Source organism: Rhodococcus sp. 7Tela_A2 (assembly GCF_049311045.1).
Taxonomy (GTDB): Bacteria; Actinomycetota; Actinomycetes; order Mycobacteriales; family Mycobacteriaceae; genus Rhodococcus.
This window is the reverse complement of the sequence record NZ_JAXION010000027.1, coordinates 1-42,708: the sequence shown is the minus strand read 5'-3', so window position 1 is coordinate 42,708 and position 42,708 is coordinate 1. Positions and strand designations below refer to the sequence as shown.

Sequence of the window (42,708 nt, the reverse complement as noted above, 5' to 3'; positions counted from 1 at the left end):
TTTTTCCACGCCCACGACGGCATACGCGATGTAGAGAGGTCTCGTGGGCGCGGTGTTGGGTATAAGAGACAGCCGCCCGGGGGTGTGTCCGGGAGGACGGGGGCTGCCGGTGTCCGGCGTGATTCAGGATGCGGTGGAGGCGGGGACTCGCACGAATCGCTTTCGCAGCGCGAGCGAGACGTACACGAGCGCAACGAGTACCGGCACCTCGATCAACGGGCCAACCACTCCGGCCAGTGCCTGTCCCGACGTGACGCCGAACGTCGCGATCGCCACAGCAATCGCCAGCTCGAAGTTGTTACCGGCGGCGGTGAATGCGAGCGTCGTCGTCCGCTCGTACCCGAGGCCCACGGCGGCACCGAACAGGTAACCACCGCCCCACATGAGAGCGAAGTACGCCAGCAACGGCAATGCGATCCGCGCGACATCCCAGGGCTGCGACGTGATCCGGTCGCCTTGGAGCGCAAAGAGAATGACGATCGTGAACAGCAAACCGTACAGCGCCCACGGGCCGATCTTCGGAATGAATCGGGTCTCGTACCACTCCCGGCCCTTGGCCTTCTCGCCGAAGTGCCGCGTCAGGAAACCGGCGACCAGGGGGATGCCGAGGAAGATCAATACCGATCCGGCAATCTGCCACGGCGACACATCGAGCGTGGTCTGCTCGAGCCCGAGCCAGCCGGGCAGCACCGAGAGGTAGAACCAGCCGAGCACGGCGAACATGACGACCTGGAAGACGGAATTGATCGCGACCAGCACGGCAGCAGCCTCGCGATCACCACACGCGAGGTCGTTCCAGATGATCACCATCGCGATGCACCGTGCCAGTCCGACGATGATCAAGCCCGTGCGGTACTCCGGCAGGTCCGGGAGCAGCAACCACGCAAGCGCGAACATCAGGGCGGGGCCGAGCACCCAGTTGAGCACCAGCGACGAGATCAGCAAGGTGCGGTCGCCGATGACCGTGTCGAGGCGGTCGTAGCGGACCTTCGCCAGCACCGGATACATCATGATCAGCAGACCCAGTGCGATCGGCAAGGAGATGCCGTCGATCTCGATGACGCTCAATGCGTCCCCGAGTCCGGGGATCATGCGGCCCAGCAGGAGACCGGCGACCATGGCGATGCCGATCCAGACGGGCAGGAACCGGTCGAGGGTCGACATCTTGCCGACGACCGGCGGACGTCCGGTGGTGGCGGTCACGAGAGTGTCTCCTGGAGTGGGTCGTTCGGCGAGCAGGACGAGGCGGGCAGCGCTCCGGATTCGATCGCCAGCACTGCGGACAGTTCTTCGAGAGCGGCGGGGACCACTCGGTAGTACACCCAGGTGCCGCGACGCTCACAGTCCAGCAACCCGGCTTCGCGCAACACCTTGAGGTGGTGGGAAATGGTGGGCTGCGCCAGGTCGAAAGCGGGACTGATGTCGCACACGCATGCCTCGCCACCCTCGTGGCTCGCGACCATGCTGAGCATTCGCAAGCGCACCGGATCACCGAGCGCTCTGAACATCCGGCCCAGGTCGGCGGCTCGCTCGGAGGACAACGGCTCACGTCCGATCGGCGGGCAGCAAGGCGCGACCACGCTCGACAACTGATTCGACATATGTCTATATTGACGTTCATCGATACAACGCGCAAATGGGCATCGCCCGAAAGGACCTACCATCTTGTCCACTGCTTCGGTGCTGTTCGTGTGTGTCAAGAACGGCGGAAAGTCCCAGATGGCCGCAGCGCTCATGCGCAAGTTCGCCGGCGACCGCGTGACCGTCCATTCGGCCGGCACAGCGCCCGGATCGTCCCTCAACGCCTTGTCGGTGCAGGTACTCGACGAGGTCGGCGCACCGACCGACGGCGAATATCCCAAGCCGATCGATCCGCATCTCCTGAGCGAGGTGGACCTGGTCGTCACTCTGGGCAGTGAAGCCCGCGTCGATGCGCCCGCCACCGTCGTCGTGGAGAACTGGAACACCGACGAACCGTCGGAGCGCGGTATCGACGGGATCGAGCGTATGCGTCTGGTCCGCGACGACATCGCCGCGCGCGTCGACGAACTCACCGCCCGGTTGCTCACGGCCGCGGACGGACGATAACCCGACTCGTTCCCGTGGGCCACCCGGGGCGAGCGTGAGTGAAATCTCGGTCTCGCCGTCGCCCGCGGGCGTTAGGGTTCGACCGTGCGCAGGAGATTCGGAACACCGCCGCCTCGTCGTGCGCTCGGGGTGACCATGTCGGTGTTCGACACGACTGCACAAGAATTGGGCTTCGCTCTCGACGCCGCACAACAGCGTGCGGCCGACGTCCTCGCGGACTCCGACCGGAACGTGTATCTCTGGGGTCCCGTGGGCAGGGGCAAGAGTTGGCTGATGGCAACCTATTTCGCCGCAGTACCGACCGACCGGAAGAAGCGCATCCACTTCCACGAGTTCTTCCGCGATCTGCACCTCGCCATCCGGCGACACCGCAGCAACCTTTCGGCCGCCTTGGACGAACTGCTGCACGACGTGGACCTACTGTGCTTCGACGAATTCCACGTTCACGACCCGGCGGACGGAAAGTTCATCGCCCGGTTGATGCCCGCGCTTCTCGACCGGCGCATCCGGGTAGTGCTGACCTCGAATTACGCGCCCCGGTCCTTGCTTCCCAACCCGCTGTTCCACGACGACTTCCTCCCCACGATCGAATTGATCGAGAGTTCCCTGGCGGTAGTCGAGATCGACGGTGCCCTCGACTACCGCACCACATCCCGGCACGAGGCGGGGTTCGCCGCCGGATGGTGGGTCTCGCCGGGAACGGCCGAACAACGTGCTCGTCTCGGGCTCCGCTCACCACACCCAGACGAGCGGCGAATCCTCACCCCGGCGGGCCACCCTGTGCATGTCCGCCGGGCCACGGGGCATTCTCTCTGGTTCGATTTCGGCGAACTCTGCGGAACCACCACCGCCCCGGTCGACTATCTCGCGCTCGCGGCGCACCACTCCGATTGGGTGATCGACGGTGTGCCGGATCTTCGCACCGTCGGGAGGGAACCTGCCCAGCGTTTCGCCAACGTCGTCGACGTGCTTTATGACCGAGACGTGACTCCGATTTTCCTCGCGGACACGTCGGTGGACAGCCTCGTCGGCGGTGCTCGGCTTCCCGTCGATATCGCACGGATCGTGAGCAGGCTAGGACAACTGGGAACTGCGGCACACGAACCGTAAGCACGTTCCGCCGACTTTCCGGATCGGGAGACGCCCGACCTCGTGTCGTTTACCGTCGAGCGATGAACGCCGACACCACGCGGTCCGCAGCCGTCCGGGTACGAGACGCATTCGAAAAGATCCTGGGTATCCCAGTGCCCGTGCGGGTTCGATGCTGGGACGGTTCCGTCAGTGGGCCGGACTCGCCCGCGACGGTGGTGTTCCGCAACCGCCGCGCGATCCGCAGAGTGTTGTGGTCGCCGGGCGAACTGGGACTGGTGCGCGCGTATATCGCCGGCGACCTCGAGATCGACGGCGACGTGTACGCGCTGTTGTCACTGCCCGGTCTTGTGAACCGGGTCGGGGCGTTCGATATCCGGGACGCCCGCCGGGCACTCGGCGGTGTCTGGGAGTTGGCCCGTCTCGGCGGCGTCGGGCTGCGGCCGCGACCGCCCGCGGTCGAGGTACCGCGCCGGCGCGGCATCAAGCACAGTCGCGCCCGCGACGCGTCGTCGGTGTCGCACCATTACGACGTCGGCAACGCGTTCTACCGGATTTTTCTCGGTCCGAGCATGGTGTATTCGTGCGCGTACTGGGACGAGACGGCCGACGGTCTGGACGCCGCGCAGCGCGCCAAGCTCGACCTGGTGTGCCGCAAACTCGGCTTACGGCCGGGGATGCGACTGCTCGATGTGGGCTGTGGGTGGGGGTCGATGGCGATCCACGCTGCGCGCCACTACGGCGTCGACGTGGTCGGCGTGACGCTGAGCCGCGAACAGGCGGCGTGGGCACGGAAAGCCGCAGCGGAGGCGGGCCTGTCGGATCGGCTCGAGTTCCGTGTCCAGGATTACCGCGATGTCGACGACGGGCCGTTCGACGCGATCTCGAGCATCGGGATGTCGGAGCACGTCGGGGATGCCGCGCTGCCCACCTACGCCGCCACACTGCACGGACTGTTGCGGCCACAGGGTCGGCTGCTGAACCACGCCATCGCCGCGGTCAGCACCCGAGATCCCGGCGGTAACGACAAGCCGGGCCTGATCCAGAACTACATCTTTCCCGATGGCGAGATCCTGCCGCTGAGCCGCACCGTGGACGCGTTCGAGCAGGTCGGTCTCGAAGTGCGCGACAGCGAGGCATTGCGCGAGCACTATGCGCTCACGCTCCGGGAATGGGTGCGCCACCTGCAGGAATCGTGGGACGATGCTGTCGCCTCCGTCGGTGCCGAACGAGCGCGCACATGGCTGCTGTATCTCGTGGCCAGCGCTCTCGGATTCGAGGAACCCGGCAGGCTCACCATCCACCAGGTGCTCGCCGTGCGTCCCGCAGACGACGGAGCGAGCGGTGTGCCCCGGACGCGATCACAGTGGCTCGCCCCCGCGTCGACGACGCGTGAGCCGGACGCTGCCGAAGCCCCCTGACCGCGTCCGGGACGGTTCGAAGAGGTCACGACGGCGGAAACCCTCCGGTGGCTACCGGTCCCCAGCGCTCGATGCGGATGCGGATCAGCGACTTGTTCTGGCGGGCCATGGCCTCGCGGTATTCGTTCCAGTCCGGGTGTTCCCCCGCGATGCTCCGGTAGTACTCGACCAGTCCGTCCAGTGCGTCGGGCATGTCCAGGACTTCGGCATGTCCATCGACCTGCACATACGGTCCGTCCCAGTCGTCCGACAGCACACACACCGACACGCGGGGGTCCCGCCGGACATTGTGGGACTTGGCTCGTTGCGGATAGGTGGAGACGACGATGTTCCCCTCGGCATCGAGGCCGCAGGTGACGGGCGACATCTGGGGACTCCCGTCCGCACGGAACGTCGTGAGGACCCCTCGGTGGCGTGGACGGAGAAACTCGAGAAGTTCGTCGCGCTCGACCTTGTCGGCAGTGGCTGTGCGAGGCATGTCGGACCTTTCGCTCGGGGGCGTCGTCGTCCCACCGTGGATTCTGCGCCGGAAAGTATTGATAGGCAAGCGCTGACTTGCCTATAGTGGGGAGGTGGTCACCGTCTATCGTGCGCTCGACGACGAGACGAGGCGCATCATTCTCGACGAATTGGCGGCGAGCGACGGCAAGACACTGTTCGAAATCTGTTCCCGTCTCACGATGGAGCACGGGCTCGGCCTTACACGCCAGGCGATTTCGCAGCACCTCGGCGTTCTGGAGTCGGCCGGGCTGGTCGTCACCGAGCGACGGGGCAGGTCCAAGTTCCACTACTTCAATTCGGAGCCACTCACCGAGATCACCAGGCGATGGCCCATCGGCGAAGGAAGAGAACCATGAGACTCGACATGACGAGCGTGTACGTCGACGACCAGCAGGCAGCCCTCGAGTTCTATACCGAAGTGCTGGGATTCACGAAACGCCACGAGATTCCTCTCGGTGACGACTGGTGGCTCACCGTCGTCTCTCCCGATGCTCCGGACGGTCCCGAACTGCTGCTCGAGCCGTCGCATCACCCCGCCGTGAAGCCCTACCGGGATGCACTGGTGGAGGACGGAATTCCCTTGGCGCAGTTCACTGTCGACGATGTCGACGCCGAGTTTGCGAGGCTGACCGCACAAGGCGTGGTCTTCACGCAGCCGCCGACCGATATCGGCACGGTAGTCGTCGCGGTCTTCGACGACACCTGCGGCAATCTCATCCAGATCGTCGCGCCGAAGCCGGATCCGGTGGGTGAAGCACCTCTTTCGCAGTGATCACAGCACCCCGAGTCGCACGGTCACCGGCCAGGTGATCCGCCGTCTCCGGGTCGGCTCACCCCAGAGGCTGCGCAGGTCCGCCGCGAAGGAGTGGAGCATCGGCGTCTGCTGGGCGGCTTCGACGGCACGTACGGCAGACCACGTCGAGATATAGCCGAGTGTGTCGTCCACGGTCCACTCTTGGTGGATCTCCATCGGCGGTGCCGGGACCTCCGTGAACGGAAATTCGATATCGGCGTATCCGTTGTCGACGAGTCGCCGTTCCGGAGGCCAGTACGGTCCGATCTCGAACCGGTAGAAGTCCTGGAATCGCGCGTCGAGGTCCGGCCCGAACTGCATCACGCCGTAACTGACGAGCGCGAGCACCGCCTGATCGGCCGCGATCCGGCGCACCTCGGAATAGAACGCACGCCGATCGAACCAGTGTGCCGCCTGCGCTGCCGTGATCAACGCGGTGCTCCGGTCGAGGATCGGCATGTTCTCGGCGGCGGCGACGACATACCGAATCCCTTCGGCCGCACGAGCATTGCGAAGTTGATCGACGCTGGGGTCCGACCCGACGACCGTATCGAAGTACGGGGCGAGCTGTGTTGTCAGCTGGCCGTTTCCGCAACCGGCATCGACCGCGAGCCCATACGACGGAGCAAGGGACGCCAAGAACCTCGCGAGGCCGGCGGGGTACTCGGGACGGAACCGTGCGTACGCCTCGCCGCCCCGATCGAACCAGTTCTTCGGTGGCCCTCCCTCTGCCTCGGACACGCTCGTCCCCTTCCGTGGGTGGCCGGCGTGCCCACCAGCCAGTAGTCGACCGTCGGGGCTGTGCGCCGTAAGGAAAACGTTAGGAACGGTACCTCGGGGCGTCAGGATTCCGCATGGATCCACGTCGCCGGCCCGGAGGAGTGCCAGCGTGGCATTTCGGGCGCCGACCGGCGCTCACTGCGCCGACGACAAGGGAAGACGACATGGCAGACACCGCGTATGTGGTGCTGATCCTCGCGGGATTCGTTACGTGCGCGCTGGTGCTGCGCGCTCTGCGGTCGGACGGTGAGAACCGATGACCTGGGCCGGAGCGACGAGCGTCGTGCTCGTCCTGATCGCCGCGGCACTGGTGATCTATCTGCTCGCCGCGCTGCTCGACCCCGAGAGGTTCTGACCGTCCGATGAATCCTGCTATTGCTGCGGCGCTGCAACTCGCCCTCGTCGTGGCTGTTCTTGCACTGGCATACGTTCCGCTCGGTGACTACATGGCGCGGGTCTACACCACCGATCCCGATCTCCGTTCGGGAGACGGGAGGGTGGAGTCGCTGATCTACCGGCTGGGCCGGATCGATCCGCGCGCCGAGCAGACCTGGTACGGGTACGCGGGCAGCGTGCTCGGGTTCTCGCTGGCGAGCGTTCTGGGCTTGTACCTGCTGCAGCGCGTCCAGGGTTTTCTTCCGCTCGATCACGGACTGTCCGGCGTCAGCCCCGCGGTCGCGTTCAACACTGCGATCTCGTTCGTCACCAACACCAACTGGCAGTCCTACGTTCCGGAAACCACGATGAGCCACGTGACCCAGTCGGTCGGGCTCGCCGTGCAGAACTTCGTGTCGGCCGCGGTAGGCATGGCCGTCGCGATCGCTCTCATCCGCGGCATCCTGCGAGCCGCACAGGGTGGCGAAATCGGAAACTTCTGGGTCGATCTCACCCGGGGCACACTCCGCATTCTGATGCCGCTCGCGTTCGTCATCGCTTTGATCCTGCTCACCCAGGGCGTCATCCAGTCCTATCGCTCCGGGTTCGACGCGGTCGGTGTGGACGGCAACGGATTCACCACTGCCCTCGCGCCCGTCGCATCGCAGGAAGCGATCAAACTCCTGGGCACCAACGGCGGCGGCGTGCTGGCGGCAAACTCGGCCCATCCGTTCGAAAACCCCACTCCGGTCAGCAATATCGTCCAGATCATCGCGATCCTGCTGATTCCGGTGGCGCTCACCCGCACGTTCGGCACCCTGGTCGGGAACAGGCGTCAGGGATTGACGGTCCTGGGAGTGATGGCGCTGTTGTTCGGGGCGATGCTCGCGTTGGCTTCCGCTGCCGAGTCCGGTACTCGCGGGGCTGCTGCCACGACCGCCGGCGCAATGATGGAAGGCAAAGAGGTCCGGTTCGGTATCCCCGGATCCGTGCTGTTCGCCGTGTCGACGACCGGTACCAGCACCGGCGCAGTGAATTCGGCACACGACAGCATGTCGCCTCTCGGCGGCGGCACCGTGCTGCTGAACATGCTGTTCGGTGAGATCGCTCCCGGCGGGGTGGGCAGTGGCCTCTACGGGATTCTGGTGCTTGCCGTGATCGCCGTGTTCGTAGGTGGTCTGCTCGTGGGCCGCACGCCGGAGTTCCTGGGCAAGAAACTTCGCAGGCGCGAAATCACCCTCGCCGCTCTGACGGTGCTGGTGATGCCCGCACTGGTGCTGACCGGCACGGCCGTCGCCGTGATCCTGTCGTCCACCACCGGATTCCTGGGTAACTCCGGCGAACCCGGTACACCCGGGGCTATTCATGGATTCGGAGAAGTGTTGTACGCCTACGCATCGGCAGCGAACAACAACGGCAGCGCCTTCGGCGGTCTCACCGTGACCGGTGACTGGTTCCAGGCCTCGCTCGGGATGTGCATGCTCTTCGGGCGATTCCTCCCCATCCTGTTCGTGCTCGCTCTGGCCGGGTCGTTCGCGGCGCAACGCCGGATCCCCGCGGGCGCCGGAACGCTTCCCACCACCGGCGTCGCATTCGTGGGTCTGCTCACCGGCACGGTGGTCCTCGTCGCGGCACTCACGTTCTTCCCCGCGCTGGCGCTGGGGCCGATTGCCGAGGCCCTGCAATGACTTCGACGTTCCGTTCATTCTGCTCCATCACGACTTACACCCTGGAGATGTCTCGGTGACCATCGAACTTCGACGCCCTCGGGAGGACGACGTAACCGCGCCCGCCCCCCGCATCGCCGGCGGTCTGTTCTCGCCCCGGCAACTGATCGAATCCCTGCCGGGTGCAGTGCGCAAACTCGATCCCCGGCACATGGCACGCAACCCGGTGATGTTCGTCGTCCTGGTCGGTTCGGCGATCGCGACCGGTGCGGCGATCGTGGAGCCCACCGTCTTCTCCTGGCTGATCGCACTGTGGTTGTGGTTCACGGTGTTGTTCGCGAACCTGGCCGAATCGGTTGCCGAGGGGCGGGGCAAAGCCCAAGCGGCGAGCCTCCGGAAGGCGAAGCAGGACACCGTCTCTCGTCGCCTGCTGCCGTCTGGCTCGGAAGAGTCCGTTCCGGCCACCGAGTTGAAGGTCGGAGATCTCGTCGTCGTGGAGGCCGGTGAGACGATCCCCGGTGACGGCGACGTCATCGAAGGAATCGCGACAGTCGACGAGTCCGCAATCACCGGCGAGTCCGCGCCGGTCATCCGCGAGTCGGGTGGGGATCGCTGCGCGGTCACCGGAGGCACTACCGTGTTGTCCGACCGTATCGTCGTGCGGATCACCGCTCCCGCGGGCCACACGTTCGTGGACCGCATGATCGCGCTCGTGGAAGGTGCATCTCGGCGGAAGACCCCGAACGAGATCGCGCTCAACATCCTCCTCGCGGCACTGACGATCGTGTTCCTGTTCGCCGTCCTGGCCATCGGTCCCATGAGTGCCTACGCCGGTGCCGAGCAGGGCCCGGTCGAGTTGATCGCATTGCTGGTCTGCCTGATCCCCACCACCATCGGTGCGCTGCTGTCGGCTATCGGTATCGCAGGGATGGACCGTCTCGTGCAGCGCAACGTGCTGGCGATGTCCGGGCGCGCCGTCGAGGCCGCAGGAGACATCGACACCCTGCTCCTGGACAAGACCGGGACGATCACCTTCGGCAACCGCCGCGCGACCGCACTGCACCCCGCACCCGGAGTGACGGAGGCCGAGGTGGCCGGCGCCGCGCGACTGTCGAGTCTTGCCGATACAACACCGGAGGGCCGCAGCATCGTCGAACTGTGCGCCGAGCAGTACCGTCTCGATCCCGGACCCACCGGGGTCGGCGCCCACGCGGAATTCGTGCCGTTCAGCGCGCACACCAGGATGAGCGGACTCGACCTCACCGAGGCGGACGGCACGGCGGTGCGTATCCGCAAGGGCGCCGCCGACGCGGTCGGCCGCTGGACCGCACAGTTCGGGACGACAGTGCCTGTCGCAGTCACCGATCTCGTGACGGACATCGCCCGCAGGGGCGGAACTCCCCTCGTCGTTGCGCGCGTGTCGGGCACCAGCGCGTCGGTGCTGGGTGTCGTCGAACTCTCCGACGTGGTCAAACCCGGTATGGCGCAACGGTTCTCACAGCTCCGCGCGATGGGTATCCGCACCGTGATGGTCACCGGCGACAATCCGCTGACGGCGAAATCCATTGCGGCAGAAGCGGGCGTCGACGACTTCCTCGCCGAAGCGACGCCGGAGGACAAGCTCGCGCTGATTCGCTCCGAACAGGAAGGGGGCCGCCTCGTCGCGATGACGGGCGACGGCACCAACGATGCTCCCGCGCTTGCCCAGGCCGACGTGGGGGTGGCGATGAACACCGGCACCTCCGCCGCCAAGGAAGCGGGGAACATGGTCGACCTCGACTCCGATCCCACCAAACTGATCGACATCGTCGAGATCGGCAAGCAACTGCTCATCACGCGTGGCGCTCTGACGACGTTCTCGCTGGCCAACGACCTTGCGAAGTACTTCGCCATCCTGCCGGCGCTGTTCAGCGGCATCTATCCGCAGTTGGCTGCGCTGAACATCATGGGGCTCGCGACGCCGCAGTCCGCGATCCTCTCGGCGGTGATCTTCAACGCGCTCGTCATCGTCGCGCTCATCCCGCTCGCACTCAAAGGTGTGCGGTACCGCCCCGCCGCCGCATCGTCGCTCTTGGGGCGAAACTTGCTGGTCTACGGCGTCGGCGGCGTAGTGACACCCTTCGTGGGCATCTGGCTGATCGACCTCGTCGTGCGTCTCGTTCCGGGAATCGGGTGAATGTCATGAGTCAAGGAAATTTCGTGCTCGGCTTCGTGCGGCAACTGAAGGCGGGTGCCATCGTGCTGGTCGCACTCACCGCCGTCGTCGGCTTCGCGTACCCGGCAGCGGTGTGGGCGGTGAGCCGGATCGACACCCACGCCGCGGAAGGATCACCATTGGCGGATTCGGCCGGGTGCATTGTCGGCAGCGAACTCGTCGGAGTCGATCCGCAGGTGGCTGCCGGGGAACCCGATCCCTACTTCCACCTGCGCGTCGTCGGGTCGGTCGCGGACGACGATCCGTACGCTCCCGGTGATCCGGCTGCGGCTCTGCCGTCGAACCAGGGACCCAGCAGCGAGGTGCTGGCGCGGTTCGTGGAGGAACGACGCGCCGCGATCGCCCTCCGCGAGGGTGTTGCTCCCGAGGACGTCCCGGTCGACGCGGTCACGGGTTCGGGTTCGGGCCTCGACCCGCACATCTCAGCCGCGTACGCCGCGATCCAGGTACCGCGGGTCGCCGCCGCGCTCGGCGTTCCCGACGGTGACGTCCGGCGCCTTGTCGCCGAGCACACGGAGGGGCGTCAACTCGGGTTCCTCGGCGCCGAGCGCGTCGATGTTCCCGGTCTCAACGTCGCGCTGGGCTCCACCGCCCCGGACTGTGCCGGTGACACCTCGGGTGGATGATGGCGAGATGACAGGTTCGGACCACGCAGCATTCCCCGCCGTATCGCGCCGGGGAATGCTGCGGATCTACCTCGGCGCGGCTCCCGGTGCCGGCAAGACCTACGCGATGCTCGGTGAAGCGCAACGGCGTCTCGCGCGCGGTGGCGACGTGGTGGTAGCGATCGTCGACACGCACGGACGTGCGTGCACCGCCGAGAAACTGGCGGGCCTCGAGATCGTTCCACCTCGGCAGATCACCTACCGCGACACCGAGTTCGAAGAACTCGATCTCGACGCCGTGCTCGCGCGCCGGCCCGCCGTCGCGCTCGTCGACGAACTCGCCCACACCAACGTGCCCGGTAGCCGGCACACCAAGCGCTGGAAGGATGTCGAGGAACTGCTCGACGCGGGAATCGACGTGCTCTCCACCGTCAACATCCAGCATCTCGAGTCCCTCAACGACGTCGTCGAGCAGATCACCGGCGTGGTGCAGCGTGAAACCGTGCCGGACGACATCGTCCGCCGAGCCGACCAGATCGAACTCGTCGACATCACGCCACAGGCACTGCAGCGCCGGCTCGCACACGGAAATGTCTACGCGCCGGAGAAAGTCGATGCCGCGCTGCACAACTACTTCCGCGAAGGCAACCTCACCGCGTTGCGGGAGCTGGCACTGTTGTGGCTCGCCGACCAGGTCGACCTCGCCCTGGCGAAGTACCGGGGTGAACACGCGATCACCGCCACGTGGGAGGCGCGCGAGCGGGTCGTCGTGGCCGTCACCGGTGGTCCGGAATCCGAAACCCTCGTGCGCCGCGCCAGCCGCATCGCAGCGAAATCCAGTGCCGCACTGATGGTCGTGCACGTCGTGCGGGGCGACGGCCTGACCGGTGTGTCCGCGCCCCGGATGGGACAGGTTCGTGAACTCGCCGCGAGCCTCGATGCGAGCCTGCACAGCATCGTCGGCGACGACGTCCCGAGCGCCCTGCTCGACTTCGCCCGCGAGGTGAACGCGACCCAGCTGGTACTCGGGACCTCCCGCCGGCCGAGGTGGGCGCGCATTCTCGACGAGGGCATCGGCGCCGCAGTGGTCCGGGATTCCGGAAAGATCGACGTGCACATGGTCACCCACGAGCACATTTCGTCGGCACCGGGACTGGCACTGGCCGGCCGGCACGACCGTCGGCTCCTCTCGTGGGTCGCGGCGCTGTCCATCCCCCTCGCCGCCGCAGGCCTGATGGTGGTCGTCGACCGGGTCACCGGATTCACCGACCAGAACATCCTGTTCTTCGTCGTGGTCCTGGCAGTCGCGCTGTTCGGCGGCATCGGCCCGGCGATCGTCGCGGCGCTGCTGTCCGGTCTCCTGCTGAATTTCTTCTTCACCGACCCGCGTCACAGTCTTCTTCTCGCGGATCCGGGGAACTTCGTCACCACCGGCGTGTTGCTCGTTGTCGCCGTCGCGGTGGCGGCACTCGTGGATGCGGCCGCCGCGCGCACCCGGGAAGCACGCCTCGCGTCCCAGGAGGCAGAACTCCTCGCATCCTTCGCCGGTGCCGTCCTGCGTGGCGCCGGTGTGCCGACGCTGCTCGAGAAGGTCCGGGAAACCTACGCGCAGCACGGGGTCGGCTTCGTACGCGGCGACGAGGACGACTGGGACGTGCTCGGATCCGCGGGAGCAGCGCCCCCGCTGTCGATCGACGAGGCCGACACCGTCTGCCGCATCGACGACAAGCCGTACGCACTGCTGCTGTCCGGCCCACGGCTACGCGCACGCGACCGCAGGATCCTCACCGCTGTGACGGCGCAAGCCGCCGGCCTGGTGCGGCAGGAAGAACTCGCCGCGGAAGCTGCGCAGGCGGCGACACTCACCGAAACCGACCGCTTGCGCCGACTGCTGCTGTCCGCGGTCAGCCACGACCTGCGCACTCCGCTCGCGGCGGTCAAGGCAGCGGTGTCGAGTCTGCGCAGCACCGATGTTGCATTCTCACCCGACGACACCGCGGAACTGCTCGCGACCATCGAGGAGTCGGCCGACCAGCTCACGCGCCTGGTCACGAACCTGCTGGACTCCTCCCGGCTCGCCGCCGGGGTGGTGGTGCCCGCGTCCGAGCCGGTGTACCTGGACGAGGTGGTCCATCGAGCACTGGTCACCCTCACGAGCAGTGGCCCCGACACCGCCCGCTCGATACGTGAGCGCGTCGAAGTGGACGTGGACGACGCGCAGGTGCAGGCAGACTCCGCGCTGCTCGAACGGGCCCTGGCGAACCTCCTCGACAACGCGTTGCGCTACGCACCGACCGGCCCCATCCGCGTCGGCGCCACCTGCGGGAACGACCGGGTGACGGTGACGATCGCCGACAGCGGGCCGGGGCTCGCCGACAGCGAACACGACGACGTCTTCTCCACGTTTCCGCGGTCCGGCGACCAGCGGGCGGCCGGCGGCGCGGGACTGGGGCTGACGGTCGCCCGCGGTCTCGTCGAGGCGATGGGTGGGACCGTCACCGCGGCCGACACTCCGGGAGGCGGCACCACGATGATGGTCGAACTCGCCGCGCCACACGAGGACCAGCGATGACCCGCATCCTCGTGGTCGACGACGAGCCCCAACTGCTGCGTGCCTTGCGCATCAATCTGACGGCACGGGGATACGACGTGATCACCGCCACCGACGGACGCACCGCCCTGCTCGCGGCGTCCCGGCATCATCCGGACGTGATCGTCCTCGATCTGGGATTGCCGGATCTGGACGGCATCGAAGTGCTGGCGGGCCTTCGCGGCTGGAATACCGCACCCGTCATCGTGCTTTCGGCGCGGACAGATGCCGCCGACAAGGTGGCCGCTCTCGATACCGGTGCCGACGACTATGTCACCAAGCCGTTCGGAATGGAGGAGTTCCTCGCCCGCATCCGCGCCGCTGTCCGGCGCGCCGCGACGTTGCCCGACCTGCCCGAACCGGTGGTCGTGACCGATGCGTTCACCGTCGATCTCGCGGCGAAGAAGGTCGTCCGAGACGGTGCCGACATCCATCTGACCCCCACCGAATGGGGCATGCTCGAAATGCTGGTGCGCAATCGCGGAAAGCTCGTGGGGCAGCGTGAGCTTCTCACCGAACTGTGGGGGCCCTCTTATGTCGGCCAAAACCATTATCTGCGTGTCTATCTGACGCAACTGCGGCGCAAGCTCGAAAGGGACCCCACTCGTCCGCGGCATCTGATCACCGAGTCCGGTCGGGGCTACCGGTTCGAGCCTTGACCTGCCCCGCTGTGCGAGTTCGGGGCGGTGCAACCGTTGACCGGGACACGCTGTTGCCGGGACGTGGCGTTCGGTTAGCGTGGCCGGTATGACACCTGACCGCATCGAAGGACGCGGACCGCGGATGGCGGCCGCCGGACGCCTCCGATGACTCTGCGTCTCGGTATCACGAGCCCGATCGTGACCCGGGTGCCCGGAGTCGCCGGGGACTGGGAGGCCGACGCGGGCGTCGAGGACCTCGTCGCGATCGCCGAAGCCGCCGATCGCCTCGGATTCGACCACCTGACGTGCAGCGAACACGTCGCCGTACCGGTAGATGTTGCTGCGCAACGCGGTGCCACGTACTGGGACCCGCTGGCCACCTTGGGATTCCTCGCGGCGCGGACGCGGAGCATCCGGCTGGTCACACAGGTACTCGTGCTCGGGTACCACCACCCCCTCGAGATCGCGAAGCGCTACGGGACCCTCGACCGGGTCAGCGGCGGACGCCTGGTCCTGGGTGTGGGAGTCGGCAGCCTCGCAGAGGAATTCGCTCTCCTCGGTGCGCAGTTCGCGGGTCGCGGGGAGATCGCCGACGACGCGCTCCGCGCCGTGCGCGCAGCCTGGGGACGCGAGCGGCCTTCCTACGCCGGACCGCACTTCGAGTTCTCCGGCATGGTGGTGGATCCGCACGGTCTCCGTACCGAGGTGCCCGTATGGGTCGGAGGCCGCACACCCCGGTCGTTGCGACGCGCGGTCGAACTCGGCGACGGCTGGGTTCCCTTCGGACTCGACCTCGACACCCTCTCCGAAATGCTGTCGCGCGCAGAACTTCCGGCCGAGTTCGACGTCGTGCTGGGGACCGGCCGGCCCGTCGACCCGCTGGGCGACCCGTCCCGCACCAGGGACCGGCTGAGACGGATCGGCGAGGCGGGTGCCACCGTGGCAGGGGTGACGATCGCCGCGACCTCGGCCGAGCACTACGTCGAGCAACTCGAAACGCTCGCGGCGCTCGATCTGCAGGGCTGAACTCTCACAGGCCGAACGACTCGCGGACTTCTTCCGCCTTGGCGAGGAGCACGGAGCGTTCCCGTTCGTTGCCTGTGAGACGTGCTGCCTCGAGCAATTCGCCGCGAGCCTCCACCGCGCGGCCGAGGCGGCGTAGCAGTTCACCCCGCACGCTGGGCAGCAGGTGGTACCCGGCCAGCGCGCCGGATGCGACGAGCCGGTCGATATCTTCGAGCGCGGCGGCCGGACCGCGCGCCATGGACAACGCTGCCGCACGGTTGAGATCGACGACCGGTGAGGGAGCCACCCGAGCGAGAATGTCGTAGAGCAGGACGATGCGATCCCAGTCCGTGTCCTCGAAGGTAGGTGCGCGGGAATGGCATTCGGCTATCGCCGCTTGAAGGCCGTACGGTCCCCGGCCGCGCCCTATCGCATCGGCTCTCGCGAGTGCGGCGAGACCGCGGTTGATCTGGGCGCGATCCCAGCGGGTGCGGTCCTGGTCGGCGAGCAACACCGGCTCACCGGATGGTGTCGTGCGGGCGGCGAACCTCGACGCGGTGAGTTCCATCAGTGCGACGAGTCCGTGCACCTCGGGTTCGCCGGGAAGAAGCTCGGCGAGGACGCGGCCCAGCCGCAAGGCCTCGTCGCCCAGATCCTTCCGGATCCATTCCTCACCCGAACTGGCAGCGTAGCCTTCGTTGAAGATCAGGTAGACGACTCCGAGAACTGCACCGAGTCGTTCCGGAAACTCCTCTCGCGCCGGAACTTCGAACGGCACCCGCGCGGCGGTGAGGGTCTTCTTGGCCCGGACTATCCGTTGCTGCACAGCGGTGGTGCGAGTGAGGAACGCTTTCGCGATCTCGTCGGACGTGAGTCCGCCGACCACCCGCAGGGTCAGCGCTACTTGCGCATTCCGGTTCAGGACCGGATGGCATGCGACGAACATCAACCGCAGCACGTCGTCGTCGATGCGGTCGGGGTCCCAGGCGTCGGTGTCGAACCCCGCCGCGTCGTCCCTCAACTCGCGTGCCAGTGTGGCATAACGCTCGTCGAGCCGGTCGCGGCGCCGCCACCCGTCGATAGCGCGCCTGGTGGCCACGGCCGTCAGCCATGCCGCCGGATTGCGGGGTACCCCGGTGTCCGGCCACTGCTCGAGCGCCTCGACCAGTGCCTGCCCGGCGAGGTCCTCCGCGAGGTCGAGGTCACGGACGGTGCGTGTCAGCGCCGCAACGATCTTGGCCGAGTCCATGCGCCACACGGCCTCGACAACGCGCCGGGCGGTGTCGGGTCCGTGTGGCACCGTGTCGGTCATCGCGATCAGCCGACCACCGGCTTGTCGGCGCCCAGCTGCTCTCGCCATCCGGCTTCCTTTTGGACGTACTCGTTGTTCTGGTCGAATTCGTCGGATTCGGTCACCCGGCGAACCTCGAGCTTGGAACCGGGTCCGAGCGGGCACCGTTTCGCCCACTCGGCGGCCTCTTCCTTGCTCGACGTCTGGATGATCCAGAACCCGTTGAACAGTTCCTTGGTCTCCCCGTAGGGGCCGTCGGTGACGAGGGGCGGATCGGAGTCGAAATCGACGACGAAGCCTTCCTCCGGGTCCGACAGTCCGTCACCTGCGAGGAGGACGCCCGCCTTGATCAGAGACTCGTTGTACCGGCCCATGGCGTTGAGGATCTCCTCGAAATCGATGTTCTTCGAGGCTTCGAGGGCGGCGTCGGTGGCGCGCATCACGAGCATGTATTTCATGGGATTCTCCTTCGACTCGGAGACCGCGTGTCGATCTCTCAACCTATACGTCGAACAGGCTGGTCATCGATCGACAACACGGTGGATTTTTTTTCGGGCCGGCTGCGTTCGTGGGCGGCCGTCGCCACGCGGGCAACCTTCGTGACACGGGAGCGGGGGCGGACGATCGAATCGGCGAGCATGCGCGACGATGGACGGATGCGTTCACCTCTGCCGGACTACCTGACCGAAGTTCTCTCCGTATGTTCCGAGGGAAAGGGCGCGACGTCCGATCACATCCCCGAGCTGAAAAACGCGGACCCCGACCGCTTCGCGATTTCTCTGGTCACCGCGGAGGGCGTGACGTATTCGGTAGGCGACGACGACACCGAGTTCAGCATCCAGTCGATCTCCAAGCCCTTCGTGTACGGCCTCGCGCTCGAAGAGCGTGGCTTCGAGCGGGTACTGGACGCGATCGGTGTCGAACCGTCGGGTGAGGCGTTCAACGAAATCTCGCTTCAACGAGATACCGGACGTCCGCTCAACCCCATGATCAACGCGGGGGCGCTCACCGCTCACGCACTGGTGGGCGAGAACAAGACACCCGAATACCGCATTCGTGCGATCCGCGATCTGCTGTCGTCCCTTGCGGGGCGCGAGCTCGAGGTCGACGAGGGCATCTCGGCGTCCGAACTGGGTGCATCCTTCCGAAATGTCGCAATCGCGAACCTTTTGCGCAACTACGAGATCTTCCCGGACGATCCGGACGACATCGTCGCCGGATACGTCGGGCAATGCTCCGTGAAGGTCACCACAGCCGATCTCGCGATGATGGCCGCCACGCTCGCGGGCGGAGGCGTCCAGCCGCGGACGGGTGAGCGGATCTTTTCCCGGTCCGTCGTCCGGCAGGTGCTGTCGGTGATGGCGACCTGCGGAATGTACGACGCGGCCGGCGACTGGCTTTCGACCGTCGGTATCCCCGCGAAAAGCGGTATCTCCGGCGGGATCATCGGAATCCTTCCGGGGCAGTTGGGCATTGCGGTGTACTCGCCGCGACTGGACGAGCACGGCACCAGCGTTCGCGGCGTCGAAGCCTTCGAACGTTTGTCGCACGATATGAATCTGCACCTCATGGAGGCGCCGATCGTCTCGCGCTCGGTTCTGCGGCGCCGCGCCGTCATAGGTGAGGGCAGTGAGGCTTTCACCTTTCTCGAACTCCACGGCGACATCCATTTCACGAACGCGGAAGGCGTCGTGCGGGCACTTGTCGAGGAACCCGTCGAGACGCAGCGCGCCGTGTTCGATCTCACGCTGGTGCGCGCCGTTCTCCCGGTAGGCCGCAGGATGCTGCTCGAGGTGATCCGGCGCCTGCACCTCGACGGAATCGACGTTGCGCTGGTCGATCCCGAGGAAGTGTTGTCCGATCCGGACGCCGGCGACGGCTACCGTCCTCGGGTGTTCACCACGCTCGACGAGCTGCGCGACGAATCCGCAGGCTCTTCGGAGTGAACCAGAGGTACTCGAGGGACGTCTGAGATCGCGCCGAAGAGAATGTCGGTGGCGATGGTGGCGTGGACGCTGAGGAGTGAGCTACGGTGTCGTCCGGTGTGCCGCAAGGTCGGCGAAGAGATGTCGTGCCTACGAGAGAAGATTCAGCCAATGCTGTTCACCTGTGAACATGTCGTCGTGCCCGGCTCGGCCGGATTGGGCGGGTGACCCGGATGCTCACCCGATCCCCGTACCGCTGCCCCGGTGACGACAGCGTCATCCACTCCGCGTGCGCAGGCATGCTGTCGCACTGGTCGCGGCCGGTCGACGAACATATCGCGCGCACGTCGCTGGGCGAGACGTTCGTCCTGAGTGTCGGCGCCCCCACCGCGCCGCCGATCGTCGTTCTGGCCGGCGGGGACCTTCCGGCTGCCGGCCTGCGTGTCCTCGCGGAGCAGCTGGACGACTCGCGCCGGGCGATCCTCGTCGATCTTCCCGGCCTGCCCGGCGGGAGTGCCCGTACCCGGCCCGCGGCCGAGATTCACGCGGCGTACGGCCGCTGGCTGATGGAGGTCTTCGACGCACTCGAAATAGCGAGCGCGCCGGTTATCGGCCTGGGCTGGTCGGCATCTGTTGCGGCAGCCGCAGCCGACGTGGACCGAGTGGAGAAGCTGGTCCTTGCTGCGCCGCTCGGGCTGGTGCCGCGCGCCAGGTGGCATCGCGCGCTCATTCCCGGCTTGCAGTGGCGGAACGAGCCGAATCTCGAGAACACCCAGCGTTACCTGCAGGCCCTGGCCGGGAGCGGCTACCAGCCCGACGATCCGACTTTGCGCTGGTCGTGCCGTGTCGGTGCGTACTGCACCTCACTGACCGGTCTGCCTCGGATAGGACGGTCGGTACTTCAGCGCTGGCGTGGCCGCGCGGTCGAGATCGTGGTCGGCGAGCAGGATCCGCTGATCCAGCTGTCGTCCCTGCGAAAGCTCGCCGACGATATGGCGGTCGACCTCCAGGTGGTTCCCGGTGCCGGGCATCTCCTCGCGGTCGAAGCGCCCGCTCGGCTCGCCGAAGGAGTCTTTGCCCCGCGTTCGTGAGCGTCGGACGCGGAAAACAGCGAAGTGTGACCTACGTCGCGTTCAAAACTGTGGGGGCCGGTGGTACACCCTTTGAGGACCCACGGCACGGACGGAAGGTCGATCATGCTGTTTTCTTCGCTGTTTCCCGTAGCGGGCCGTGTCAAGCCCGATTCGGGCGGGGCCGAGCCCGTGAACCCGGCACCCTCCGAGGATTCGCTTCGCGTCACCGTGTCCGCGCTGCGCGCGTGGGGTGACGAGGGAGATCACGGAAGTGGAATCGCAGGGCGCGCCTAGCGCCGGCCCGAATCGTCACGGTGGCTGTTCGGTAGCAAAGTGCGGCGCCGGACTGCCCCCGACGGGCGTACCTCAGTCCGGCGCCGCAGCTAGCAACACGACACGTCGTACCACGACGTGAGTGTCCCCGCTCTGCGGGCTGTATAAACCGTAATGGAAGATCACGAAAAGGTCACGCGAAAAGCTGATACATCGGTCCGCGCGGTACGAGATCTCGCCGGCGCGGCCCGTGCCGGTCCGGTCAGCAGTGGGCGCTCGCACACGTCAGAGCCACCGAATGGGCACCTGTACGGGCAAGCAAACTGCGCAGAGGGCCACCGTCGAGCAGTTGACGCGTCACCTCTCGGTCGTCGAGGTCGTCGTCCTCCGCGCCCACCAGAATCTCCGGGCCGAAGCCGCTTCGGGGTCCGTGCAGCAGTAGCCGCTCTTCTTCTACAACCCGGACCGGTACGTCGTCGCCGCCGTCCACCGCACCGACGGCGAGCGCGACATATTCCCTCTCCTGTTCGACATCGCGGCAGGCCATCAGGCGGGACCCCATGAGCACCCGGTCCAGTGTCACGCCCGACGTATCCGGCGCCACACCGGAACGGCCGTACCTGTCGTCCTCCGGCAGCATCACGCGCCGCGACGTCCAGCTGAAATGCGCTTCACCGCTCGTATACATCGCAACTGCGCCTCCTCGACGACGCGCCGGGGCGAATGTCCCGTTCCTGTCTTTCGTGTCTGTCCGGAAAGTGTGCACCCGACGTCCGACACGTCCGGCGGCCCCCGCAGCGGCGACGACGGCCCGCGAATCACCCCGTCGAAGCCCGCACGCCCTCCGAGACCACCACGCGGTACAACACCGCGAAAACCCCGAGGACGACGAGAGAACACACGGCCGCGAGGGCGGCGCCTCCCACGACGAGTGCATAGTCGCTCCGGGCAAGACCGTCCACGATCGGCCTGCCGACGCCACCGAAACTCACCGATGCCGCGATGGTCGCGGTAGCGACGATCTGGACCGCTGCGGTGCGCATGCCCACGAGGATCAGCGGCAGCGCCACCGGTAACTGCGCACGGAGGAGCACCTGCATCCGGGTCATGCCCATTCCCCGCGCCGCATCCGTGAGCGCGGGGTCGACGCCACGAATCCCCTCATAGGAGTTGAGCAGCACGGGCGGCACCGCGAGCGCGACGAGCGGAACCAGAATCGGGACGAGCCCGATGCCGTAGAGCACGACCAGCAGCACGAGCAGCCCGTACGTCGGAAGTGCCCGGGCGGCATTGGCGAGGAGGGTCATGAGGATTCCGCCGCGACCGGTGTGGCCGGTCCACAACCCCAGCGGCAGCGCGAGCAGGACGGTCAGGACGAACGCCAGGAACGTGTAACCGAAGTGTTCGAGGAGACGGGCCGGAATCCCGGACGGCCCCGACCAGTTCGCGCCGTCACCGAAATAGTCGACGAGGTAGTACCACAGCGTCGTCACCGCGCCGCCCCTGCCGAGCGGTGCAGCCACGGGGTGACGAGCCATTGCACGAGAACCAGCACCGCGTCGGCGACGAGTGCCATCACGACGATCACCGCGATCCCGACCAGCGCGAGATCGAGCCGGTCGAGTTGCACGGAGGCTGTGAAGAGCGACCCGAATGCTCCCATTCCGATCAGTGCCCCGACACTCACCATGCTGATGTTGGCGACGACCGCGACCCGTAAGCCCGCGATGACCGCCGGCAGCGCAATCGGCAGGTCGACAGTGAGCAGCCTGCGGGGGCCCGAGAATCCCATCGCGATCGCGGATTGCCGCACACTGTCGGGGATCCCGCGTAGACCGTCGACCACATTCGGAATGAGTCCCGCGAGGGCGTACACGGCGAGCGGCAGGATCACGGTCGTGCGGCTGATGCCGGTGAACGCGATGAGCAGGACGAAGAACGCGAGCGACGGAATCGAGTACAGCACCGTCGAAATCGCCAGAACCGGTGGGTACGACCGCGGCCAGCGCACGCACACCAGACCGAGGGGCAGCGCGACCACCAGGCCCAGGAAGGATGCACCGAGGGCCATCACCAGGTGATCCGACAGCAGTTCCCAGAACGTGCCGAGGTAACCCGGGATCCGGAGACTCACAGCTGCTTCCGCACCGGCGAGTCGGTGCGCTCCCGGTGTTCCCGGCGCACGACAGCGGCCACCTCTTCACTGCTCACGACGCCCAGCGCCCGCCCGTCCTCGTCGACCGCAACTGCGAAACCGCAGGGCGACAACACCGCAGCGTCCAGCGCGGCGCGCAGAGTGTCCTTCCCCGGCACGAATCCCCGTCCCGCCGGCACGAGGGTGCCGGAGGAATCGGAGGCATGCGGATCGCGCCAGCCGACCGGTCGTTTCCCGTCGTCGACGACGAGCATCCACCGGCCGTCGCCATCCCGAATCGGCATGTCTCCGGTGGACGTGATCCTGTCTGTGTGCAGCGGCAGACCGGCCGTGGAAAAGAACGACAGCAACCGAACCCCGCGGTCGACGCCCAGGAACCCGGCAACGAAGTCGTCCGCCGGGTCGCCGAGAAGCTCTTCGGGAGTCGCATATTGGGCGAGCACCCCACCCGGTCGCAACACGGCGACCCGGTCGCCGAGGGTGATGGCTTCGTCGATGTCGTGGGTGACAAGGACGATGGTTTTGGCGAGTACCGATTGCAGGCGCAGTAACTCTTGCTGCAACTCCTTGCGGACGACCGGGTCCACCGCCGAAAACGGCTCGTCCATCAGGAGAATCGGCGGATCGGCGGCGAGTGCGCGGGCCACGCCGACCCGTTGCTGCTGGCCCCCGGACAGTTGGGCCGGGTAACGGCGCGCCAACTCGTCTCCGAGTCCGACGCGGTGCAGGACCTCCATGGCGGTCGCCCGGGCCTGCTTCCGTGACGCCCCCATCAGGCGCGGCACCGTCGCGACGTTGTCGACGACGGTCCGATGCGGAAACAATCCGGCGTGCTGGATGACGTACCCGATCCCGCGCCGCAGGGTCTGCGGATCCTGGGATCGCACGTCCTCGCCGTTGACCAGGACGCGTCCGGCGGTCGGATCCACCATCCGGTTGATCATGCGCAGCGAGGTGGTCTTACCGCATCCGGAGGGGCCCACCAGCACAGTGAGAGTGCCGGTGGGCACTTCGAGGGACAGTCCGTCGACTGCCACGGTCCCGTCGGGATACTGCTTTTGCACATTGTCGAAAGTGATCACGGAGCACCCGGCCCTCAGTTGATGCCGTTGTCCTGCAACCACTCTTCGGCGACGACATCGATGTCGCGGCCCTCGGTGACGACCTGGCCGACCAACTCGATGAGAACGTCGGTGGTGAGGTTCTCGGACACAGCGTCGAGCGTCGCGACGTTCTCGTCGGTGAGATCTTCCCGGTGGACGAGCGGCGTGACGTTCTGTGCCCCGAATACGGATTCCGGATCGTCCAGTGCCACAAACGGTTCGGTACTGAGAGACGGATCGGTGGTGAAGATGTTCGCAACCTGGATGGTGTTGTCCCCGAGCGCCCGGATGGTGATCGGCCCGCCCGTGTCGGTGGGCACGAACTTCTGGAACTCGACGCCGTAGACGTCTCGGAGACCGACGACGCCCTGCCGCCGTGTCTCGAACTCGGGCGGTCCGCCGAGGGCGAGTTCGCCTGCAACCGGGGCGAGATCGGCGATGGTCGTCAGGTTGTAGCGATCCGCGGTCTCCTCCGTGACGACGAGTGCGTCCTTGTTCTCCCCCGGCGCCGACGCGAGAATGGAGAGACCTTCCGGAAGCGACTCCGCCAGAGCGGCATTGACATCCTCCGTGGTAGCCGCAGTGCTCTCGGGATCGACGCGGGCGAGCAGTGCCCCGTTGTACTCGGGCAGCACGGTGATGGCTCCGGAGGCGACCTGGTCGTAGTAGATCTCCCGGCTGCCGATGTTGAACTGGCGCGTCACCTCGGCGCCACTCCCCTCGAGCGCCTGCGCGTAGATCTCCGCGAGCAGCACATTTTCGGGGAAGTTCGCCGAACCGACGACGATGGTGCCACCCTCGCCGGACTCGGACGCGAGCGGATCGTCGGCGTTGTTCCCGGAACATCCGGTCACCGCCAGGGCAGCGGTGGCGACAACTATGGCGGTGCGAACGAAAGCTTTCACGTGGGTCTCCTCGGCGGTCGGCGTGTCGACTCTAACGCGCTCTCCTGCAGCACTGCCTGATTTGTCACCGATCGGACCCGCGTGGCTGCCGAACAGACAACGCCGGGCGACCGAATGATCGCCCGGCGTCTCGCCGTACCGTCTCTGCCGTTCAGGTGGAGTGTTCGTCTCTCACGATGGAAGCCATCGCGCGGGATCACTCACCGTTGTTTCGCGAGACCCATCGTTCGTGCAGTTGCCCGCGTCGGATTCCGGGACTCGTACCGGGCGCGGAACCGGAGTTGCCGCTCGGCGGTAGCGGGCGCTCCCACGGATTCTCCACCGGTGCGCCGGAGTACGTGTCGTTGTTGTTCTGCTCGTATCCGGTGTAGTTGTCGTTGTTGTTCTGCTCGTATCCGGAGTACGTGTCGTTGTTGTTCTGCTCGTATCCGGAGTACGTGTCGTTGTTGTTCTGCTCGTATCCGGAGTACGTGTCGTTATTGCCTTGCTCGTACCCGGTGTAATTGTCGTCGTTGTTCTGCTCGTACCCGGAGTAGTTGTCGTTGCCGGGCGCCTCGTATCCGGCGTACGAGTTGTTGCCCGCCCGGGACACCTCGTTGCCGTTCTGGCCGGCACCCGAGTACGCCTCGCTGCCGTTCCGGCCCGCCGACGCATACGCTTCGTTGCCGTTCGGAGTCGCACCGGCGAACGACTCGCCGTTGTGGTTGTGCGACGCGCGCTGGTCGTACTGATCCGTGTACTCGGTGTTCGTCTCTCCGGGCGGAAGAGGAAGTCGGCGCGGGCGGTCGATCTGGAACGGGTCGGACTGGGTACCGACGCCCTTGAGCAGACGGAGCGGCAGATAGAGGCTCGCGGTGACGCCGGAGTTGGTCGACGAGTCGAACGTCGGACGCAGCCGCACGGTGATCCCGTGACGGTGGGCCAGTCGCGCGACCACGAACAGACCCATGCGACGCGCTGCGCCGGAGCCGGCTTCGCTGTCCGTCGCCAGCCGTTCGTTGATCTCGGCGAGCTCGTCGGAGGGGATACCGATTCCGCGGTCGGCGATCTCGAGCAACAAGCCGCCGTCGACGGCGCGCGAGAACGCGAACGCCACGGTGCTCTCCGGCGGGGAGGCTCGCAGTGCGTTGTCGAGGAGTTCGGCCACCATGTGGACGACGTCGGTTACGGCGGTACCGAGGAGCGAACCCTCCGGTGCGTTTCCGACGTTCACGCGCTGGTAGTTCTCGACCTGTGAGACTGCGGCACGGAGCACGTCACCGAGCGGGGTGTCCGGGATCCGTCCCATTCGCTGCCGGGTGCCGGCGAGGACGAGCAACGAGTCGCCGGTGCGACGCATACGGGCCGCGAGGTGGTCGAGCGCAAACAGGTTCTGCAGACGCGTGGGGTCGCGCTCCTCGTGCTCGAGCGAGTCGATGAGCGACAGCTGCTGCTCGACGAGGGTCTTGTTGCGACGCGCCAACGTTTCGAGCATCTCGTTGACCTGCCGGCGCAACTGCGCCTGCTCACCGGCGAGCCGCAGCGCACCCTCGTTCATGGTGTCGACGGCGCGGGCGACCTCGCCGATTTCTTCCTTCGAGTGAACGCTGACCGGAGGGAGTGACACCGTACCGATTTCTGCGCCGTCCTTGATGGCGGCGATGGCCTCGGGCAGGCTTTGCTCTGCGGCAAGAAGTGTGTCGTTTCGGAGGCGGCGAAGCGGGCGCACGATCGAGAAGGCGACCATCACGGCCAGGCCCAGCGCGACGGCCAGCACGATCGCAATTCCGATGGCGTTCTTGAGTGCTTCGGTGCGAGCTTCGCTGGCATGGTTGTCGAGGAGGCCGACGATGCGGGTGGCGGAGTCGCGGACTTCCTCGATGTAGACCATGAGGCTGGTGAAGATCGAGTTGCGCAGCGCTCCGGTGTCGCCGCTGGTGCTGTCCAGATTCGCCGTCAAGTTGCGGCGATTGTCCAGTTCCGCGACGAGCGCGTCGAGCGAACTCGTGTCGGCAATGTTGGGGTTGGACTCGACGGTTTCCCGCAGGATCGACATCTGCGCTGCGTCGACGCCGAGTGCGTTCGTCCACATCAGGAGAGCACCTTCGGTGCCGGCACCCAGTGCGGAGTACGCGACGACCTGGTCCAGCAGCGCCCACTGGGTCGTCCACATGTCGAGGAGGGTGGCGCTTTCCTGGAGGACATCGGGTTCGGGCGCGGTGGAGGACGCGGCACGGAACACCGAACTCACGCGGCTGATGAACGCCTGTGCGCGCTCGCTGGCGACCACGGGTGCCATCGATCCGGCGACAGCACTGTCGAGCAGGCTGTTTCCCTCGGCGAGCACCTTGTTCAGTGCTGCTTTGATCTCGGGCTCGAGGCTGATGTTCGCGATCTGGTCCGTGAGGACCGTCTCTGCTTCCCGCGCGATCGTCGCACCGTTGTCGGTGGGCAACCCGATGATCGTCGCGGCTGCGGCACCCGCGACGCCGGTGCTGTATTCGGCGAACATCGGCAGAATCGACACCTGCTCGGCAGCAGTGCTGAAGTGGCGGGAATCCTCGAACAGGCTGATGACGCGGAGCGATCCGAAAAGCGCGGCGGCGATGATGGGGACCGCCACGACGGCGGTGACCTTGCGCCATAGGCGCCAATTCTCGGGGGAATATTGCTGGAACTGCTGTTTGAGACTCATCGTGTTCGGCCCGAACCTCTCTTGTACGTACACCGGTCGGCCGGCCGAAGCGGATGACAAATCACATGGGCCAGGGCGAAACACGGGTCCGCCGCCGTCAGGACGTGGGTCAGCGTAAGTGTCGTACGACCGGCTCACAAGATCGAAAAGCAACTCGGATAGCTGCTATACATCTTTAGATATAGGCAACGGTGGTGGGTTACTATCCCGCCGGATATTGCCGTTACGCCGGGTTTCGGAAAGGGGGGTGCGGAGTGGACTTGAGGCGGGTGGATCTCAACCTGCTTGTCGTCCTCGACGTGCTTCTTTCCGAGTGCAACGTGACCCGCGCGGCCGAACGACTGAACATGTCGCAGCCGGCGACCAGCACGGCGCTCGCTCGTCTCCGGAAGCAGTTCGACGACCCACTGCTGGTGAAGAACGGCCGCACGTTGCGCCTCACTCCGCGGGCACAGGCCCTGATCGGGCCCCTGCGGAGCGTATTGCACACGCTGGAACGGTCGATACTCTCCGAACCGACCTTCGATCCGACCGTGGATTCACGCGTGTTCACGCTCATGACAGGCGATTACGCCGAGGTCACGTTGCTCCGCATGCTCATGCGGCGGGGGCACCCGGCCAACGTGCGATTCGATCTGCGTCCCCTCACCAAGGCGTCCCTCGCAGCGTTCCACCGGCACGAAACCGACCTCGCGGTGCTGCCGGAACACCTTCTCGACGCACCCGAGTTCGAGCGGTGCCGGCGCACCGAGGTCCTGACCGACAGATACGTGGGCGCCGTCTGGTCCGGGCATCCGTACATCGGGACGGAACTGAATCGCGACGTGCTCTCCCACTATCCGTTCCTGTCGTATCTGCAGTACGACGACGACACGGCTCTGGCGCGAGCGTTGTTGCGCGCCGGGATCGTGACACGGACGGGGGCGTCCACGACGAGTATCGCGGTGCTCCCCTTCGCGCTCGAACACACCGTGTTCGTCACGCTCCTGCCCGAGAGAATGGCTGAACGAATCGCGGGAGTGGCGTCCCTGCGGATCCTCGAGCCCGCCTTCGAATTGCCTCCGCTCAGCGAATATGCAGTCTGGCACGAGGAATCCGAATCGGATCCCGCCCACGTGTGGCTCCGTGCCCAAATCGATGCGTCGCAGCGACTACGCGTTCCCGCCGGGCAACCGGCCTGACCGAGGCGCCTCGGCCACGAATTCTCTCCGCCGATCCGCGTTTGTCGGATCGTCCAAACGACCGGAGACCACGTCTCGGGAAGTTTGTAGCGCGTACGGCACCGCCGGCTCCCTTCATCCGCGATCGTGGTGACGAGAGAGAGGAGTGCCGTGCCGTACACCTGTGCCGACTTCGATGCGCTCTGTGCCCGTGACGCAGCCGCAGCCCTGTCCGAGTGCTGTTCCAGCAGGACGTGGACCGAGCGACTCGTGCAAGGCCGCCCCTACCTGAGTCGCGCCGCGCTGCTGCGCGCGTCCGATGCGGTGACAGCGGCGCTGACTCGGGACGATCTCGCCGAAGCGCTCGCGGGGCACCCACGGATCGGTGAACGGTCGGACCACGCATCGTCGAAGCGCGAGCAGGCATCGGTCGCGAGCGCGGACGCACATATCCGCGATGCACTGGTGGCAGGTAACCGCAAGTACGAGGAGCGTTTCGGGCACGTGTACCTCGTGCGTGCCGCAGGACGATCCGCGGACGAACTCCTGTCGATTCTGCAGCGGCGCCTCACTCACGATTCCGAGACCGAGTGGCGCGAGACGCGAGCGACGCTTGCCGAGATCAACCGATCGAGACTCGAGTTGCTCGTCACCGACGATTCCGTCGAATCAGGAAAGGAAGGTGTGAGGTGAGCACCGTCAGCACCCACGTTCTCGACGCCACCCGTGGAGCGCCGGCCTCCGGAGTCGAGGTCACGCTCTCGTCCGCCGGAGCGGAACTCGCGAGTGCTCGCACCGACGACGACGGGCGAATTTCCGAATTCCAGGTTCCCGCACTGGAACCCGGTACGTACACGCTGACCTTCGCCACCGGCGAGTACTTTGCGCGGCGGCACACCGAGACCTTCTACCCGGAGGTTACCGTCACCTTCCGGGTCGGCGGTGCCGGCAAAGTCCATGTGCCACTGCTGCTGTCGCCTTTTTCCTACTCCACCTATCGAGGGAGCTGACCCGTGAGTGAACTGACCGGAAAGATCGTGCTGGGCGCCAACCGCTACGGCAAGGCGGAGAACCGCGTGGTACGGATCTATCGGGACACTGCCCGCCACGAGATCCGCGACCTCAACGTGTCGACCTGCCTCCGCGGAGACTTCGACGCGGCACACCTCGAAGGCGACCAAGGTGCGGTGCTCCCGACCGACACACAGAAGCAGACGGTGTACGCGTACGCGAAGAGCAAGGGCGTCGAGTTCGTCGAAACCTACGCGCTCGAACTCGCGCGGCACTTCGTCGACGACGTCGAACCAGTCCGCGCCGCCCGCGTCGAGATCGACGACTACGCGTGGCAACGGGTGACGATCGACGGTGTCGAACACGATCACACGTGGACCCGCACCGGACCGGAGGTCCGCACGGTTTCGGTGACGGTCGAGGGAACCGGGCGGGAGCGACGGGAGTGGGTGATCGGCGGAGTCAAGGATCTCGTCGTACTCAAGTCGACCGGATCCGAATTCTCGGGTTTTCTCACCGACCCGTACACGGTCCTGGAACCGACTGCCGACCGTGTGATGGCAACCAGTCTGGTCGCACAGTGGCGATTCACGACCGACGACGTCGACTGGGATGTCACCTACGTAGGTATCAAGGCCACGATGCTCGAGCGTTTTGCGAACCTTCAATCGAAGGCACTGCAACAAACTCTCTTCGAGATGGGCCGGGCAGTGCTGGAGAAGTATCCGGTGATCGCGGAGATTCGCATGTCGGCGCCCAACAAGCATCATTTCGTCTACGACCTCGAAAGATTCGGAGTCACGAACTCGAACGAGGTATTCCACGCCGACGACCGGCCCTACGGCCTGATCCAGGCGACGGTTCAGCGGGAGGACGCACCCGAGGCCGGAAGCGCGTGGGAGCGGTTCGTCGACTGGATGTGACGACGTGAGGGCGTCACGGAGTGGGGGGGGGGGGGGGGGTGGGCGGCCCCCCCCCCCCCCCCCACTTTTCGTTGTCACCGGGTGGCCGGGAGACTTTTTCGGACGCGTACCCATCCGTTCGTACCCCGGCTCCGAATCGCTGCCAGACGGTACAGGACCGTCTCCGTTCCGAAACGCGTCGGCACGGTGGCAGCGAGACGAGGTGGCCCACATGCGCGCACTGGTAGAAGCCGGTTTTCCGGCAGTTCACCCCGCTGGTCGAGTTCGACACGTGGTCGCTCACCGTCGTGCCGGCGTGAGATGAGGCCTCTCATGTCCCCTTCTGCCTCCGGTTCCCCCCGGCATCACGGCCCGTACACCTCGGGTATCGGGTTTCTGCAAATGTTCATGGACGCCCAACGGGTGGATCCCGCCGTGTCGGCCGACTCCGTCGAGGACTCGGGTAAGGACACGAACGCCCCGGACGAGCGGCGGCAGCAATGAGTGTGGTCCCGCCGCATCGGCCCCGCGGTACGAGGATCGCCGTCGGGGTGAACCGCACGGACGTGCGTGAGGACGAGTCGACCGGCGTGCGTCGATGAACCGCGTCGTGTGGGGGATCGTCGCGGGCGCGCTGCTCGCCCAGATCGTCTATCCCCTCGTCTCCGGCACGTCGAGGGATGCCGTCACCGTGGCGGTGGTGCTCCTGCTCGCCGCCGCGTCGGTGGTGCATGCCGCCGTCACACGGGGTCCCGTGTGGGCCGTGGTGCTGGTCGCCTCGACCGCGGGACTCGGTCTCGTGTCCGAGATCGTCGGCACTGCGACCGGGTTCCCTTTCGGAAGCTACTTCTATGCGACCGGACGGCTCGGGCCCGAGATCGTGGGCGTTCCGGCGGTGGTCCCCTTGGCGTGGACCGCCGGCTTCTATCCGATCTGGTGTGCCGCGTCCTACGTCCTCCGGCATTCCCCGGTGCCGCCGGACAGGCGAGCGTTCGGGCGGGTCCTCGTGGTTGCCGTGGGGATGGTGGGGTGGGATCTGTACCTCGACACCCAGATGGTGACCGACGGTCAGTGGACCTGGACCTCGGGCAACGCCGGGTTACCCGGCATTCCGTTCATCCCGTACACCAACTACCTCGGCTGGTTCGCTACCGCTCTGATCATGGCGATCGTCGTCGACAGGGTGGGAGGACGCGCCGAGTCGCCCAGGACGAGTGGCCGGCGAATCTCGGATGCGGCACCGCTGGTGCTGTTCCTCTGGACCTGGCTCGGATCGGCATTCGCGCACGCGTTCCTGCTCGAGGGCGACGAACTGCGCTATTCCGCGCTCTACGGGTTCTGTGTCATGGGGGTCGTGGGTGTCCCCGTGGTGGCCATGCGCATTCGACGAGCCGGAAAGGCCACGGTGAAGACATGATCGCAACGACTATGCCCGCTCCGGGAGAGAAGAGCCGAGGAATGACCAGCGCGATACCCAGCCGAGTCGATACCGTCGTGCCGATGGGTGGCCGATCATGAAGACGATCCCCGGGCCCGTCGATTCCGTGGTCGTGGTGGGGGCAGGACTCTCCGGTCTCGCTGCGGCGCTGTACCTTACGGGCGCGGGTAAACGCGTCACCGTGCTCGAGCGCGACGACACGGTGGGTGGCCGGGTCGGGACCTATCCGGTGTACGACGACTCCGGCAAGCCCCTCTACACCATCGACAACGGCGCCAGCGTGCTCACGATGCCGGACCTGATCTCCGATGCGCTCGCCGCGGTCGGCGAGTCGTTCGATTCCACGACTCCCACAGTCGAACTGAGCGCACTGTCTCCCAGCTACCACGCTCGCTACGCCGACGGCAGTGCTCTCGACGTGTACGCCGATCCCACGGAGATGTCCGCCGAAGTCGAAAAAGTCTGCGGTCCAGGCGAAGTCGACGGTTATCGCCGATTGCGAGGCTGGCTCGCCAGCATCTTCGATACGGAGTTCGACCGGTACATCGCGTCGAACTTCGATTCGCCTCTCGACCTCGTCGGGTCGCGCGCAGCGCTGCGCGATACCGCCAGGCTGGCATTGATCGGCGGTTTCGGCCGCCTGGGCTCCCGGATCGCCTCGTTCGTCCGGGACGATCGGCTACGCCGGATCTTCACCTTCCAGTCGCTCTACGCCGGGGTCGCCCCGTCGAAAGCGCTCGGTGTGTACGGCGCTATCGCCCATATGGACACCTCGCTCGGGGTCTACTTCCCCGCGGGCGGAATGTCGGCTGTCGCAGAGTCCATGGCCGATGCGCTCACCCGTCACGGCGGAGCGCTCCACACCTCGGCCGAAGTGTCGGAACTGGAGATCCGCAACGATCGCGTGACGGCCGTCCTGACGTCCGACGGTCGCCGTGTCGAGTGCGACGCACTCGTCCTCACCCCGGACCTCCCGATCGTCGACCGCTTGCTCGATCGGGCCGGTGTGACGAGCAGCGGCAGGAAGCGGGGTTATTCCGTCGTGTCGCCGTCCGCAGTCGTCTTCCACGGCACCGTTCCCACCGAGGTCACGCAGTCGTGGCCGTCGAGCGCGCACCACACCATCGATTTCGGCGAGCAGTGGGCGGAGACCTTCGCACGTATCACCGCCGGTCCTGGCCGTGGACAGTTGATGGAGGACCCGTCGTTGCTGATCACCCGCCCGGCGGTCACCGACCCCGCCTTGCGGATGGTGCGTAACGGTGTCCTCAGCGAACCGGTGTCGATCTTGGCGCCGTGCCCGAACCTCGCGTCCGCGCCCATCGACTGGAACCGCCGCGCCGTGCCCTACCTGCGAGAGATCCAGATCGTCCTCGAGCAGCGGGGTTACTGCGGCCTGACCGCTGCGATGGTGGTCGACCACCTCGATACCCCGCAGACGTGGCGCGACAAAGGCATGCTCGAAGGCAGTCCGTTCTCCTCCGCCCATGTTTTCCGCCAGACCGGACCTTTCCGGCGCAAGAACATGGTCGGCGGCGTGGACAATGTGGTGCTGGCGGGCTCGGGTACCACCCCCGGCGTCGGAGTACCCACCGTGCTCGTGTCGGGGCGCCTTGCCGCCGAGCGGATCGTCGGATCGGCGACGAGCGAGCGGCCGCGTCGGACCGCCGTCACACAGTCGGTGCGCTCCGAGGAGGTAGTCGAGCATGGGTGAACTCGCCGGAATCGATCCCGGACTGCACGAGGCGTACCGGGTGTGCCGCGAACTGAACGAGCGCCACGGGAAGACCTATTTCCTTGCGACAAGGCTCCTTCCGGCATCCAAGCGTGCGGGCGTACATGCTCTCTACGGGTTTGCGCGGATGGTCGACGACGTCGTCGATGTCGAGGTCGACTCCGATCGGGCGGCCGCCGCGAAGGTCGATGCCTTCGAGGATCGGATCCGGGCCGCTTTCGGTGGCGCACCTCTGGGGCGGAGCCGGCCCGATCTCGTGCTCGGAGCGCTGGTGGATACCGCCGCGCGGTACGACATTCCGCACAGCTACTTCTATGCCTTCCTGCATTCGATGCGCATGGACATACCGGGGACCGTGATGTTCCGCCCGCGCTACCGCACGATGGACGAGTTGTCGGAATACATGTACGGATCCGCGGCCGTCATCGGTCTGCAGATGCTTCCGATCCTGGGTACGGAGACGGATCGGGACAAGGCTGCGCGGCCGGCCGCCGCACTCGGCGAAGCCTTCCAGCTCACGAACTTCATCCGGGATATGGGCGAAGACCTCGACCGCGACCGGATCTACCTGCCGACCGACGAGTTGAAGGCTTTCGGTGTCGACGAGGATCTTCTCCGATACTGCCGGACGACCGGCCGGAACGATGCCAGGCTCGAGCGGGCACTCGCGCACCTGATCGCGCACACCCGGTCGGTGTACCGCGAGGCAGACCCGGGGATCGACATGCTCGATCGATCGGTACGCCCGGGGATGCGCACAGCGTTCGTGCTGTACCGCGACATTCTCCGGGAGGTCGAGGACGGCGGATATCGTGTACTTCATCAGCGGGCACGCGTCTCCCGGCGGAGGCGCCTCGCCGTCGCCGCGCCACGATTGGCGGAGGCCGGATGGACCACCTTCCGTACGCGGTCGAGGACAGCGAAGAGCGTGGGTCAGCGGTCGAGTGGAGAGCGGACCCACTCACGACGAGGAACGGACAGAACAGGAACACCATGGAGCAAGTAGTGCTGCTCGACGAGGCGGGGCGCGCCGTCGGCACCGAACCGAAGGCAACCGTCCACACCGCGACAACGCCGTTGCATCTCGCCTTCTCCGCGTACGTCTTCGATGAGAACGGCCGTCTGCTCATCACCCGGCGCGCCCTGGAGAAGCGGACGTGGCCCGGGGTATGGACGAACAGTTGTTGCGGTCACCCGGCGCCGCAGGAGCCGCTCGAACTCGCTGTCCGCAGGCGGCTGGGCCAAGAACTCGGTATCGAACTCGACGACGTCGGCGTTGTGCTCCCGTCCTTCCGGTACAGGGCGGTGATGGACAACGGGATCGTCGAGAACGAAATCTGCCCCGTCTACCGGGCCCTGTACCGGGGATCGCAGCCGGCTCCCGACCCGGCCGAGGTGTGCGGTGTCGACTGGGTGGAGTGGACCGCCTTCGCGGACGCGGTGGTGGACGGGACCCGCGACGTGTCGCCGTGGTGCTACGAGCAGGTGCAGCAACTCCTGCAGCTCGGCGCCGATCCCCTTCGGTGGCCGGTTGCGGACGCCGCAGATCTACCGCCCGCTGCCCCCGACCGCCTGAGCGGGGATCTGCCGCGCCTCGCCTAAGCCTCCTGCACCTGCAGCATCCGGAGCGCCAGGTAAACGTCGAGCCTGTCATCGATCTGGGACAGATCGCGCCCGGTGAGCTTCTCCACCTTGCCGATTCGGTACCGGACCGTGTTGAGGTGCACGTGGATTCGTTCTGCGGTGCGTCGCCACGAGCCACTGCATGCGAGGAACACCTCGAGGGTGGAGAGAAGCCCGCTATCGGTGGACAGGTCGTGATCGAGCACCGGCCCAAGAATCCGTTGAGCGAAATCGTGACGCAACCTGTCCGGTACCGCGGAGAACAACTCCGCCGCCGAGTCCATTGCTGCCGTGCGCACGGACACCGGTTCGCGAATGTCACCGTCGTCCGTGGCGAGCGCGGTGGCGGTGGCGACGGCACCCGCCAGCGATCCGAGCGTGCACGTGGCGCTCGTGCCCACCCGCAATCGCGTGCGCTCGAGCGCCGGGACGACTCGGGCGAGCCGCCGACGAAGCACTGCGTGAACCTCGTCGGCGTCGCCGGCGACGGTCAGGACGACCCGGTCCCCGTCCAGCGCGCTCACGCACCCCGGCAGTGCGTCGCAGAGCGTGTCGCGAAGCGCCCGTAGCCGTTCGGCGGTGGCCGCAGCGGCCCGGTCGTCGTGGGGCACCCGGCGCGCGACCACCGCGACAAGTGGACGTCCCGAATCGAATGTTGCTGCCGCAGTGGACACTAGCCCGGAACTGTCTCCGGCGTCCCAGGCGGTGCGCCGGCGTTCGTCTCGGCGAACCCGGTCGAGTGCCGCCACCGTGGCGAGTTCCCGGAACGCATCGAGGCAGTCCGCGCGCGCGTCGCCCGTGTGCCGTACCACCAGCAGCCAGCAGGATGTGCGGTCGCGAAGGCCACCGCCCACGGAGAGCACCGTGTAGTCGGCGGTCGCGTGGGGAAGCCGCTCGGCGGACAAGGCCGCCGCGACGAGCCGGTCCACGATGTCGTCGTCGAGGGGTGCCGCGCCGGCGAGAGGCACTCCGGTGGCGGTGAGCAGCCACGCCTGCGCCCCGAATTCCTGGGCGGTGCGGTCGAGCAGGTCGCCGATGCTGCGACCGTCGGCGACCGCTTCGAGCAACCGCCGCTGCCGCGCGAGTCCGTTCTGCAGACGGTCCATGCGCGCGCCGGACATGCGTGCGGTCATCCGCTCGATGATCCGGCTGAACGGCACGTCCGCGGGGACCGAGAGCAACGGCAGCCGATGCCGGGCGCACGCGGCGACCACGTCCTCGGGCACCTCACCGAGCAGGGCCTCCCCCGCGGCGAGCGCAGTCACGCCCACGCGCGCGAGGTGTTTGACGAACAGATCCGAGTCTTCGGCAGACGCCCGCCACACCAGCCCCGAGAACACCAGCGACCCCGCGCTGACGTACCGGGTGGGGTCGGGCATATCGGTGGTACAGGTTCGCAGTACCGGCCGTTCGAGCATCGCGGGGTCGCCGTGGAGAACCCGGATTCCGAGTTCGGCATCGTCGAGTACATCGTGAAGAAGCACTGCACCACCTCCGTGCGCGGGCCTTTGGACGATCGCACAATACGAAGCGGGCATTTCGTTGCGGTTTCGTACACGGTGCCCGGGGTGTTGCGTCTCGAGCAGGAGTTCACTGGTAGGTGCCCGCCGACGTGAGGAGCAACCGTGCACACTCGCCCTACCACCCGACCGATCGTGATCCGTGGTGCGCACGTGGTCACGATGGATGCCGGTCGCGCCGAATACCGCAGCGGTCACGTCGTGGTCGACGGAAACAGGATCGTCGCGGTCGGCGACGGCGAACCGCTCGGGTACGACGACGCGCAGATCGTGGACGGCGCCGGATGCATTCTGACTCCCGGGCTCGTCAATACCCACCACCACCTCTACCAGTGGATCACCCGCGGTCTGGCCGTCGATCACACGCTGTTCGAGTGGCTGACCACTCTGTATCCCATCTGGGGCGGCATCGACGCCGATATGGTGCATGTCGCGGCGAAGGGTGCCCTCGCGCACCTGCTGAAGACCGGATGCACCACCAGCACCGATCATCACTACGTCGTCCCCCGCGACGGGGGTGACGTCTTCGGGGCCGAGATCGCCGCGGCGGCAGAGGTCGGTATCCGGTTCCACCCCTGCCGCGGTTCGATGGACCTGGGCGCGAGCGCGGGGGGACTCCCGCCGGATCACATCGTCGAGGACCTCGACGCGATCCTCGCCGGCAGTCAGGACGCCGTCCAGCGGTGGCACGATCCGTCGTTCGATTCGATGCTCCGCGTCGCGCTGGCCCCGTGCTCCCCGTTCTCCGTGACCGGGGAACTGCTGAAACAGTCCGCGGTGCTCGCCCGCGATCTCGGCGTCCGCTTGCACACGCACCTTGCGGAAACCCTCGACGAGCAGGACTTCTGCCTCGAGAGGTTCGGGTGCAACCCGGTCGAGTACATGGAATCTCTCGGCTGGACTGGGCCGGATGTGTGGTACGCGCACGCAGTACATCTCGACGACCGCGACATCGGGGTGCTCGCGGCCTCGGGCACGGGTGCGGCGCACTGTCCGACATCCAACGCGCGTCTCGGTGCGGGTATCGCGCGCGCCGCCGACCTCTACGCGGCAGGAGTTCCGCTCGGACTCGGGGTGGACGGCGCGGCGAGCAACGAATCGTGCTGCATGCTCGAAGAAGCCCACCACGCCGCGCTGTTCGCACGCGCTCGAAGCGGACCGCGGGCAATGACCGTTCGGCAGAGTCTCGCGCTCGCGACCATCGGCGGTGCGCGCGTCCTGGGTCGTGAGAACGAGATCGGCTCTCTCGAGGTGGGCAAGCTCGCCGATCTCGCTCTGTGGCGGCTCGACACACTCGCTCATTCCGGGATCGCGGACCCGGTCGCGGCGCTCGTACTGGGGTCGCAGCCTCCCCTGGATCTGCTTCTCGTCAACGGACGCGAGGTGGTACGCAACGATCGGGTGCTCACCGTCGACACCGACGTCGTCGCTCGCGGCGTGGCGGACGCGCACACCCGCCTCGTCTCCAAAGCGGGGTAACGCCATGGATCTGCACACCGTGACGGACTACACCGTGGCGCGGACACGTGAGGATCTCACCTGGGGACCGGGCACGGCGTTCGTCGGAGGCGGCACGTGGCTGTTCTCGGAACCGCAACCACACGCGCGTCGCCTCGTCGACCTGTCGGGGCTGGGCTGGCCCGCGACGGTGATCGACGACCCCGGCCTCGAAGTGGCCGCGACCTGCACGGTCGAGGAACTCTCGAGGCTCTCCGAGACCACGACGTGGCAGGCCGCACCATTGTTCGGGCAGTGCGCCGACGCCCTGCTCGCCTCGTGGAAGATCTGGAAGCGTGCCACCGTCGGTGGCAACATCTGCCTGTCGCTGCCCGCCGGTGCCATGATTTCCCTCGCGGTCGCGCTCGACGCCGACGCGGTGATCTGGTCCCGAGGGGGCGGTGAGCGACGACTGCCGGTGGCGGAGTTCGTCACCGGCGTCGGCGGCAACCTCCTGCACGACGGAGACATCCTGCGCAGTATCCGTATCGAGGCACCGAAGCTGTCCTCACGCACCGCATTCCGGAAGATCGCCTTGTCTCCGCTGGGCCGCTCCGGTGCCGTGGTCATCGGTCGGCGCGACGCCGACGGTGCGTTCGCCCTGTCGGTGACCGCTGCCACCACCCGTCCCCACGTGCTGAGGTTCCCCGATCTGCCCGCTGCGGCGGACCTCGAGGCAGCACTGACCTCTACCGTCGCCGCGGACGCCTACCACGCCGATGTCCACGGGACCCCCCAGTGGCGCAGGGCGGTCACAGCCGTTCTGGCACAGGAAGTCCGGGAGGAGTTGTCATGAGACTGACGGTCAACGGTGACGAGGTCGACGCCGCTCCCCGCCCCGGGCAGTGCCTGCGCACGATGCTGCGAGACCACGAACACTTCGAGGTCAAGAAGGGCTGCGACACGGGTGACTGTGGCGCGTGCTCGGTGCTCGTCGACGGTGAGGCGGTGCATTCGTGCGTCTATCCCGCCGTCCGGGCCGAGGGGCGCGCGGTCACCACGGTGACCGGTCTGGGCACGCCCGACGACATGCATCCCCTGCAACAGCGGTTCGTCGACGCCGCCGGGTTCCAATGCGGATTCTGCACCGCCGGCATGATCGTCACGGCCTCGACGTTCACCGAGTCCGACCTCGACGACCTTCCGCGCCGGCTCAAAGGAAACTTGTGCCGCTGCACCGGATATCGTTCCGTCGACGATGCGCTGCGCGGCGTCGGCAACGTCGGGAAGACATGCGGAAAAGCTTTCGGTGCATCCCATCCCGCACCTGCGGGCCCGCGGGTCGTCACCGGTACGGAGCCGTACACGTTCGACACCGTCGTCGACGGCGTGCTGCATATCGCGACGCTGGGTAGCCCGCACCCGCACGCCCGGATCGTGTCCATCGACACCGTCGCAGCGGAACAACTGCCGGGCGTGCACGCGGTCCTGTGCTGGCGCGACGCCCCCGAGTTCGCATATTCGACAGCGAGACACGAGAACCGGGAAGAAGATCCGGACGACACCTACCTCTTCGACCGGACGCTTCGATACGTCGGGCAACGGGTTGCGGCGGTCGTCGCCGAGACGGAAGCCCAAGCGCAGGAGGCCTGCCGGCTTCTCCGCGTGGAATACGAGGTCCTGCCCTTCGTGCTCGACCCGGACGAGGCCGCGGCACCCGGTGCCCCGCTGCTGCACGGTGACAAGGGGCCGGAAGCGCGGATCGCCGATGCCTCCCGCAACCTCATCGGAGAGGTGCACGGCGGGTGTGGTGACGTCGAAGCCGGCATCGCCGCGGCTGCGGCCGTGGTGCGCGGGCGCTGGCAGACGCAGCGCGTCCAGCACACCCATCTCGAAACACACGGCGCCGTCGGATGGCTCGACGACGACGGACGGCTGGTGATCCGCAGTTCCACCCAGGTTCCGTTCCTCGTCCGGGACGAACTGTGCCGGATCTTCGGGCTCGAGCGTCACCGCGTCCGGGTGTTCACCGCCCGCGTGGGTGGGGGATTCGGCGGAAAACAGGAAATGCTCGTCGAGGACGTCGTCGCGGCGGCCGTCCTGCGCACCGGACGCCCGGCGCGGTGGGAGTTCACCCGGGCGGACCAGTTGACGGTCGCGCCGTGTCGTCATCCCATGCGGGTCGACGTCACCGTGGCCGCGGACGCCGACGGGATCCTCACGGCCCTCGCCATCGACGTCCTCAACGACGGCGGCGCGTACGGCAACCATTCGGCGAGCGTGATGTTCCACGGGTGCGGCGAATCGGTCGAGGTGTACCGCTGCCCGAACAAGCGTGTCGACGGCCGGTCGGTGTACACGAACAACCGGCCGTCGGGCGCGTTCCGCGGATACGGTCTCGGACAGGTGGTGTTCGCGGTCGAGTCCGCAATGGACGAACTCGCCCTGGAACTGGACCTCGACCCGTACGAGTTGCGGCGCCGCCCCGTGGTGGTTCCCGGCGACGAACTGGGCGCCGCCCATCCCGAGGGCGCCGACCTCGGGTTCGGAAGCTACGGCCTCGACCAGTGCCTCGACCTCGTGCGCAGTGCGATGTCGCGTGCGGACGGGCCACCCGCGCCGGAGGGTCCACGGTGGCGAGTCGGCGAGGGAATGGCGTTGGCGATGATCGCGTCGAACCCGCCAGGCGGGCACATCGCCGACACGTCGATCGAACTCCTGCCGGACGGTACGTTCGTCGCCCGGGTCGGTACCGCGGAATTCGGGAACGGTACGACGACCGTGCACACACAGATTGCCGCGTCGGTGCTCGGGACCGAGCCGGACCGGATCCGCGTCGAACAGTCGGATACCGACGTCACGACGCACGATACGGGCGCGTACGGATCGTCGGGAACGGTCGTCGCGGCGAAGGCCCTGCACGCCGCGGCCCACGCGCTGCGCGGCGATATGGCGAAATGGGCGGCGGAACTGACCGGCGAATCACCCGACGACGTGGAGTTCACGGCCGGCGGAGCCCAGGTGGGCGGCACAGAGGTGCCGTATGCGGACCTCCTGGAGGCGGCGGGCGGGACCCTGCGCGCCGAAGGCAGCCACGGCGGGCTCCCCCGCTCGTTGTCGTTCAACGTGCAGGGGTTTCGCGTCGCGGTCGACATCGGCACCGGTGAAGTGCGCATCCTGCAGTCCGTCCAGGCAGCCGACGCGGGTGTCGTCGTCAACCCCGAGCAGTGCCGGGGCCAGGTGGAAGGTGGTGTCGCCCAAGCCATCGGCGTCGCGATGTACGAAGAACTCGTCACCGATGCCAGCGGCACCGTCGTCACCGCGACGCTGCGGAACTACCACATTCCGCAGTACGCAGATGTGCCCCGCACCGAGGTGTACTTCGCAGACACCTACGACACCATGGGGCCGATGGGCGCCAAGTCCATGAGCGAGGCGCCGTTCAATCCCGTCGCCCCCGCGCTCGCCAACGCGGTCCGGCGCGCGATCGGAGTGCGGCCACACGAACTACCGCTGTCCCGGGACCGGATCTGGTCACTTCTTGCGGCACCCACTGCACGCTGAACGGTTCCGGCGCCGACGGCGGGACGTCCGGTTCAGGACCACCCCGACCACGAGCGCCACGGCGGCCACCACCCCCACCGGCACGAGTCGCTGGATCACAGAGCCTCGCGCGAACTCCATGAGATCGAGAGCCTCGGCTTCGGGTTGCGGATCGGCAGTCGCGTGCGCCGCGCCCGAATTCGCCGTTCCGGTGGCGGCATCCGCGGGCGGCGCCGGAGCGACGGCACCGGGCGTGGCCGCGGGTGCCGGTGTGGCGGTCTGCGCGGCGTCACCCGCCACGGGTGCGACGAACCCCGCACCGGCCGGTGTCGTGTCGGGAGGTGTCGGAGCCACCGCCGGCGCGCTGGACGGTACCGATTCGTTGGGAGTCGATTCGTTGGGAGTCGATTCGCTCGGCGTCGAGTCCGCGGCCTCCGGTCCCAGTTTCTTCGACAGACAGGACGCGAACTGTTCGAGGATCTTCCCGCCGACATCGGAGATCATCCCCCGGCCGAACTGGGCAGGCTTGCCCGTGACCGTCATATCGGTGTGGACCGTGCCGTCCGTACGGTCACCGTCGCCGGTGAGAACGATCGTGATGGTCGCGCTGACCGTGCCGTTGCCGCGCGTGTCCTTCGCGTTCGCCTCGATGACCGCCTTGCGGGCCTGCTCGTCCTTTTCGACGTATCGTCCGGTGCCTTTGAAGGTGAGCGACACGGGCCCGAGCTTGACCTTCACCGTTCCCGTGAACGTGTCCCCCTCGGTCCCGGTGAGCTTCGCCCCCGGCATGCACGGTGCGACTTTCTCGGGGTTGAGCAAGGCGGTCCAGACCACTTCGACGGGTGCTGGAACTGACAGGGTGTGATCGAGTTGCATTGCGTCCTCTCGGATAGTGAAGGTGTCGGAAACGTCAGATTCCCGTTGCTGTCGTCACCGCCCGGCGAGTGAGCACCTGCGCCAGATGGCTGCGGTACTCGGCGTCGGCGTTTCCGTCGGTCATGGGGTCGGTGCCGTCTGTCGCGCGCTCCGCAGCCGCCCTGATCGTGTCCGCCGTGGCGGGCTGCCCGACGAGCGATTCTTCGACACCACGCGCCCGGATCGGCACCGCCGCCATGTTGGTCAGAGCCACCTTGGCGCGTTCGATGGTGCCGCCCGCGACCGAGACGGTCG

At 66.8% G+C, this 42,708-nt stretch carries 40 protein-coding genes and 1 pseudogene; 26 read left to right on the top strand and 15 right to left on the bottom strand.

What is annotated here, in order from left to right; translation table 11 throughout:
- Window positions 1-123: 123 nt before the first annotated feature.
- Window positions 124-1,164 carry an ACR3 family arsenite efflux transporter gene (gene arsB, locus TVH25_RS07625; protein ID WP_169621084.1) on the bottom strand — a complete coding sequence of 347 codons (1,041 nt, stop codon included), beginning with the start codon at window positions 1,162-1,164 and terminating at the stop codon, window positions 124-126.
- Window positions 1,165-1,199: 35 nt separating this feature from the next.
- On the bottom strand, window positions 1,200-1,601 hold the full coding sequence (locus TVH25_RS07620; protein WP_169620980.1) for an ArsR/SmtB family transcription factor: 402 nt from the start codon (window positions 1,599-1,601) through the stop codon (window positions 1,200-1,202).
- 64 nt (window positions 1,602-1,665) lie between these two features.
- Here TVH25_RS07620 and TVH25_RS07615 point away from each other — a divergent pair, with 64 nt between their 5' ends.
- From TVH25_RS07615 to TVH25_RS07605, 3 genes are all read left to right on the top strand, one after another.
- Window positions 1,666-2,088: a low molecular weight phosphatase family protein gene (locus TVH25_RS07615; protein ID WP_169620981.1), complete on the top strand. Its 423-nt coding sequence runs from the start codon at window positions 1,666-1,668 to the stop codon at window positions 2,086-2,088.
- Window positions 2,089-2,172: 84 nt separating this feature from the next.
- Window positions 2,173-3,198, top strand: coding sequence for a cell division protein ZapE (zapE, locus tag TVH25_RS07610; protein WP_346765103.1), 1,026 nt, complete (start codon window positions 2,173-2,175; stop codon window positions 3,196-3,198).
- Between the two features lie 62 nt (window positions 3,199-3,260).
- On the top strand, window positions 3,261-4,598 hold the full coding sequence (locus tag TVH25_RS07605; RefSeq protein ID WP_422423733.1) for a class I SAM-dependent methyltransferase: 1,338 nt from the start codon (window positions 3,261-3,263) through the stop codon (window positions 4,596-4,598).
- A gap of 25 nt (window positions 4,599-4,623) precedes the next feature.
- Here the strand turns inward: TVH25_RS07605 and TVH25_RS07600 are convergent, their stop codons facing one another.
- Window positions 4,624-5,076, bottom strand: a complete 453-nt coding sequence (locus TVH25_RS07600) for a PPOX class F420-dependent oxidoreductase (RefSeq protein ID WP_169652803.1) — start codon at window positions 5,074-5,076, stop codon at window positions 4,624-4,626.
- Window positions 5,077-5,170: 94 nt separating this feature from the next.
- On the opposite strand from TVH25_RS07600, the gene TVH25_RS07595 reads away from it, so the two are divergent.
- Entirely contained in the window at window positions 5,171-5,455 is a 285-nt protein-coding gene (locus tag TVH25_RS07595) for an ArsR/SmtB family transcription factor (protein ID WP_169620984.1), read from the top strand.
- Entirely contained in the window at window positions 5,452-5,871 is a 420-nt protein-coding gene (locus TVH25_RS07590; RefSeq protein WP_296550330.1) for a VOC family protein, read from the top strand. Before TVH25_RS07595 ends, TVH25_RS07590 begins: the two co-directional genes overlap by 4 nt.
- Here the strand turns inward: TVH25_RS07590 and TVH25_RS07585 are convergent, their stop codons facing one another.
- Window positions 5,872-6,633: a class I SAM-dependent methyltransferase gene (locus TVH25_RS07585; RefSeq protein WP_422423732.1), complete on the bottom strand. Its 762-nt coding sequence runs from the start codon at window positions 6,631-6,633 to the stop codon at window positions 5,872-5,874. It abuts the gene before it with no gap.
- A gap of 295 nt (window positions 6,634-6,928) precedes the next feature.
- Here TVH25_RS07585 and kdpF point away from each other — a divergent pair, with 295 nt between their 5' ends.
- The 7 genes from kdpF to TVH25_RS07550 all read left to right on the top strand — a co-directional run bounded on the left by kdpF (window position 6,929) and on the right by TVH25_RS07550 (window position 15,791).
- Window positions 6,929-7,027, top strand: a complete 99-nt coding sequence (gene kdpF, locus TVH25_RS07580) for a K(+)-transporting ATPase subunit F (protein ID WP_169620987.1) — start codon at window positions 6,929-6,931, stop codon at window positions 7,025-7,027.
- Window positions 7,028-7,034: 7 nt separating this feature from the next.
- Entirely contained in the window at window positions 7,035-8,735 is a 1,701-nt protein-coding gene (gene kdpA, locus TVH25_RS07575) for a potassium-transporting ATPase subunit KdpA (protein WP_422423731.1), read from the top strand.
- Between the two features lie 61 nt (window positions 8,736-8,796).
- Window positions 8,797-10,890, top strand: a complete 2,094-nt coding sequence (gene kdpB / locus TVH25_RS07570) for a potassium-transporting ATPase subunit KdpB (protein ID WP_422423735.1) — start codon at window positions 8,797-8,799, stop codon at window positions 10,888-10,890.
- Window positions 10,891-10,895: 5 nt separating this feature from the next.
- Window positions 10,896-11,555 carry a potassium-transporting ATPase subunit C gene (locus TVH25_RS07565; protein WP_296550334.1) on the top strand — a complete coding sequence of 220 codons (660 nt, stop codon included), beginning with the start codon at window positions 10,896-10,898 and terminating at the stop codon, window positions 11,553-11,555.
- 7 nt (window positions 11,556-11,562) lie between these two features.
- A complete protein-coding gene (locus TVH25_RS07560) occupies window positions 11,563-14,106 on the top strand; it encodes a sensor histidine kinase (protein ID WP_169652807.1) in 2,544 nt (847 codons plus the stop codon).
- On the top strand, window positions 14,103-14,783 hold the full coding sequence (locus TVH25_RS07555) for a response regulator (protein ID WP_169620992.1): 681 nt from the start codon (window positions 14,103-14,105) through the stop codon (window positions 14,781-14,783). The genes TVH25_RS07560 and TVH25_RS07555 overlap by 4 nt, the downstream gene beginning before the upstream one ends.
- Before the next feature lie 153 nt (window positions 14,784-14,936).
- On the top strand, window positions 14,937-15,791 hold the full coding sequence (locus TVH25_RS07550; RefSeq protein WP_169621086.1) for an LLM class F420-dependent oxidoreductase: 855 nt from the start codon (window positions 14,937-14,939) through the stop codon (window positions 15,789-15,791).
- A 4-nt stretch (window positions 15,792-15,795) separates the two neighbouring features.
- Here the strand turns inward: TVH25_RS07550 and TVH25_RS07545 are convergent, their stop codons facing one another.
- Together TVH25_RS07545 and TVH25_RS07540 are read right to left on the bottom strand one after the other, a co-directional pair.
- On the bottom strand, window positions 15,796-17,082 hold the full coding sequence (locus tag TVH25_RS07545) for an RNA polymerase sigma factor (protein WP_422423734.1): 1,287 nt from the start codon (window positions 17,080-17,082) through the stop codon (window positions 15,796-15,798).
- Window positions 17,083-17,087: 5 nt separating this feature from the next.
- Window positions 17,088-17,519 (bottom strand): YciI family protein, encoded by a 432-nt coding sequence (locus tag TVH25_RS07540; RefSeq protein WP_169620993.1) that lies wholly within the window; start codon window positions 17,517-17,519, stop codon window positions 17,088-17,090.
- 198 nt (window positions 17,520-17,717) lie between these two features.
- Between TVH25_RS07540 and TVH25_RS07535 the strand changes: the two genes are divergently transcribed.
- Both TVH25_RS07535 and TVH25_RS07530 read left to right on the top strand, forming a co-directional pair.
- The gene (locus TVH25_RS07535; RefSeq protein ID WP_169620994.1) at window positions 17,718-19,007 is read left to right on the top strand and encodes a glutaminase; all 1,290 of its coding nucleotides are present in this window, start codon (window positions 17,718-17,720) and stop codon (window positions 19,005-19,007) included.
- 212 nt (window positions 19,008-19,219) lie between these two features.
- Window positions 19,220-20,077, top strand: a complete 858-nt coding sequence (locus TVH25_RS07530; RefSeq protein WP_296550335.1) for an alpha/beta fold hydrolase — start codon at window positions 19,220-19,222, stop codon at window positions 20,075-20,077.
- 517 nt (window positions 20,078-20,594) lie between these two features.
- Here TVH25_RS07530 and TVH25_RS07525 read toward each other — a convergent pair.
- The 6 genes from TVH25_RS07525 to TVH25_RS07500 form a co-directional block, all read right to left on the bottom strand.
- The gene (locus tag TVH25_RS07525; RefSeq protein ID WP_169620996.1) at window positions 20,595-21,020 is read right to left on the bottom strand and encodes a hypothetical protein; all 426 of its coding nucleotides are present in this window, start codon (window positions 21,018-21,020) and stop codon (window positions 20,595-20,597) included.
- Between the two features lie 130 nt (window positions 21,021-21,150).
- Window positions 21,151-21,855, bottom strand: coding sequence for an ABC transporter permease (locus TVH25_RS07520; protein WP_422423730.1), 705 nt, complete (start codon window positions 21,853-21,855; stop codon window positions 21,151-21,153).
- Window positions 21,822-22,466 (bottom strand): ABC transporter permease, encoded by a 645-nt coding sequence (locus TVH25_RS07515; protein WP_422423729.1) that lies wholly within the window; start codon window positions 22,464-22,466, stop codon window positions 21,822-21,824. The genes TVH25_RS07520 and TVH25_RS07515 overlap by 34 nt, the downstream gene beginning before the upstream one ends.
- A complete protein-coding gene (locus TVH25_RS07510) occupies window positions 22,463-23,569 on the bottom strand; it encodes an ABC transporter ATP-binding protein (RefSeq protein WP_169620999.1) in 1,107 nt (368 codons plus the stop codon). Before TVH25_RS07510 ends, TVH25_RS07515 begins: the two co-directional genes overlap by 4 nt.
- A 14-nt stretch (window positions 23,570-23,583) precedes the next feature.
- Complete coding sequence (locus TVH25_RS07505) at window positions 23,584-24,495, bottom strand: ABC transporter substrate-binding protein (RefSeq protein ID WP_169621000.1); 912 nt, start codon at window positions 24,493-24,495, stop codon at window positions 23,584-23,586.
- Window positions 24,496-24,691: 196 nt separating this feature from the next.
- The gene (locus tag TVH25_RS07500) at window positions 24,692-27,169 is read right to left on the bottom strand and encodes an ATP-binding protein (protein ID WP_422423728.1); all 2,478 of its coding nucleotides are present in this window, start codon (window positions 27,167-27,169) and stop codon (window positions 24,692-24,694) included.
- A 254-nt stretch (window positions 27,170-27,423) separates the two neighbouring features.
- Between TVH25_RS07500 and TVH25_RS07495 the strand changes: the two genes are divergently transcribed.
- From TVH25_RS07495 to idi, 9 genes are all read left to right on the top strand, one after another.
- Window positions 27,424-28,350 (top strand): LysR family transcriptional regulator, encoded by a 927-nt coding sequence (locus TVH25_RS07495; protein WP_169621001.1) that lies wholly within the window; start codon window positions 27,424-27,426, stop codon window positions 28,348-28,350.
- A gap of 150 nt (window positions 28,351-28,500) precedes the next feature.
- Window positions 28,501-29,022: a 2-oxo-4-hydroxy-4-carboxy-5-ureidoimidazoline decarboxylase gene (uraD, locus tag TVH25_RS07490; RefSeq protein ID WP_169621002.1), complete on the top strand. Its 522-nt coding sequence runs from the start codon at window positions 28,501-28,503 to the stop codon at window positions 29,020-29,022.
- On the top strand, window positions 29,019-29,339 hold the full coding sequence (uraH, locus tag TVH25_RS07485; RefSeq protein ID WP_169621003.1) for a hydroxyisourate hydrolase: 321 nt from the start codon (window positions 29,019-29,021) through the stop codon (window positions 29,337-29,339). The genes uraD and uraH overlap by 4 nt, the downstream gene beginning before the upstream one ends.
- 3 nt (window positions 29,340-29,342) lie before the next feature.
- Window positions 29,343-30,263 (top strand): factor-independent urate hydroxylase, encoded by a 921-nt coding sequence (pucL, locus tag TVH25_RS07480; protein WP_422423726.1) that lies wholly within the window; start codon window positions 29,343-29,345, stop codon window positions 30,261-30,263.
- A 312-nt stretch (window positions 30,264-30,575) separates the two neighbouring features.
- Window positions 30,576-30,746 carry a hypothetical protein gene (locus TVH25_RS07475; protein ID WP_169621005.1) on the top strand — a complete coding sequence of 57 codons (171 nt, stop codon included), beginning with the start codon at window positions 30,576-30,578 and terminating at the stop codon, window positions 30,744-30,746.
- 94 nt (window positions 30,747-30,840) lie between these two features.
- Window positions 30,841-31,659: a carotenoid biosynthesis protein gene (locus TVH25_RS07470; RefSeq protein ID WP_422423725.1), complete on the top strand. Its 819-nt coding sequence runs from the start codon at window positions 30,841-30,843 to the stop codon at window positions 31,657-31,659.
- 97 nt (window positions 31,660-31,756) lie between these two features.
- On the top strand, window positions 31,757-33,394 hold the full coding sequence (gene crtI, locus TVH25_RS07465; RefSeq protein WP_422423724.1) for a phytoene desaturase family protein: 1,638 nt from the start codon (window positions 31,757-31,759) through the stop codon (window positions 33,392-33,394).
- Window positions 33,387-34,421 (top strand): phytoene/squalene synthase family protein, encoded by a 1,035-nt coding sequence (locus tag TVH25_RS07460; RefSeq protein WP_169652813.1) that lies wholly within the window; start codon window positions 33,387-33,389, stop codon window positions 34,419-34,421. Before crtI ends, TVH25_RS07460 begins: the two co-directional genes overlap by 8 nt.
- Window positions 34,409-35,017, top strand: a complete 609-nt coding sequence (idi, locus tag TVH25_RS07455) for an isopentenyl-diphosphate Delta-isomerase (RefSeq protein WP_169652814.1) — start codon at window positions 34,409-34,411, stop codon at window positions 35,015-35,017. Before TVH25_RS07460 ends, idi begins: the two co-directional genes overlap by 13 nt.
- Here the strand turns inward: idi and TVH25_RS07450 are convergent.
- Window positions 35,014-36,522, bottom strand: coding sequence for a PucR family transcriptional regulator (locus tag TVH25_RS07450; protein WP_422423723.1), 1,509 nt, complete (start codon window positions 36,520-36,522; stop codon window positions 35,014-35,016). The two genes, idi and TVH25_RS07450, sit on opposite strands and share 4 nt — an antisense overlap.
- Before the next feature lie 198 nt (window positions 36,523-36,720).
- Between TVH25_RS07450 and TVH25_RS07445 the strand changes: the two genes are divergently transcribed.
- Genes TVH25_RS07445 through TVH25_RS07435 form a run of 3 tightly spaced genes read left to right on the top strand, consistent with a single transcriptional unit; the run spans window position 36,721 to window position 41,559 of the window.
- Window positions 36,721-38,037 carry an 8-oxoguanine deaminase gene (locus TVH25_RS07445; protein WP_206036952.1) on the top strand — a complete coding sequence of 439 codons (1,317 nt, stop codon included), beginning with the start codon at window positions 36,721-36,723 and terminating at the stop codon, window positions 38,035-38,037.
- Window positions 38,038-38,041: 4 nt separating this feature from the next.
- On the top strand, window positions 38,042-38,851 hold the full coding sequence (locus tag TVH25_RS07440; RefSeq protein WP_169621012.1) for an FAD binding domain-containing protein: 810 nt from the start codon (window positions 38,042-38,044) through the stop codon (window positions 38,849-38,851).
- Window positions 38,848-41,559, top strand: coding sequence for a molybdopterin-dependent oxidoreductase (locus TVH25_RS07435; RefSeq protein ID WP_422423722.1), 2,712 nt, complete (start codon window positions 38,848-38,850; stop codon window positions 41,557-41,559). The genes TVH25_RS07440 and TVH25_RS07435 overlap by 4 nt, the downstream gene beginning before the upstream one ends.
- Here TVH25_RS07435 and TVH25_RS07430 read toward each other — a convergent pair.
- Together TVH25_RS07430 and TVH25_RS07425 are read right to left on the bottom strand one after the other, a co-directional pair.
- Window positions 41,530-42,414: an SRPBCC family protein gene (locus TVH25_RS07430; RefSeq protein WP_422423721.1), complete on the bottom strand. Its 885-nt coding sequence runs from the start codon at window positions 42,412-42,414 to the stop codon at window positions 41,530-41,532. The genes TVH25_RS07435 and TVH25_RS07430 overlap by 30 nt on opposite strands.
- A 34-nt stretch (window positions 42,415-42,448) precedes the next feature.
- A pseudogene (locus TVH25_RS07425) lies at window positions 42,449-42,708 on the bottom strand (xanthine dehydrogenase family protein subunit M); the annotation flags it as partial.

Coding starts and splice junctions, on each gene's coding strand:
- TVH25_RS07470 (WP_422423725.1), top strand. CDS start 30,841: ATGAACCGCGTCGTGTGGGGGATCGTCGCGGGCGCGCTGCTCGCCCAG.
- TVH25_RS07535 (WP_169620994.1), top strand. CDS start 17,718: ATGCGTTCACCTCTGCCGGACTACCTGACCGAAGTTCTCTCCGTATGT.
- TVH25_RS07530 (WP_296550335.1), top strand. CDS start 19,220: ATGCTCACCCGATCCCCGTACCGCTGCCCCGGTGACGACAGCGTCATC.
- TVH25_RS07565 (WP_296550334.1), top strand. CDS start 10,896: ATGAGTCAAGGAAATTTCGTGCTCGGCTTCGTGCGGCAACTGAAGGCG.
- TVH25_RS07590 (WP_296550330.1), top strand. CDS start 5,452: ATGAGACTCGACATGACGAGCGTGTACGTCGACGACCAGCAGGCAGCC.
- kdpF (WP_169620987.1), top strand. CDS start 6,929: ATGACCTGGGCCGGAGCGACGAGCGTCGTGCTCGTCCTGATCGCCGCG.
- kdpA (WP_422423731.1), top strand. CDS start 7,035: ATGAATCCTGCTATTGCTGCGGCGCTGCAACTCGCCCTCGTCGTGGCT.
- TVH25_RS07445 (WP_206036952.1), top strand. CDS start 36,721: ATGGATGCCGGTCGCGCCGAATACCGCAGCGGTCACGTCGTGGTCGAC.
- TVH25_RS07545 (WP_422423734.1), bottom strand. CDS start 17,082: ATGACCGACACGGTGCCACACGGACCCGACACCGCCCGGCGCGTTGTC.
- TVH25_RS07620 (WP_169620980.1), bottom strand. CDS start 1,601: ATGTCGAATCAGTTGTCGAGCGTGGTCGCGCCTTGCTGCCCGCCGATC.
- TVH25_RS07460 (WP_169652813.1), top strand. CDS start 33,387: ATGGGTGAACTCGCCGGAATCGATCCCGGACTGCACGAGGCGTACCGG.
- TVH25_RS07500 (WP_422423728.1), bottom strand. CDS start 27,169: ATGAGTCTCAAACAGCAGTTCCAGCAATATTCCCCCGAGAATTGGCGC.
- idi (WP_169652814.1), top strand. CDS start 34,409: ATGGAGCAAGTAGTGCTGCTCGACGAGGCGGGGCGCGCCGTCGGCACC.
- TVH25_RS07560 (WP_169652807.1), top strand. CDS start 11,563: ATGACAGGTTCGGACCACGCAGCATTCCCCGCCGTATCGCGCCGGGGA.
- TVH25_RS07475 (WP_169621005.1), top strand. CDS start 30,576: ATGTCCCCTTCTGCCTCCGGTTCCCCCCGGCATCACGGCCCGTACACC.
- crtI (WP_422423724.1), top strand. CDS start 31,757: ATGAAGACGATCCCCGGGCCCGTCGATTCCGTGGTCGTGGTGGGGGCA.
- TVH25_RS07600 (WP_169652803.1), bottom strand. CDS start 5,076: ATGCCTCGCACAGCCACTGCCGACAAGGTCGAGCGCGACGAACTTCTC.
- TVH25_RS07430 (WP_422423721.1), bottom strand. CDS start 42,414: ATGCAACTCGATCACACCCTGTCAGTTCCAGCACCCGTCGAAGTGGTC.
- TVH25_RS07440 (WP_169621012.1), top strand. CDS start 38,042: ATGGATCTGCACACCGTGACGGACTACACCGTGGCGCGGACACGTGAG.
- TVH25_RS07435 (WP_422423722.1), top strand. CDS start 38,848: ATGAGACTGACGGTCAACGGTGACGAGGTCGACGCCGCTCCCCGCCCC.
- TVH25_RS07525 (WP_169620996.1), bottom strand. CDS start 21,020: ATGTATACGAGCGGTGAAGCGCATTTCAGCTGGACGTCGCGGCGCGTG.
- TVH25_RS07605 (WP_422423733.1), top strand. CDS start 3,261: ATGAACGCCGACACCACGCGGTCCGCAGCCGTCCGGGTACGAGACGCA.
- TVH25_RS07540 (WP_169620993.1), bottom strand. CDS start 17,519: ATGAAATACATGCTCGTGATGCGCGCCACCGACGCCGCCCTCGAAGCC.
- arsB (WP_169621084.1), bottom strand. CDS start 1,164: ATGTCGACCCTCGACCGGTTCCTGCCCGTCTGGATCGGCATCGCCATG.
- TVH25_RS07555 (WP_169620992.1), top strand. CDS start 14,103: ATGACCCGCATCCTCGTGGTCGACGACGAGCCCCAACTGCTGCGTGCC.